General features: G+C 70.0%; 51 protein-coding genes and 1 tRNA gene (1 of these 52 only partly in view). 34 read left to right on the forward strand and 18 right to left on the reverse strand.

Annotated features, from left to right (window positions below; all coding sequences use genetic code 11):
• From ACZ60M_RS17330 to ACZ60M_RS17370, 9 genes are all read left to right on the forward strand, one after another.
• Positions 1-625, forward strand: a 625-nt coding sequence (locus ACZ60M_RS17330) for a hypothetical protein (RefSeq protein WP_465419202.1), incomplete at its 5' end; no start/stop codon positions are given.
• 43 nt (positions 626-668) lie between these two features.
• Entirely contained in the window at positions 669-1,415 is a 747-nt protein-coding gene (locus ACZ60M_RS17335; protein WP_465419204.1) for a hypothetical protein, read from the forward strand.
• Between the two features lie 112 nt (positions 1,416-1,527).
• On the forward strand, positions 1,528-1,860 hold the full coding sequence (locus ACZ60M_RS17340) for a hypothetical protein (RefSeq protein WP_465419206.1): 333 nt from the start codon (positions 1,528-1,530) through the stop codon (positions 1,858-1,860).
• 36 nt (positions 1,861-1,896) lie between these two features.
• The gene (locus tag ACZ60M_RS17345; RefSeq protein ID WP_465419208.1) at positions 1,897-2,661 is read left to right on the forward strand and encodes a hypothetical protein; all 765 of its coding nucleotides are present in this window, start codon (positions 1,897-1,899) and stop codon (positions 2,659-2,661) included.
• 5 nt (positions 2,662-2,666) lie between these two features.
• On the forward strand, positions 2,667-4,355 hold the full coding sequence (locus ACZ60M_RS17350) for a hypothetical protein (RefSeq protein ID WP_465419210.1): 1,689 nt from the start codon (positions 2,667-2,669) through the stop codon (positions 4,353-4,355).
• A gap of 150 nt (positions 4,356-4,505) precedes the next feature.
• Positions 4,506-5,738, forward strand: a complete 1,233-nt coding sequence (locus tag ACZ60M_RS17355) for a hypothetical protein (RefSeq protein ID WP_465419212.1) — start codon at positions 4,506-4,508, stop codon at positions 5,736-5,738.
• Between the two features lie 9 nt (positions 5,739-5,747).
• On the forward strand, positions 5,748-6,995 hold the full coding sequence (locus ACZ60M_RS17360; RefSeq protein WP_465419213.1) for a hypothetical protein: 1,248 nt from the start codon (positions 5,748-5,750) through the stop codon (positions 6,993-6,995).
• Between the two features lie 113 nt (positions 6,996-7,108).
• Positions 7,109-8,407 carry a hypothetical protein gene (locus ACZ60M_RS17365; RefSeq protein ID WP_465419215.1) on the forward strand — a complete coding sequence of 433 codons (1,299 nt, stop codon included), beginning with the start codon at positions 7,109-7,111 and terminating at the stop codon, positions 8,405-8,407.
• 3 nt (positions 8,408-8,410) lie between these two features.
• Positions 8,411-9,028: a hypothetical protein gene (locus tag ACZ60M_RS17370; protein WP_465419217.1), complete on the forward strand. Its 618-nt coding sequence runs from the start codon at positions 8,411-8,413 to the stop codon at positions 9,026-9,028.
• Between the two features lie 5 nt (positions 9,029-9,033).
• Here ACZ60M_RS17370 and ACZ60M_RS17375 read toward each other — a convergent pair whose 3' ends face one another.
• On the reverse strand, positions 9,034-10,281 hold the full coding sequence (locus tag ACZ60M_RS17375) for a hypothetical protein (protein WP_465419218.1): 1,248 nt from the start codon (positions 10,279-10,281) through the stop codon (positions 9,034-9,036).
• A complete protein-coding gene (locus ACZ60M_RS17380; RefSeq protein WP_465419220.1) occupies positions 10,282-11,514 on the reverse strand; it encodes a hypothetical protein in 1,233 nt (410 codons plus the stop codon).
• A 195-nt stretch (positions 11,515-11,709) separates the two neighbouring features.
• Between ACZ60M_RS17380 and ACZ60M_RS17385 the strand changes: the two genes are divergently transcribed.
• The 4 genes from ACZ60M_RS17385 to ACZ60M_RS17400 are packed head-to-tail and all read left to right on the forward strand — an operon-like array spanning position 11,710 to position 14,142.
• Positions 11,710-12,042 carry a YbaB/EbfC family nucleoid-associated protein gene (locus ACZ60M_RS17385; RefSeq protein WP_465419222.1) on the forward strand — a complete coding sequence of 111 codons (333 nt, stop codon included), beginning with the start codon at positions 11,710-11,712 and terminating at the stop codon, positions 12,040-12,042.
• Positions 12,043-12,044: 2 nt separating this feature from the next.
• Positions 12,045-12,440: a YbaB/EbfC family nucleoid-associated protein gene (locus tag ACZ60M_RS17390; protein WP_465419223.1), complete on the forward strand. Its 396-nt coding sequence runs from the start codon at positions 12,045-12,047 to the stop codon at positions 12,438-12,440.
• 29 nt (positions 12,441-12,469) lie between these two features.
• Entirely contained in the window at positions 12,470-13,306 is an 837-nt protein-coding gene (locus tag ACZ60M_RS17395) for a hypothetical protein (protein WP_465419225.1), read from the forward strand.
• Positions 13,303-14,142, forward strand: a complete 840-nt coding sequence (locus ACZ60M_RS17400; RefSeq protein WP_465419227.1) for a hypothetical protein — start codon at positions 13,303-13,305, stop codon at positions 14,140-14,142. The genes ACZ60M_RS17395 and ACZ60M_RS17400 overlap by 4 nt, the downstream gene beginning before the upstream one ends.
• Here ACZ60M_RS17400 and ACZ60M_RS17405 read toward each other — a convergent pair.
• Positions 14,139-15,341, reverse strand: a complete 1,203-nt coding sequence (locus ACZ60M_RS17405) for a hypothetical protein (RefSeq protein ID WP_465419229.1) — start codon at positions 15,339-15,341, stop codon at positions 14,139-14,141. The genes ACZ60M_RS17400 and ACZ60M_RS17405 overlap by 4 nt on opposite strands.
• A gap of 91 nt (positions 15,342-15,432) precedes the next feature.
• Between ACZ60M_RS17405 and ACZ60M_RS17410 the strand changes: the two genes are divergently transcribed.
• Entirely contained in the window at positions 15,433-16,314 is an 882-nt protein-coding gene (locus ACZ60M_RS17410; protein ID WP_465419231.1) for a hypothetical protein, read from the forward strand.
• A gap of 24 nt (positions 16,315-16,338) precedes the next feature.
• Here the strand turns inward: ACZ60M_RS17410 and ACZ60M_RS17415 are convergent, their stop codons facing one another.
• Positions 16,339-17,331, reverse strand: a complete 993-nt coding sequence (locus ACZ60M_RS17415) for a Gfo/Idh/MocA family protein (protein ID WP_465419232.1) — start codon at positions 17,329-17,331, stop codon at positions 16,339-16,341.
• A 180-nt stretch (positions 17,332-17,511) separates the two neighbouring features.
• Between ACZ60M_RS17415 and ACZ60M_RS17420 the strand changes: the two genes are divergently transcribed.
• Entirely contained in the window at positions 17,512-18,165 is a 654-nt protein-coding gene (locus ACZ60M_RS17420) for a copper resistance CopC family protein (RefSeq protein ID WP_465419234.1), read from the forward strand.
• Here the strand turns inward: ACZ60M_RS17420 and ACZ60M_RS17425 are convergent.
• The 5 genes from ACZ60M_RS17425 to ACZ60M_RS17445 are packed head-to-tail and all read right to left on the reverse strand — an operon-like array spanning position 18,162 to position 21,142.
• Positions 18,162-18,575, reverse strand: coding sequence for a molybdenum cofactor biosynthesis protein MoaE (locus ACZ60M_RS17425; protein ID WP_392969360.1), 414 nt, complete (start codon positions 18,573-18,575; stop codon positions 18,162-18,164). The two genes, ACZ60M_RS17420 and ACZ60M_RS17425, sit on opposite strands and share 4 nt — an antisense overlap.
• Positions 18,576-18,577: 2 nt before the next feature.
• Positions 18,578-19,738 (reverse strand): molybdopterin molybdotransferase MoeA, encoded by a 1,161-nt coding sequence (locus tag ACZ60M_RS17430; protein WP_465419237.1) that lies wholly within the window; start codon positions 19,736-19,738, stop codon positions 18,578-18,580.
• Positions 19,738-20,244: a MogA/MoaB family molybdenum cofactor biosynthesis protein gene (locus tag ACZ60M_RS17435; RefSeq protein WP_465419239.1), complete on the reverse strand. Its 507-nt coding sequence runs from the start codon at positions 20,242-20,244 to the stop codon at positions 19,738-19,740. The genes ACZ60M_RS17430 and ACZ60M_RS17435 overlap by 1 nt, the downstream gene beginning before the upstream one ends.
• The gene (moaC, locus tag ACZ60M_RS17440; protein WP_465419241.1) at positions 20,232-20,699 is read right to left on the reverse strand and encodes a cyclic pyranopterin monophosphate synthase MoaC; all 468 of its coding nucleotides are present in this window, start codon (positions 20,697-20,699) and stop codon (positions 20,232-20,234) included. Before moaC ends, ACZ60M_RS17435 begins: the two co-directional genes overlap by 13 nt.
• Before the next feature lie 47 nt (positions 20,700-20,746).
• Entirely contained in the window at positions 20,747-21,142 is a 396-nt protein-coding gene (locus ACZ60M_RS17445; protein WP_465419243.1) for a hypothetical protein, read from the reverse strand.
• Between the two features lie 135 nt (positions 21,143-21,277).
• Here ACZ60M_RS17445 and ACZ60M_RS17450 point away from each other — a divergent pair, with 135 nt between their 5' ends.
• Positions 21,278-21,643 (forward strand): hypothetical protein, encoded by a 366-nt coding sequence (locus ACZ60M_RS17450; RefSeq protein ID WP_465419244.1) that lies wholly within the window; start codon positions 21,278-21,280, stop codon positions 21,641-21,643.
• Positions 21,636-22,052, forward strand: coding sequence for a hypothetical protein (locus tag ACZ60M_RS17455; protein ID WP_465419246.1), 417 nt, complete (start codon positions 21,636-21,638; stop codon positions 22,050-22,052). The genes ACZ60M_RS17450 and ACZ60M_RS17455 overlap by 8 nt, the downstream gene beginning before the upstream one ends.
• A gap of 61 nt (positions 22,053-22,113) precedes the next feature.
• Here ACZ60M_RS17455 and ACZ60M_RS17460 read toward each other — a convergent pair whose 3' ends face one another.
• Complete coding sequence (locus tag ACZ60M_RS17460) at positions 22,114-22,692, reverse strand: TetR/AcrR family transcriptional regulator (protein WP_465419248.1); 579 nt, start codon at positions 22,690-22,692, stop codon at positions 22,114-22,116.
• An 81-nt stretch (positions 22,693-22,773) separates the two neighbouring features.
• Here ACZ60M_RS17460 and ACZ60M_RS17465 point away from each other — a divergent pair, with 81 nt between their 5' ends.
• The gene (locus tag ACZ60M_RS17465) at positions 22,774-23,784 is read left to right on the forward strand and encodes an NADP-dependent oxidoreductase (protein WP_465419250.1); all 1,011 of its coding nucleotides are present in this window, start codon (positions 22,774-22,776) and stop codon (positions 23,782-23,784) included.
• Between the two features lie 194 nt (positions 23,785-23,978).
• On the opposite strand, the gene ACZ60M_RS17470 is transcribed toward ACZ60M_RS17465, so the two are convergent.
• Together ACZ60M_RS17470 and ACZ60M_RS17475 are read right to left on the reverse strand one after the other, a co-directional pair.
• Entirely contained in the window at positions 23,979-24,605 is a 627-nt protein-coding gene (locus ACZ60M_RS17470) for a hypothetical protein (protein ID WP_465419251.1), read from the reverse strand.
• The gene (locus ACZ60M_RS17475; RefSeq protein ID WP_465419252.1) at positions 24,602-27,019 is read right to left on the reverse strand and encodes an FtsK/SpoIIIE domain-containing protein; all 2,418 of its coding nucleotides are present in this window, start codon (positions 27,017-27,019) and stop codon (positions 24,602-24,604) included. The genes ACZ60M_RS17470 and ACZ60M_RS17475 overlap by 4 nt, the downstream gene beginning before the upstream one ends.
• A gap of 335 nt (positions 27,020-27,354) precedes the next feature.
• Between ACZ60M_RS17475 and ACZ60M_RS17480 the strand changes: the two genes are divergently transcribed.
• The 11 genes from ACZ60M_RS17480 (at position 27,355) to ACZ60M_RS17530 (ending at position 44,814) form a co-directional block, all read left to right on the forward strand.
• Complete coding sequence (locus tag ACZ60M_RS17480; protein WP_465419254.1) at positions 27,355-28,008, forward strand: hypothetical protein; 654 nt, start codon at positions 27,355-27,357, stop codon at positions 28,006-28,008.
• A gap of 212 nt (positions 28,009-28,220) precedes the next feature.
• Positions 28,221-30,317, forward strand: a complete 2,097-nt coding sequence (locus ACZ60M_RS17485) for a flotillin family protein (protein ID WP_465419256.1) — start codon at positions 28,221-28,223, stop codon at positions 30,315-30,317.
• 76 nt (positions 30,318-30,393) lie between these two features.
• Entirely contained in the window at positions 30,394-35,328 is a 4,935-nt protein-coding gene (locus ACZ60M_RS17490) for a DNA repair ATPase (protein WP_465419258.1), read from the forward strand.
• 116 nt (positions 35,329-35,444) lie between these two features.
• On the forward strand, positions 35,445-36,140 hold the full coding sequence (locus tag ACZ60M_RS17495; RefSeq protein ID WP_465419260.1) for a hypothetical protein: 696 nt from the start codon (positions 35,445-35,447) through the stop codon (positions 36,138-36,140).
• Between the two features lie 224 nt (positions 36,141-36,364).
• Positions 36,365-38,965, forward strand: coding sequence for an ATP-dependent chaperone ClpB (gene clpB, locus ACZ60M_RS17500; RefSeq protein ID WP_465419261.1), 2,601 nt, complete (start codon positions 36,365-36,367; stop codon positions 38,963-38,965).
• 93 nt (positions 38,966-39,058) lie between these two features.
• The gene (locus tag ACZ60M_RS17505) at positions 39,059-39,718 is read left to right on the forward strand and encodes a hypothetical protein (protein WP_465419262.1); all 660 of its coding nucleotides are present in this window, start codon (positions 39,059-39,061) and stop codon (positions 39,716-39,718) included.
• A 115-nt stretch (positions 39,719-39,833) separates the two neighbouring features.
• Positions 39,834-41,048 (forward strand): ArsB/NhaD family transporter, encoded by a 1,215-nt coding sequence (locus ACZ60M_RS17510; RefSeq protein WP_465419264.1) that lies wholly within the window; start codon positions 39,834-39,836, stop codon positions 41,046-41,048.
• A gap of 71 nt (positions 41,049-41,119) precedes the next feature.
• Positions 41,120-42,079: a hypothetical protein gene (locus tag ACZ60M_RS17515; RefSeq protein WP_465419266.1), complete on the forward strand. Its 960-nt coding sequence runs from the start codon at positions 41,120-41,122 to the stop codon at positions 42,077-42,079.
• Positions 42,080-42,097: 18 nt separating this feature from the next.
• On the forward strand, positions 42,098-42,913 hold the full coding sequence (locus tag ACZ60M_RS17520; protein ID WP_465419268.1) for a hypothetical protein: 816 nt from the start codon (positions 42,098-42,100) through the stop codon (positions 42,911-42,913).
• A 39-nt stretch (positions 42,914-42,952) separates the two neighbouring features.
• The gene (locus ACZ60M_RS17525) at positions 42,953-43,975 is read left to right on the forward strand and encodes a hypothetical protein (RefSeq protein WP_465419270.1); all 1,023 of its coding nucleotides are present in this window, start codon (positions 42,953-42,955) and stop codon (positions 43,973-43,975) included.
• Between the two features lie 23 nt (positions 43,976-43,998).
• A complete protein-coding gene (locus tag ACZ60M_RS17530) occupies positions 43,999-44,814 on the forward strand; it encodes an MOSC domain-containing protein (RefSeq protein WP_465419272.1) in 816 nt (271 codons plus the stop codon).
• Positions 44,815-44,865: 51 nt separating this feature from the next.
• On the opposite strand, the gene ACZ60M_RS17535 is transcribed toward ACZ60M_RS17530, so the two are convergent.
• The 3 genes from ACZ60M_RS17535 to ACZ60M_RS17545 all read right to left on the reverse strand — a co-directional run bounded on the left by ACZ60M_RS17535 (position 44,866) and on the right by ACZ60M_RS17545 (position 46,905).
• Positions 44,866-45,804 carry a DUF6528 family protein gene (locus ACZ60M_RS17535; RefSeq protein WP_465419274.1) on the reverse strand — a complete coding sequence of 313 codons (939 nt, stop codon included), beginning with the start codon at positions 45,802-45,804 and terminating at the stop codon, positions 44,866-44,868.
• A 221-nt stretch (positions 45,805-46,025) separates the two neighbouring features.
• Positions 46,026-46,101: transfer RNA gene (locus ACZ60M_RS17540), tRNA-Arg, on the reverse strand.
• A 114-nt stretch (positions 46,102-46,215) separates the two neighbouring features.
• Positions 46,216-46,905 (reverse strand): hypothetical protein, encoded by a 690-nt coding sequence (locus tag ACZ60M_RS17545; RefSeq protein ID WP_465419276.1) that lies wholly within the window; start codon positions 46,903-46,905, stop codon positions 46,216-46,218.
• A gap of 140 nt (positions 46,906-47,045) precedes the next feature.
• Here ACZ60M_RS17545 and ACZ60M_RS17550 point away from each other — a divergent pair, with 140 nt between their 5' ends.
• Positions 47,046-48,188: a winged helix DNA-binding domain-containing protein gene (locus ACZ60M_RS17550; RefSeq protein ID WP_465419278.1), complete on the forward strand. Its 1,143-nt coding sequence runs from the start codon at positions 47,046-47,048 to the stop codon at positions 48,186-48,188.
• A 187-nt stretch (positions 48,189-48,375) separates the two neighbouring features.
• On the opposite strand, the gene ACZ60M_RS17555 is transcribed toward ACZ60M_RS17550, so the two are convergent.
• The 3 genes from ACZ60M_RS17555 to ACZ60M_RS17565 are packed head-to-tail and all read right to left on the reverse strand — an operon-like array spanning position 48,376 to position 51,343.
• Positions 48,376-50,073 (reverse strand): DUF885 domain-containing protein, encoded by a 1,698-nt coding sequence (locus ACZ60M_RS17555; RefSeq protein WP_465419280.1) that lies wholly within the window; start codon positions 50,071-50,073, stop codon positions 48,376-48,378.
• Complete coding sequence (locus tag ACZ60M_RS17560; protein WP_465419282.1) at positions 50,070-51,005, reverse strand: prephenate dehydrogenase; 936 nt, start codon at positions 51,003-51,005, stop codon at positions 50,070-50,072. Before ACZ60M_RS17560 ends, ACZ60M_RS17555 begins: the two co-directional genes overlap by 4 nt.
• Positions 51,005-51,343 carry a GroES family chaperonin gene (locus tag ACZ60M_RS17565; protein WP_465419284.1) on the reverse strand — a complete coding sequence of 113 codons (339 nt, stop codon included), beginning with the start codon at positions 51,341-51,343 and terminating at the stop codon, positions 51,005-51,007. The genes ACZ60M_RS17560 and ACZ60M_RS17565 overlap by 1 nt, the downstream gene beginning before the upstream one ends.
• A 263-nt stretch (positions 51,344-51,606) precedes the next feature.
• Between ACZ60M_RS17565 and ACZ60M_RS17570 the strand changes: the two genes are divergently transcribed.
• From ACZ60M_RS17570 to ACZ60M_RS17585, 4 genes are all read left to right on the forward strand, one after another.
• Positions 51,607-52,995, forward strand: coding sequence for an AI-2E family transporter (locus ACZ60M_RS17570; protein WP_465419286.1), 1,389 nt, complete (start codon positions 51,607-51,609; stop codon positions 52,993-52,995).
• A complete protein-coding gene (locus ACZ60M_RS17575; RefSeq protein ID WP_465419288.1) occupies positions 52,992-54,962 on the forward strand; it encodes an ATP-dependent DNA helicase in 1,971 nt (656 codons plus the stop codon). The genes ACZ60M_RS17570 and ACZ60M_RS17575 overlap by 4 nt, the downstream gene beginning before the upstream one ends.
• A gap of 223 nt (positions 54,963-55,185) precedes the next feature.
• Positions 55,186-55,815 (forward strand): DUF47 domain-containing protein, encoded by a 630-nt coding sequence (locus tag ACZ60M_RS17580; RefSeq protein ID WP_465419290.1) that lies wholly within the window; start codon positions 55,186-55,188, stop codon positions 55,813-55,815.
• 2 nt (positions 55,816-55,817) lie between these two features.
• On the forward strand, positions 55,818-56,805 hold the 5' portion of the coding sequence (locus tag ACZ60M_RS17585; protein WP_465419292.1) for an inorganic phosphate transporter. The gene runs 14 nt beyond the window's last position; the window shows 988 of its 1,002 coding nt (coding positions 1-988); its start codon is at positions 55,818-55,820; its stop codon lies off the right edge, out of view.

A 56,805-nucleotide genomic window follows, 5' to 3' on the forward strand; every position in this document is an offset into this window, starting at 1 on the left:
TCCTGGGGCGCAGTGTGTTTGGCGACTGCTGTTGTACCAGGAGCTTCTTCCTTGCCCTGCAACGGAACTCACCCAGGATGAGAAGGGTTCAATGTTCAAGGCGCTCGGCTTCACCAAGAACGCCATGAAGATCGCCAACAAGTTCGCCGACATCTGCATCGCGATCTCGGGCTCCCAAACCCTTTCTGCGACCAAGGGAGTGCTGCTCACCGCGGGCGGCGCGGTCGCTACCGCCGCGGGCAACGCGGCGCAACCGCTCTTCTCGACGCTGGGGCACTCCGACGCCGCGATGCCTTCGTCTACCTCCGTCGTCGAGGCGGGGATCATCGTTGCCGACATCCAGGCGATCAGCTGCGCCGAGACCAAGCTGCGGCCGCTCGCCACTGATGCGACCCACATCGCCGACGTCGCCCGCGAGACCACCGACGGAGAGCTGACCTGGGGCATCTGCGCGCTGCTCTTCGAGGACCGGTACAAACAGACTGCGAACGACCTCACCGAACAGATCGAACTCTGCGAGAGCGCGCTGAGCGGTTCGGCGGACAAGCTGAAAGCGAGCGCTGAGGACTGGGAAGCGGTCGACCAGGAGATCAAGGAAGCGTTCGAGGGGCTGATTCCCGATTGACCGCCCGTTCTCGGCGCGCGGGCACGGATGACATGGTGTGAGCATGGAAATCGACGGGACGGCGGTGTTCAACGCGGTCGTGGTGGCGTTGCTGGCGGCACTCGTGGTCGCCGTTGCCGTGATTTATGGGCGACGGGCCCGGACCATCTCCAGGCAAGCGAACGAGGTTCCGCGATGGGCGCGCGAGCACGGGTTCGCACTAGTCGAGAACGCAGATGCGGTGCGCGCTAGCGGGAAGCGCCGGGGTCTTTCGGGCTCTAGCGCCAAGCTGTTCGCCGGGATCGCGGCGACGCCACTCGAGGAGAACGTCAAGCTGCTGCTGCACCGGCCGACCACCTGGCACTGGATCGTGCAGCACGGCATCCGAAACGGGAACCCGAGCCGGGCGCAGCCTCGCACTGCTCTGGGCATGGCGTTCGACTACCACTGGGCCGATGCGGTCGCGGTCGGCCTGCCGGGGAGCGCAGGACCACTACTCATCACCCGTCGCCGTCGGATGCGGGTATCGCTGTGGATCCACCGGAGGCTGCGGCTCGCGACCGGAGACCGCGACTTCGACCGGGCATTCGGTGTGCTGGGAGCCGACCCTGCGTATGCGCAACGCGTGCTCGACGCAGGGATGCGATCCTGGCTCCTCGAAACGGTCATCCCCGCCAAGACAGTGCTGGTCCTCGACGGCACCTGGTGCTACGCCGCCCGGCACGAACCACTGCGCCTCGCCTCCGTGCCCAACCGCATCGCACTCGTCACCGGCCTCGCCGAACGCCTGCCCGAAGCGGCTTTCCGCTAACCCGCTGAGCTGTGCATTCACTGCAGTTTGCCAGGACTGTACGGGTTGCGAGCCCCTGCTAACCTGAAAATCAGATTTAGCACCCACACCGCCGTACCTCGGAGGGCCCCCTATGGCACAGCGCAAGTTCGACCCCGAAGCGCTTGAGGAGTTCATGCGCGTCGTCAGGGAACAGCTGCTCAAGCCGCTGGAGGACGAGCTCCAGCCGCTGATGATGGAGGGGGGCGCGCTGAACAAGGAGCCTGCGTTCGGCGATCTCGACGGCTCGAAGACGGCAATGGAACGGTACAAGGCGTTCCACCAAGGCACCTGGGACAACGTCGAAGCGACTCGTGCCGCCTACTACGGGATGCTCAAGACCCTTCAGGATTCGATCGATCTTAATGAAGAGGCCGAGGGCATGAACGTGTCCGAGACGTCCAGCTATGAGAACGAGCTGAGCTAACCAGCCAGGACCGGCAGAGAGAAAGAGCCTGACAGCATGAAGTACCGAAACGCAGTCCTCGCATTCGCGACTAGTTCCGCCTTGCTCGCCCTCACCGGCTGCGGTGCGATGAGCGGCGATGAGGGCGGTGACAGCGACAGCGGCGCTGAAGGATCGCCGGTCGGCGACGAGATCCGGTCTTGGGACCCCTGCGAGGTCCTTGACGGCAACCAGCCGATCGTCGACTTCATGCAGATCAAGACAATTGACACCCCCGACGGCAAGTTCACCAGCGCTCCCTACGGGGAGGGCCTTGACGCGCAGGCCCTCAGCTGCCTCGGAATGGTCGACGTGTCGACCTATGAGGAGATCGACGGTGCGGAAGGCATCAACGAAGGGGAAGTGTCGGTCGGCATCGTTCCGTGGGACACGGAGGAAGACGCGCAGCTCAGCTACGAGGAGCGCACCGGTCCTGACCAGGATCGACGAGCCGAGGGCGGAGCGGGCTTCGAATTCACCGGTGAGGAGGACCTCGCGGGTGAATGGGACGAAGGAAAGCTCTTCGTGGCCGAAGACGACCAGAGCTACTACTACGACGCCTATATCCGTGACGGTCAGTGGCTGCTGTGGGTCTCGATCGACTTCAACAAGGACAATGCGGTCGCCTACTACGAAGAGGCGATCAACATGGGCCTCGCCGATGGCAGCCCCGAGGACTACGCGTCCTACCCGTTCACCAACGACGAGCTGCAGCAGTGGCTCATCGAAGAGTATGTCCCGCAAACTCACGAGTCTATTAGTGCTCGTATCCCTCAGGAGTAGCAGCCATGGGCGACGAAGTCGAAGAATATGAGAAGAGGGAACGGGACGAACTCGCCGTTTCCGATGCATCAGGTCTGGACAAGGACTACACGGAGTCCAAATATCTCTCGCAGAGTCCTTGCGGCGGTGACTGCTCGACCAAGGTCGGCACCGACGCAGAGAAGGCCTGGCTCAAGCTCATGTCCGCCATTCCCGTCCGCGACCAGACGGTCAAGGCGAGGTCCTCGAGCATGGCCATGCCGGATGACATGACCGTGCAACAGGTCGTCGACGACATCCGACCGAGCAGCCCCAACGACTACGCGATCCAGACCATCAAAGAAGGATGGGACGACTTCCGAGGCAAGATCAGCTTCCACGATCCGGCCTTGAAGGGCGCGCTGGAGAGCCTGTCGAAGGAATGGACGGGCACCGACTACGACGCCTTCGAAGAGCAGGTCACCGTCGTTCTCGACAACCTAAAGCAGATCCTCGAAGACATCGGCACGATGGACGCAAGCGACACCGCGCTCGGCATGCTGAACCAGAAGCAGGAAGAGATCTACGCCCTGCAGGGCAGCGGCGGCGAGGTCCCCTATCCCGCTCCCCAGCTGTGGTGGGACGACGGCGGCTTCTGGGGCGTCAACGAGATCCACATCCGTCCCCCGTTCTGGGACAAGGGCACCTGTGAGAAGCAGGAGGACCCCTTCGGCGACGGGTGCGGCGAGCCCGACGCCGGCGGCAAGCGGTTCATGGAGATGGCCGGCTTCGACACGGAACGGGCCGATGAGGTGCACAACTTCATCGAAGACCGGACCAACTACTACATGCAGAAGTACAAGGACGAGAACATCACCCAGGACCAGGCCGCCGAAATGGCCCGCGGTGATGCGAGCGAAACCGTCCAGCAGGACTCCGAATCGGCAGCGAGCGACTACGAAGAACGCGCCAACATCGTCAACCAGGACGTGATCTCCCGCAAGGACAGCACCAGCACCGCTGTCGGCGAGATCCAGCCGACATCCGTGCCGGCCAAGGAGACCACGCTCAAGGACCCCAACGCACCGACCACGAACTTGCCCCCGATGGAGCCCGGCGGCGGGGGCGGCATGCCCTCCCCCGGCGGCATGGACAACATGAAGACGCCGGACACGCCGTCCACGGACCTCGGCAGCTTCGACCCCCCTCCGACTACCGACCCCGGAGACTTCGACCCCTCGACGCCTGACACCGGTGGCCTTGACAGCGGCGGGTTGGACGACAACCCGTGGGATTCCTCCACCCCTGACCCCGATGACATCTCCGGTGGTCTGGCCTCCGGCGGGGGCCTCGGCAGTGGCGGCGGGCTCGGCGGCGGCCTGGGCGGTGGCCTCGGCGGCGGTGCCGGTGGCGGCATCGGCGGTGGTGCCGGTGGCGGTCTCGGCGGCGGCATGGGTGCTGGCATGGGCGGCATGATGGGCGGCGCCGGTGGCGGCCGCGGTGCCGGTGCTGGAGCTGGTGGTCGCGGCGCAGGTGGCCGCGGTGCCGGTGGCCCGAAGGGCATGGGCAAAGGCATGGGCGGCGGCAAGGGCATGGCCGGCGGCATGATGGGCGGCGCCGGTGGCGGCCGCGGCATGGGCGGTCAGGGCGAGGGTGAGGGCGAGTCCAGCACCTGGCTGACCGAGGAAGACGACGTCTGGGGCATCGGCAACGAAGAAGAAGACCCTTACGCGTAGCGACGATCCCGAGGGCGGCGACCGAACGACGGCCGCCGCCCTCGGACCGCACGCGGGGACGGACACCCCGGACCAGGACCGCGATCCCGTCGCGGTGGAAGAGAACCTCCCGATCCACAGCAACACGAGCCCACCGAACCGGAGTCCCCGATGGTCGACATCACTGGCGTCACCACCAGCCAACTGTCTGAAGCCGAGAACGCCCTGCGCCAGGTCCAACCCGACGCAGCGACCTTGAGCGACAAGGTCAACGAGGACGGCATGGACGTCATGGCCTGGGGGCTCTGCGGGATGGCCACGTTCGCCACCCCGTACTTCTCGATGGTCGGCGAAATGCGCTCGCTGTTCAAGATGATGGCCGACGGCATCGAAGGCCACGCCGAACGCATCGAGGCCTGCCGCACCGACTGGCAGAACGCCGACGACGAGATGGCCCAGGCCTTCGCGAAACTCGACCCCCAAGGGCTCGGCGAGGCGTACAACCTCGCGGGGACCACCTTCAACTACTCCAGCGGGGGCGACGCCTTCCGCACTGACTCGTGGAAGAGCGTCACCGGCCCGACCTTCTACAACAACACCGTGAACGGCGTCAATGCCGTCAAGGAGGTCTTCCGCGCGCAGGACGGTGCCTCCAGCGTCATGGGCGGTCTCGGCGATCTCACCAACTCGGTGTTCCAGCTCGGCGGCGACATCGGCACGTTCTTCGAGAACCCCGTGAGCCTCCTGCTCCAGAACGGCCTGGAGTTCCTCGTCAAACTCATCAAACCGGTGGACGACCTCATCGGCCTGGTCACCGGCAACCCCTCCCGCATGGGCGACGAGATCCAGCGGTGGGGCGAGATCCGCGAAGCCATGCACCCCATCGGGGAGGCCATCGCCGCGCTGCCGGAAGGCGCGCTCAACGAGTGGCACGGCAAGGACGGCGACGCCGCCCGGGAGAAGATCGGCGAGTTCGCCGAGGGCGTGTTCGAGCTGGCGGACAGGACGATCATTCTGGAGAGCCTGCTGCGGCTGTGCGAGGCGCTGTCAACGGCGATCCAGAAGTGGCTCATCAGCCTCGTCGCCGACTGGTGCGTCCAGGAGGTCACCGCCTGGCTGCTCGCGCTGGCGACCTCGGTGGTCAGTTTCGGGGCGTCGACGGCTTCGGCGCTGGTGCGTTCGATCGTCAACGCGGTCGTCACGATCGGCAAGGCCATCAAGAAGGTCTACGACGTGATGGCGACGTTCGCGAAGACGAACAAGATCATGAAGCCGGTGCTGGACTTCATGGGCAAGGTCTCCGGGCCCTGGGCCGAGGCCGGGGTCAAGACCGTCGGCACGGTGGGGCGCCTCATCGGCACCGGCGGTTCGGACACCGATATCGCCGATGCCTTCACCGCCTAGAGTCGCGGCATGACGAAACGGCCGTTGGACTACAGCGACGCCAGTGCCCTGCCCGCTCGCGCGAGCGGCGCGTGGGTGCAGAAACCCCCTCGAGTAGAGGTCTTCGACTGGTCGCACCCGGTGGCGGCCGACGACTCGGCGGTGTTCCTCGCGGGTGGTTCGCATGATGTGGAGCCCGAGCAGGGGCTGGCGGTGATCGATGTACTGCTCTCCTCGGCCCACGACGGCGATGGGGGCGGGGTGCTCCTGGTCGACGGGGTCGTGGTCGGCTGTGGGGACGGCCGCTACCAGGTCCAGGTCGAGCCAAGCCGCCATATCGTGGAGACCCAGGGTTGGGACGCCGCGCAGGCGTCGGTCGAGGTGTCAGCGGCGCAGCGGGTCTGCCTGACGACGGTGCTCGACGCCCATCTGGTCTCGGTCGGTCGGCATGTCAGTCCGATCAGGAGGGTTGATTCGGTTCACCGGCTCCGCCCGGTGACGCCCGATTCGAAGCTCAAGCGCCGCATAGGGGGCACGGTGATGGCGATGGGGGTGCTGCCCTGCATCGCGGCCGTCGTCTTCGCCTACGCGACAGCGCAAGACCGCCCGCTCGGCAGCCAGATGGTGCAGTTCACCTCGCTGGGGACCCTGTTGTTCTGGTTGTCGCTGCCGGTCGCCGTGGTCGTGATGATATTGGGCGCCTTGGTGTTCAACTCGGACCGCTCGAAACGCGAGAAGGCGGCGGCGCGCCATTCCGATCACGGTCTGGGGCGAGCTGAGCCGTTCGGGTGGGGCAGTGCCCTGCACCTGGCCGACGGCGTGAGGCTTCGGGAGTCGCTCCCGTCGGACGCGACCGGCGTCACGGTCCGCTTCCAGCTCGACCTGCACCGCGTGAGCGCTGAGCAGCGGCCTGGCGCGCCGGTGTCCCGTTTCGGCGACGTCGCGGACCTCTCGGCCGCGTACGCGGCCGCTCCGACAGCCACTATGGATGGTATGCCGGTGCCTTCGTCGTGGGGGAGCTGGTTCTACCCGCTCCCTCCGGGGGAGCATCGGCTCGCCGTCGAGATCGACGGGCGTTTCGATCCCTTGCGCGGCAAGGCGGTCCACACCGGCGAGGCCACCGCTCGCGGGGAGGTCGCTTTCGAAGTCGAGGCCGGCTCGGTGACCGACCTGCGAACCTGCGCGCACCTGTACCGGGTGTGGCGTCCCGAAGAGGGCCACGTCGAGACCTTGACGCCCCGGGTGGAGATCGATCCCGGGCGCAAACGGCTCCGCTGACGCTACCGATTCTCACCACCGGTGCCGCATGGCACCGGTGCGATATGTTGAAGCTCTGTGCGTGACCGCAATTCCCATCCCGCCACAAGCCCCGCAGCGAGGAGTTCACTCCGATGTCAGACAAGTACGGCTCGGATATCACCCAGTACCCGGATGTCGAGACGCCCAGCACTATGGACAAGATCGCCGGCGGCGTCCCGGTCGCGGGCGGCGCCTACAAGATCGCCACCGGCATCTACGACACCATCGCAGGCGACGACCGACTGGCCTCGGGCGCGGGCGTTCTCGGCGACATCAGCGGACTCGCGATGGAAGCCCTCATGGCCATGAGGGACCCGATCTACGCCCTCGCCAACGCCGGGCTCACGATCGTGCTCGAACTCGTCGATCCCCTCAACGACATCCTCGAGATGGTCTCCGGCGACCCCGACGCCATGCAGAAGCAGGGCGACACCTGGGGCCAGGTCGCCGAAGCGCTCAAGGCGCTCAGCGGCGAGACCGGCTCCGCGATCAGCTCGAACCTCACCAGCTGGCAGGGCCAGGCGGCCGACTCCGCGTACGAGCAGCTGTACGCCATGGAAGCCGCGATCATGGCCGCCTCCCACGAGGCCACGAGCGTGCAGACCCTGCTGGGCTGGGCCCAGGCGCTCGCCGAAGCGATCTACGGCTGCATCAAGTCGATCCTCGCCGAGCTCGTGTCGTGGCTGATCACCCGCGGCCTCATCGCGCTGGCGAACAGTGCGTGGTCGTTCGGCGCCTCGGTTGCGACGTTCCTGGTCTCGGCCTCGATCAAGAGCTACCAGATGGTGCTCCGCGGGGTCCGGCGCTTCCAGAAGGCCGCCAAGATCTTCGAGAAGATCGGCCTCATCTCGATGAAGATCCTCAAGAAGAACCCCTTCCGCGGCGCCCGAGGCGCCGGAGGCACCTTCTCCAACCTTGCCGGTAAGGATCTTTGGGTCGGCATCCTGAAGAACGCGGGCATCAAGGCGGGCACCGGTCTGGCGGCAGGGCTCGGCACCGCTACGGGGACCGCGATGACTACGGCCACGAACGCCTACTCCTCGGCGACCTATTCGTCGAGAGGTGCCGGGGGCGGTCCGGTGGTCGTGGAACTGAGCGAGCTCGAGACGACCGCCGGGAGCTTCGACGGTCTGGCGGGCAACGCCGGGGCCATCCACGGCGTGGCGTCCGAAGCGGCCGCGGCCGAGATGACCTGGGGACTGCCCGGCGTCTTCGGTTTCGAGTCCGCGTACAACGAGAACTGCGAAGGTCTCACCGAGGCGATCACCGCGATCGAGGACGCGCTCAACGGCAACGCGATCAAGCTGCGCACCTGCGTGGGCGACTACCAGGGCGCTGACGACGAGGCCGCTTCGGAGCTGAACAAGCTGCTCCAGGAACTCGAGAGCTAGCCGATGGCCTTCGATCTCCGGCGTGACGGCAAGGTGCTCCTGGAGCAGACCTGGCTCCAGCAGGGCGAAAAGCTTCAGCAGTACGTGCCTTCGTGGCGTCTCGCCGAGTTCGAGGGCATGCCGAAGCCGTACCCGACCGTCGGCCAGGTCTGGGCGGCGGTCGGGCGGTTCATCCTGCGGATCCCGTTGTACCTCTTCGTCATCTGGATCATGATGTTGGCCGCCGAGGCGGGCGGCGACTTCGGTTCGCCGAGCCGTCGCCGCCCGGCCGCGATCGTCTGGGGCGGAGGGCTCGGCAGCCGGGCGGGGAGCATCGCCACGTCGGCTATGCGGCGCAGCGGCATCTGGGCGCTGACCGACCGCCGTGTCGCGTTCCTCGGCGTGAAAGCCCGTACGCACACGAAGTTCTTCAGCGAGAAACCCACCCCCGGCAAGCCCCACCGGGACTACCGGCCCGTGCCTATCGAGACGGTCGTCGAGTTCTCAGCGTCCGAATACCGGTACGAGGGCACTGTGGACCGCACTCGCACCACGCGATTCCTCAAGCGGGTCAAGCCGGTCGGCTCGTACCACCGCATCGTGTTCGCGGACGGTTCGGGGATCGACCTGCTGCGTCGCTGAGCCGCCTAGGGCCAGCTGCGCGGTGGGACCCAGTCGGTCGCTCTTCTGTTGTCGGCGTTGACGATCGCGCCGACCTCGCTTTGCGGGACCTTGGTGGTCCACTGTGCGATCTCCGGCGGGAAACCGGTGACGGTGCCGTGGCGTTCATCCAGGATGCGGAAGACCCGGACGGGAATGTGGACCACCGTCATGTCGGCGGTGGCGGCCGTCTTGAACGTGAAGTCGAGTTCGGCCTCGTTGTCGCCGTAGACGACCCGGCAGCGGTGCTCGCCCGCGGTGAGCGGGTAGTACCAGGCTGCCCAGTCGCTCGGCACTTCGACGCCGTCGATCCAGGTGCGAATCTCCGCGGCGTGCGCGAGCGCCAGCGCCTCGCCGGTCCCGCTGTAGGCGGCGGTGCCGTCGGCGCGGCGGGTGAGCCGGTACAGGAACAGGTCGAAGACCATGAGCGGCCCGCGGACTGTACGGCCCGCGGCCCAGTCCTTCGCGTCCTGCGGGGACGGGAACGCCACGGCGGGGCCGGTCAGCGGCGCCGCCGCGGAGGCGGCGGACCGTGCGGCCGGGAGGCGGTTCGCCTTGGCGCGCTTGTGGAGCCGACTGGTCGTGCGGAAGGCGAGGACGGTGCCGGTGACGAGCGCCGCGAGCCCGGCGATCGCGGCCAGTCCGAACCCGAGCTCCAGGGCCGTTCCTTCCACGAACTGCGAGACGACGGCGGCGGTGATGACGAGCACGACGCCGATGAGGGCGGTGAGGCAGCCGATGCCTGACCGGTTCGCGGCCCGCTGTGAGAGGACCGGGACGAGGTCGGCGGCGTCCTTGACGCGGTACAGCTGCGTCCGGAAGTCGACCTGGTTGCGGACGGCGACGCTCTGGCCGGTCGTGAAGTGCGCCGTTTCGCCCGCGGCGACGCTGAACTCGGTGGAGCTGGCGTCGTAGCCCTGCACTTCGAGACGGTGGCGCCCCGGGGCGAGTTCGAGCTGGTAGCGTCCGTCGCCCGCGGCGACGGGAGTGCCGTCGAGCAGCAGGATTCCGGTGGCGTCCAAGGATTCGGCGGTGCAGACGAGGACGTCGACCAGGCCGTTCCCGGTGCTGGGCGCGAGGTCCGCGGAGCGGTCTTCGCGGTAGTCGGCGATCGAGTCGAAGCGCATTGCGGGCGCGTTCGGTGCTTCATGGCGCCGCCCGGTGGCGTCCCGGTAGGCGGCTTTCGGGGCCGGGTCGATGTCGGAGGGGCCGGTGAACCCGTGTCCGGCGTCCATCTAGCCGTTGAGCCCGTCGATGATCGAGGAGTCGGAGGGCCCGCCCGCGCCGGCCATGTTGCCGATCATGCCGATCGACTTGATGCCGGCCTCCGCCAGCGGGCTGGCGGCCTTGGCGAGCGTGTCGACGACGCGGCCGAGGATGGTGTGCGCCTGCAGGAACGCATCCACGGCCGTCTTGTAGCGCTTGAGCGCCAGGACGATCGACTGGATCGCGGTGCGGATCATGTTGAGCAGGGCGGCGACGGCGGACCCGCCGAAGGTCACCGCGGACAGCGGACCCGCGGCCGCCCAGGTCATGATGGCGTGGCTGGCCCACTTGGAGATGATGTCGAGGAGCGTCTTGCGGATGAGGGTCGCGATCAGCTCGGTCAGCTGCAGCAGGCCCTGCATGACCTGGATCTTGTCGCCCACGTCGATGACGGCTTCGGCGAACTGGGCGATCTTCTCTCGGGCGGCGTCGCCGTCCTTGCCGGCCCACTCGGTGAGCATCTCCTCGGGCACCTTGGCGATCGCCTCGCCGATCGGCGGCAGCCCCTCCTTGATGGGGTCCCAGCGCTGGATCTCGGCGTTCATCCGCTCGCCGTTGCCGGTGACCATCCCGACGAGGTCGTCGATCGGCTGGATGAACGAGATGGCGAAGTCGAGCCCGGCGGAGATGAGGAACATGAGCGGGTCGGTGGCGGCCTGCGCGAAGTCGTTCAGCGTGCCGAGGACCGAGTTGGAGACGTCGGCGACGGCGCCGATGAGCTCGCCCGCGTTCTCCGCCTTGCCGACCTTCTGCACCTTCTCGCCCACGTCCATGGCGCCGAAGATCGGCTTGGCGTAGGACTGCTTCTTCGACTCGCCGATCTCGAACATGTCGAACTTGCCGTCGCTCCCGGTGAAGGTCGACCCGCCCCACTGGATGCTGTCGCCGATGCCCTCGGGGTCGTACTTCGCGAACTCCTTCGCGTTCTCGAAGTCGATGTTCTGCCATGCCTCGCGGCAGTCCTTGAGGCGCGTCGCGTGCCCTTCCAGGCCCTCGACGGTCATCTCGAACATCTCGCGGAGCTCACCGAGCATCTGGTAGTAGCCGGGCGAGAAGAACAGGCCGGGCACGCCCCACGCCATCATGTCGAGGCCTTCGTCGTCGGCCTTGCCCTGGAGCTGCTGCGCGGCCGGGAGCTGGCCTTTCAGCTGCTGTTCGGCCTGTTCGAGTTGCGATGGCGTGATGCCGACCGGCTCGCCCATAGGGATCACCTCGGTTGCGGGGAGTGTTGCGGGTTCGAGCCAATATAGGTCAGGGTGAACAGTGGGGTTCGGCGGCGGCCCTGACGCCACCTGCCGCACACGTTCAGCGCCCCTGCGTGAGGTGGGCAGGACCCGGTTAGCATGCAGGTGAACCGCGGGCGAAAAGCGAGCGCGGCGAGATCGAAGGGAGGCGCCGTGGACGCTGATCCGACAGCAGACATGCAGCACAAGGCGGGCGAGATCCAGCGTCTCGCTGCCGAGGCCGAGGGCGAGGCCGTGAGCGAGGACGGCAAGGTGCGCGTGGTCGCCGGGGCGGCGGGCAACATCAAGGTGCTCGACCTGCGCCTCAGTGCGTTCGAACTGAGCGGCGTCGAGCTCGGCGAAGTCATCGTCGAGACGATCAGGGCCGCGGAGCGGAAGGTCCAGGCCGACCTGTCCGCGGAGATGGGCCGGATCATGGGCATGTCCGTCGGCGACGACGTGTTCGGCGGCGGCCTCACGCGAATCGAACCCGAGACGGAGGCGTGAGCATGAGCGACATGAACCGCGACCCCCAGGAGATGCTGCGGCGTCTCGAGCAGATGCAGGCGGACGCCGAGCAGATGATGGAGCGGTACAACCGGCTCGCGGACGAGATGGGCACCGCCCAGATCGAGGTGGTGTCGGACGACGGCCTGCTGCGCGTGAAGCTCGACTCCGAGGGCAAGGTCGCCGAGATCGGTATCGACGAGTACGCGATGCGGATGCGCCAGAGCCTCGGCCCGGCGATCATCATGCTCGTCGAGCAGGCCAAGGCCGAGTACGGGGTCAAGATGACCGAGATGGCGCAGTCCCTGCTGGGAGACCGGATGGACGTGATGGGCATGGTCCGCGACACGCTTCCCGAGCACATGCGCGCGAGCTTCGACCGCGAGCGCGGGCGGTAGCCGACTCTTCTGGCAGTGAAGGCCCTTCGATGACGAACGCCGACTACCCTTACGGCCCCAAGGAACCCGGCAGGATCGAGAAGACGCTCGACATCGCCGCGAAGATCCTCGATGACCCGTTCCCCGATCCCGAGGACGACCTGCGGCGCGAGCCGACGCCGCGCGAGATCGGACGGACCTGGGTCGAGCACTGGCGCGACTTCCTGAGCGGGCCGGGCTACGCGTACCGGGGCGGCGTGTCCGCGCCCGGTTTCGACCCGGGGGAGCGGCTGGCGTCGTTCATCGAGGACATGCGGGCGTTGCAGTTGCCGTTCAACGAGGTCACGAGCCTGTGCGAGGGTTCCTGGGGCGGATTGCCGTTCACGACCTTCGACACGATCAACTTCGGCGCGGCGGGTACGCACTGGCCCTACCGTTTCGTCTGCACACCTGTGCTGGACGAGCGGTTGGAGGTCGTGCACGACCCGGCGTTGCGGAAGCGGCGGCCGTACCACGTCGAGTGGTACCCGAGGCTGAGCGGGTACAAGCTGTTCACCGGGCCCTGGAACGAGCCTGACGGTGTGCTGAAAGTGCCTGGGGCGCTGAAGAAAAGCGCGTTCGGGCGGGGGCTTGCCAAGGCCGTCGGGAATGCGGCGGACCGGTTGACGATGCCGAAGCTGCACACCACCTCGCTCGACAAGGCGAGCGCCCTCGCCGAGGTGCCGTTCGAGCAGGCCCCGTTCTATGTCGGCTGGGCCGTGCGTGGAAGCTGGCTGATGGTTTTCCGGGCGGAGTCGCGGCATGTCCCGGCTGAGCCCGAACGCAGCGTCGCCGCGCTGCTGAACTCGCTCGCGGCGGTCCACCGGCTTTGGGAGGCGGCCCGATGAGCGGGTCCGAGACCTGGGCCGGCGGGCCGGAGGACAAGAACCGGGTCTGGCGGAAGCTCGACAACCTCGTCTATGTGACCGACCTGGTAATCGGCGACGCCACCCTTGACGCGACGAGGACCAAGATCGACCTGGTCAACGATGCTTCAGGGGTGTGGAAGTGGAACGCGCGCCCCAACGGGCTCGAATACGTCGACCCGAAATCCGATGCCGAGGCCTTCGCGTTGCCGCAGTGGGGGCCGCTCCTTGCGCATCTGCGGGCGCTCGGCCTGCCGATACGGCGGGTGCGGACCCTCGTCCGCGGTGAGCGCGGGGGCGTTTCGTTCGAGAGCCTCTGCGTGTGCGATGCCGACGAGGACGGTGAAGTCCTCCCATACCGGGTCTGGGTGCTGCGGAACACTGAGCAGTTGCCCGACTTGATCTGCGACTACCGTTCCAGCCGTGGCGAAGTGCCCGACGAGGTCGCCTGGTGCGAGGAGCCGGGGGCTTTCACGAAGGCCTCCGCCTTGGAGGCGGACAAGCCGGTGATCAAGGAGGGGCGGTTCACGAAGAGCCTGATCGGCCGTGCGATCGCGGGGAAAGTCAACGACTTCTTGGATACGTCTGTTCGGGTTACTGTGTGGGCCAAGGATTCCAGGACGGCGCAGACCGTGGCCGAAGCCGCCAAGAGCGAGCCGCACATGCGCCGAGTGGTCTGGATGGTTCGCGGCGGCATGTTCGTCTACGCGACGCCGATGCTGGTGCAAGGTGCGGACCCCAAGAAGGAACGGGACCACCTGTTCACGCACAAACTCGCCGACCTGCAACGCCGCTTCGCGGCGGTCCTGGGCGCTTAAGCCGGTTCGAGCCAGAGGCGGGGTTCGTAGGATTCGATCTCGCCGGTGGCGGGGCGCCAGACGGCGTAGACGTGGGCTTCGGCGTGCAGTGCGATGGTTTGGCCTGCATGGGCTTCGACGGTGAGGTCGCGGTGCTTTTCCTGGTTGCCGGTGTGGCGGGCGGGGACGTCGAGGTTGGTGGGGCGGCCGTCGGTGGCGACGGTGACCTGGTAGGCGCCGGTGGGGACGAGGTAGCGCCAGTGGCCCCAAGAGGCGGGTTGCTCGGTGCCGTTGATGTAGACGCGGGGCGGGCGGGTCCAGGCGCGGGCGAGGAATGAGCCGTGGGCGGGTTTGCGGTGGCCTGCCCAGAGGTGCCTGCCGCATTCGAGGTGGAGGTCGATCGCGGCGAGGCCCGCCGGGAGCGGGGGCAGGGCGGTGGGCTTGGCGCCCAGGTGGATCGCGTTGTCGCCGTGGGGGACGGGCTCGCGGGGCGCGGCTTGGCGCTGCGCGGTGAGGTCGCGGTGGTACTTGGCTTTGGCGCGGCGGTACAGGGGCAGGCCTGCACTGATGAGGGCCACGGCGAGGACGCCGAGGGCGACGCCCGACGGCAGGTGCCAGTTCTCGCTGGGCAGTCCGATCATGGCCCCGCTCATCGGGAGGCAGCAGATCAGGGAGGTCATCGCCAGCCACGACCAGCAGCCCGCGTTCGTGGGGATGAACTCGGTGGTCTCGGGGAGTTCGCCGAGGACGCGGTGGCCGGTGGCGGGGTCGGCGAAGTACTGGAGGCCGTGCCTGCCGCCGTCCGCGATCTCGATTTCGACGGGGTCTACTGTGGTCGTTCCTTGGACTTCGACGCGGTGCGTTCCGGAAAGCAGGACCAGGTCGAGTTGGCCGTTGCCGACCGAGACGGGGACGCCGTCGACGCTGATCACCGGGGCGGTGGCGCCGCCGTCGGCGAGGATCGAGAGGAGGCCTTCGCCCGGGCCGGGCTGCAGGTCGGGTTCGCGCAGGGCCCGCACTGGTGCGCGGTTGGGCAGGCCCGTGCGGGGGTCGTTGCGGGATGCCGAGGGCCGGGCGACGGCGTTGATCCGGTCGTTGACCACGCGCATCGCGTTGTCGCCCACCAGTAGCGGGCGCGGCTCGGGGAAGGCGCTCTCGCGGTCGCGGTAGGCGCCGCCGAAGCGGCGGTGGCGGGGCAGGTCGTCGCGCGCGGGGGTCATTTCGGTCCTTCCGGAGGGGGTAGGGACAAGATAGGCGACCCCGGCTCCTCTGGGTGACCGGGCGGTGGCCCCAGACCTGTATCTTGCTCGCATGGGAATGAAAGACCGCCTCGAGCAGATGAAGCAGCGCGCGCAGGAAGCGGGCAAGATGGTCGTCGACGTGGGCGTCGACGCCGCACGCGAGAAGCGCGACGCCGCAGTGGGACTTGCTAAGAGCAAAGTGGACGCTGCCACCGGGTATGCGGTTGAGAAGCGCGACGGCGCCGTGAACTTCGCGAGCGACGCGAAGACCGCCTTCAAGGAAGGCGACCTCGAAGACCTGCTCAAGCGGCTGCCGCTGCCGGCCTCGCCGGTACAGCAGGACTGGCAGTGGAGCCTCGGCAAGCTCATCACCTCCGGCAACAAGCCCCCCTTGGGCACCGGGATGCTCCTGGGCCTCCTCGACAACTTCGGGACCATCGACATCGGCCCCGAAGAGGTCGGCTTCGACGGCTCCCACGCCAAATGGCACAAGGTGAAAGCGGTCCGCACGCGTTCCCTGGACGGCATCATCCAGAAGCTCTCCACCGACTCCTTCACCGAGAGCATCGAGAACCTGCTGCCGCCCGTCCCAGGCCGCGGCTGGGTCTCCGAGAAGGCCACTTCCGCGATCTTCACGATCTGGGCGATGGTCGCCGACCTCGCCATCCGCGACCCCGAAGCCGGTCGGCGCCAAGTCGTCTGCGAGATCGAGTACAAGGGCTGGATTCGCACGAAGGAGGCCGAGACCGGGTTCTTCACCGGCCCGGTGATGGCCCTGCTGCCCAACCTCGACCAGGTCTTCCGCGACGAGGCCGCGCGGCGCGGCGTGCTCGTCGAGCAGGCCGAGCAGACCACGATCGAGAACGCCGAGGCGCGCGTGGCGTGGCTGCGCGAGAAGCACGCCGCGATCAGCGCGAAGCGCGAAGAGGCCCGCAAGCAGATCGAGTACTGATCCGCCTGCGGGCCTTCGGAAAAGCTACTTGGGGTGGGTCTCGCCGGGGTAGCGCAGCCCGATCTGGGCGCGCGCCTCGTCCATGATCTCCATGACCTCGACAGTGCTCTGGGGCGGCACGAGCGTCGACTCGAGCCGTCCCTGGCGCAGCGCCCGGTGCACTTCGAGCGCCTCGTGGACGTAGCCGTGGCCGACGTACGGCGCCTCGAACTCGCGCGGCGACTCGTCGTACCGCACGAGCGTGTACCCGCTCGGCCGGTAGGCGTAGTCGCGCAGTTCGATGCGGCCCTCGGTGCCCGAGATGGTGACCTCGTTGGCGGGCCCGCCCCGGTAGGAGCAGGAGAGCTGCGCGATCGCGTTGGGGTACTTGAGGGTCAGGGTGGTCTGCGCGTCGACCCCGGTGGTGTCCATGACGCTGTGGGCCTGGATCGAGTCGGGCTTGCCGAGTACCAGGTGCGCCAACGTGATCGGGTAGACCCCGAGGTCGAGGAGGGCGCCCCCGGCGAGCTCGATGTTGCGGAGCCGGTGGCTCGGCGCGACGTCGGAGGCGAACGAGAAGTTGCCGTGCACCGACACGACCTCGCCGATCATGCCCTCTCTGATCGCGCGGCGCATCTCGCGGATGGCCGGGTTGCAGCGGGTCCACATGGCCTCCATGAGGAACCGCTGGTGCTCGCGGGCCACGTCGAACATCGTGCGGGCCTGGGAGGCGTTGTACGCGAAGGCCTTCTCGCACAGGACGTGCTTGCCGGCTTCGAGGAGCTGGAGGGTGGGCAGGTAGTGGTGCGAGTGCGGGGTCGCGACGTAGACGATGTCCACTTCGTCATCTGCCGCAAGGGCCTGGACGGACTCCCAGGCCTGGGGGATGTCGTGCTTCTTGGCGAACGCGGCGGCGCGCTCCGCCGATCGAGAGGCCACAGCGGTGACGCGGCAATCGTCGAGGAGGGCAAGATCTTCCACAAAGGTCGATGCGATTCCACCGGTCGCCAGGATTCCCCATCGGATCGGTTCAACCATGGACGTAAGCACACCACAACTTCTCGCGATCGTCAACACGAGGGTCAGCGGTACTATCTCCGCCAACCGGGCCATTTTCGCCAACGGGGATCACTGTCGGTCACGTCCCTCCTGTGACCTGGTGATTGATGTGACCTTTCCCGCAATGGGGAACCGAACGCTCCGTGGCACTATGGCGAAATGGTTCGAACTCCCATACTCCGCTCCAAAGCCCGGCGCGCCGCCGCGCTGGCACTAGCGGTCCTCGGCGGCGGGCTCCTGACGCTCGGCCTCGCCGTCCCGGCCTCCGCGCACGCCGCGCTCACCGGCACCGATCCCGAGGACGGCGCCACCCTGGCCGAGGCCCCCGCGGAGGTCACGGCGAAGTTCTCCGAGATCCTCGACGAGGCCTCCACGGAGATCGCGGTGACCGACCCGAGCGGCGCGGTCGTGGACGTCGCCGACCCGGGCTACGACGGGGACACGTTCATCCAGCCGATGCTCTACACCACCCCCGGCGAGTACACGCTGGCGTTCCGGGTGATCTCCGAGGACGGCCACCGCGTCGACGACGCGATCACGTTCACCGTCGAGTCGATCCCCGAGGGCCTGTACGCGCCCGGCTCCGAACCGACGAGCGAGGCCACGAGCGGGGACGCGACCACCGAGCCCGCGACGCAGGAGACGACCAGCCGGGCGACCGGCGGCATGCCCGCCGAAGACGACGAGGACGACTCGAACACGGGCGCGGCGCTCGCCGCGATCCTGCTCGGCCTGCTCGTGGTCGTCGTCGGCGGCGTGGTGCTCGTGAAGGTGCTGGGCCGCAAGCAGAAGGACGAGGGCGAACAGCCCTAGGGGCAGTTGACCCACTCATCGGTGCCGTCGCCGAAGAACTGGTGCTTCCAGATCGGCAGGCGGGCCTTCACCTCGTCGACGAGGTCGGCGCAGGCGTCGAAGGCCTCCTTGCGGTGCTCGGCGGCGACGGCCGCGACGAGCGCCGGGTCGCCGATCTCCAGGTCGCCGACCCGGTGCGAGACGACGACGCCCCGCACGCCGGGCCGCGCCGCGATCTCCTCGGCGATGGTCCGCAGCAGCTCACCGGCGGACGGGTGCCCTTCGTAGGACAGCCGGAGCACGTCCCGGCCGTGGTCGTGGTTGCGGACGACGCCCGAGAACGACACGACCGCACCGGCCTCGGCCGCGGCGACCGCGGCCTCGTGCTCGGCGACGTCGAGCGGGGCGTCCAGTACGCGTGCGCGGATCATGGTCACACTCCAGGGACGGTAGCGAGGGCGACGCTGGAGCCTTCGGCCCCAACGGTTTCGGGGCCGATCACGGCGAACCCGGCCGCGCCCGCCAGGCCGCGCAGCATCGCGGAGCCGTGGTGGCCGAGCCGGTGCCCGGCCTGGTCGACGAGGGCGAGGTGGGTGAAGCCGCCGCGTCCGGGGACTGCTTCGGCGAGCGTGACCTGCTGCAGCGGCGGCAGCGGCAGGCCGCGCAGGCCCGCGATGAGCGGCGCGACGAGCGAGACGACGGCGATCACCGCCGACTGCGGGTTGCCCGGCAGCCCGGCGATGAACTTCCCGTCCCCGGTGCGCGCCAGCAGCATCGGGAACCCGGGCCGCACCGCGACCGTGTTGATCACGTACTCGGCGCCGATCTCGGCGAGCGCGGCGTGCAGGTGGTCGACGGGGCCGACCATGGTGCCGCCGGTGGTGCACACCAGGTCCGCGTCGTCGAGCGCTTCGCGCAGGGCCGCGACGTGCGCTTCGAGGGTGTCCTCGACCGGCCCGATGCTCGGCCCGGCCTGAGCCCCGGCGGCCTGCAGCATGTGGGGGACCATGGGCCCCAAGGAATCACGGACCCGGCCGTCCCGGGAGACCCCGGAGGTCAGGAGTTCGTCGCCGAAGACGACCATGCGCGTGACGGGCCGGGCGTGCGCGGGCAGCGTCGCGTGCCCGGCGGCGGCCGCGAGGCCGACCACGGGCGGGCTCACGGGCGTCCCGGCGGGCAGCAGCTCCTCGCCGCGCGCGGCCTCCTCGCCCGCCTCGCGCCATTCGCGCGCGGCCGGGCCGGTCACGGAGCCGTACTGGACCTCGCTGTGCTCCAAGCGGATGATGCCCTCAGCGCCTTCGGGGACCTGCGCGCCCGTCGCGATCTTGACGGCCTGGCCGGGCTTCAACGGCTCGGGCACCTGGCCCGCCAGGACGGCGCCGTTCGTGTGCCACGGGCCCTCACCGGCGACGGCCCAGCCGTCGACCGCCGAGGTCGGGAACGCGGGCAGGTCGGAGACGGCGACGAGCGGCGCGGCCAGCGCGGAGCCGACCGCCTCGCCGAACGAGAGCTCGGCCGCGGCCGGTTTGGCTGCGAAGCCTGCGGCCCAAGCGGTCTCGCGGGCCTCGGCCCAGGGGAGCGGGCTCGTCGTCATCAGGAGTTCCCCTCGCTGTCGTCGCGTACGTGGTCGCCGTCATGGAGCTGCGAAATGGCGTGCTCGACGAGCTCGGCGGTGAGCACGGCGAGGCCGTCCTTCGCCGCGCCCTTCGACCCGGCCAGGTTCACGATGAGCGTGCGGCCCGCGACCCCGGCGATGCCGCGCGAGAGCGCCGCGTGCGGGGTCTTCGCGAGCCCGGCGGCGCGGATGGCCTCACTGATGCCGGGGACGTGGAAGTCGACGACGCTGCCGGTCATCTCCGGGGTGAGGTCTTTCGAGGTCAGGCCGGTCCCGCCGGAGGTGACCACGAGGTCGGCGCCGTCGGCGACCGCTTTGCGCAGCGCCTCGGCGACCTCCTGGCCGTCGTGGACGACGACAGGGCCGGACACGTCGAAGCCGTTCGCGGTGAACCCTGCGACGAGGATGGGCCCGGAAGTGTCCTCGTAAACCCCGTCAGCCGCCCGGTTCGAGGCGACGACTACTACTGCCTTTACCGCTGCCATGTGCCGGTCTTCCCGCCGAGCTTCTCTTCGACCTTGATGTCGGTGATGACGGCGGCCGGGTCGACGGCCTTCACCATGTCCACCAGTGTCAGCGCCGCCACGGACACGGCCGTCAGGGCCTCCATCTCGACCCCGGTGCGGTCGGCGGTCTTCACTCGCGCGCTGATCTGCACGCCCTCGTCGGTCACGGTGAGATCGAGCTTCACGCCGCTGATCGCGATCGGGTGGCACAGCGGCACGAGGTCGGGCGTGCGCTTCGCGGCCATGATCCCCGCAATGCGCGCCGTCGCGAGCGCGTCGCCCTTCGCGAGCGAGTTCTCGCGCAGCGCCGCGACCACCTCGGGGGTGGTCACGAGCCGCCCGGTCGCCAGCGCCGAACGGTGCGACACGTCCTTCTCGGAGACGTCGACCATGCGGGCGGCCCCGGACGAGTCGACATGCGTGAGGTCAGCCATGCCGCGAAGTCTAGTCGCGGCGCGGGTCGGCGCCGAACCGCCGACATTCAGAACTCGCGGCGCGAGCTCCAGAACGCGACGTTCGCGATCGTCGCGGTGATCATCCCGGGCCCGGCGAAGATCAGCGGGAAGACCGCTTCGAACCGGGAGGGCAGGCCGAGGCCGGGCAGCGGGCCGACGAGCATGTCGACCTGCATGCCGGGCTCGTAGTCGCCGAGGATCGTGATCGGGTCGCCGTCCTCGCGGGTCGCGGACGAGCGCATCCAGGTCCCGTCGGTGCACCAGGTGCCGACGCAGGACTGCGCTTTCCCGTCGTCGAGAACGTTCACGGTCTCGTACTCGCCCCAGAACAGGTACGCGACGCACCAGACGGTGACGGCGGCGGCGAGGCCGAACCAGGCCGCGAGGGCGAGCGCGGCGGCGCTGAACTTGAAGGCGCGCATGGGCGGGTCACTTTCATGAGGGGAGGGAGGGTGCGAGGGGCGGAAGGGGAGGCCGGGGCAGGCCAACATTACGCGTCGGCCACTTCGCGGTGCGGCCTCGGATTCGGCTCCGGGGGCCTGTATTAGCGTCGAGGCGTGATCGAATGGCTCTACCTCGCCGTCCAGGGCGTCGCGCTGGCGATGAGCGCCTGGTTCTTCGTCGACACGGCCCGCTCTGCGCTGGTCGGCCGCCGCCACCTCGTCGGGGTCGCGGTGCTCGAAGCCGTGCTGCTCGTGCAGCTGGCCGTGGCGATCGCGATCGTGCCGGGCGAGGCGGGCGGCGGGAAGGCGCTGTTCTTCTCGTACCTGGTGACCGCGGTCCTCGTGCCGGTCGCGGCGAGCTTCTGGGGCTCGATCGACCGGAGCCGGTGGGGGATCGGGACCGTGGCGGCGTCGGGCGTGATCGTCGCGGCGCTCATGCTGCGCATCCACCAGATCTGGGAGCTGCAGATCCATGTCTGAGACTGAGGCTGCGGCGGCGGCGCCGCGGGAGCTCGCGGCCGGGTTCGGCCGACTGATCGTGCTCGTCTACGTCGTGTTCGCGGTCTCGGCCGGGGTGCGGGCCGTGTTCCAGGTCGCGACGAAGTTCGACGAGGCGCCGGTGAGCTTCACGCTGAGCGCGATCGCCGCGCTCATCTACCTCGTGGCGGCGGTCGCGATCATCCGCGGCGCCGGGGGGCTCGCGCTGCTCGCGGTGGGCGTGGAGATGGCCGGGGTGCTCGCGGTGGGCGCGCTGAGTCTCGTCGTGCCGGAATGGTTCCCGGAGCCTTCGGTGTGGTCGCACTTCGGGTCGGGGTACGGGTACGTGCCGCTGGTGCTCCCAGCGGTCGGTTTGGTGTATCTCCTCAAGCGCCGCAAGGCGACCGCTTAGGCGGGAGCGCCTTGGTGCGACCGTTGGGCTCCTCGGGCGCGGCCGCTCCGACTCGGCTTCCTCAGGCGCGGTCGATGAGGTCGAGCGCGGCGTCGAGGCTGTGGACGGCGCTGGCGGTGTCGACCCGGGCGAGGGCGTAGGCGGCGACGACGAGGGCGGTGACGGTCTCGGTCAGCCGCCGCGTGTCGGCTTCGGGGAAGTCGGCGAGGTGGGCGCGGATGCCGTTGCCGATGGCTGCGCCGAGTTCGGCCCGGTAGGCGGTGATGGTCTCGCGCACGGCCGCATCGTCGGCGATGTCGGCCCCGGCGGCGTTGATGAGCAGGCATCCGTTGGCGGCGATGACCGATCCGGCGCGTTCGAGGGCTTCACGCAGGCCGGTGAGGTAGTCGAGGACCGCGTTGGGTGCGGGCGTGCCGGTGAGCGGGGCGAGGCGCGGGCGCACGATCTCGTCGAGATACGACTCGACGGCGGCGTCGAACAGGCCCCTTTTGCTGCCGAACGCGTGGTAGATGCTCGACCGGCGCAGGCCGGTCGCGGCCTCGAGCGCAGGCACCGAAGCGGCTTCGTAACCGTGCCTCCAGAAGACGGCGCGTGCGGACCGCACGGCCTCGGCGGTGTCGAACGTCTGCGTGCGCCCCATGACGAACCTCTCTTTGCGTAATGACCGTTCCAGTATATGTTTGTGTAACGACCATTCCAAAACTTGCAGGAGCACATCACCATGACCGAGGCCGTCAGCACCCAGATCCAGCTCGTCCGCCGCCCCAGCGGCTGGCCCGTGCACGAGGACTTCCGCACCGAGAAAGTCGCGCACGGCGAGCTCGCCCCCGGGCAGGTCCGGGTCGCCAACGCGTTCCTCTCAGTCGACCCGTACATGCGCGGGCGCATGAACGACGCCAAGAGCTACATCCCGCCCTTCGCGCTCGGCGAGACCATGACCGGCGGGGCCGTCGGCCGCGTCGTCGAGTCCGCCGCCGAAGGCCTCCCGGTCGGCACGGTCGTCCTCCACCAGTACGGCTGGCGCGACCTCGTCCAGGAGGACGCCGCCGGGTTCACCGCTTTGCCCGAGATCCCGGGCGTGCCGCTTTCGCTGCACCTGGGCATCCTCGGCATGACCGGCATGACTGCTTACGTCGGCCTCACCGCGATCGCGGGCCTCAAGCCCGGTGACACGGTCTTCGTCTCCGGCGCGGCGGGCGCGGTCGGCACGGCCGTCGGCCAGATCGCGAAGCTCCTCGGCGCCGGTCGCGTCATCGGCTCGGCCGGGAGCCCGGAGAAGGTGCGGCTCCTCACCGAGAAGTACGGCTACGACGCCGCGTTCAACTACAAGGACGGGCCGGTGCGCGAGCAGCTCGCACACCTCGCCCCCGAAGGCGTGGACGTCTTCTTCGACAACGTCGGCGGCGACCACCTCGAAGCCGCGCTCGACGTCATGAACCGCGACGGCCGCATCGCCGTGTGCGGCGCGATCTCCCTGTACAACAACACCGAGAAGACCCCCGGCCCGGACAACCTCGCCAAGATCATCCAGCAGAGCCTCACTATCAAGGGCTTCACGCTCGGCGGCTACCTGCACCTCCGCGAGGAGTTCGGCGCGCGCATGACCGAATGGTTCGGCCAGGGCCAGATCGCCTACGACGAGACCATCGTGGACGGTGTCGAGCGCTCGGTCGACGCGTTCCTCGACATGATGCGCGGCAAGAACACCGGCAAGATGGTCGTCCGCGTCTGAGGCGGACGCGTTGCGGCACGCCGCGCCGAGGCGCGCGGCGGGCGGGCTGTAGGGCGTGCCCCTTCCCACCCGCATCCGCCTCCGACCAACCGAAGAAATGCGATGACGATCCCACACGGGTCCGACACCGCAGTGTTCGAAAACGCCGCCCGTGGGCTGGCGGCGGGGCGTCGCGCGGGTTCGCTCGCTGCGCTCTAGCTGAAGAAGCCGAGGCAGGCCACGATGAGCGTTGAGCCGCAGACGACGAGGCCGAGGCGGTAGTTGCGTTCGAGGCGCTGGTCCTCGTCGCCGATCTTGGGGCGGGCGGCCACACCGATCGTCAGCCAGCCCAGGCCGAACGCGCCGAGCGGGCAGCCGATGAGCACCGCCGCGAGGAGCACCGCGCTCAGCGTGTCGTCGGCGCGCACGTTGCGCAGCACGAACAGCTGCACCACGACGCACACCAAAGCGAACAGGCCGTAGATGAGGCCGTTCCGCTCGTCCGAACGCCACCTGGGCAGCCACGGCGGCCGGTGCGCGAGGAACCGCGCCTCCTCCAGCGCCGTCGCCGCGCCGTGCAGGTCCGCCTCTGCCGCAGCGAGATCCGCGACCGGGTCGCCGCTCAAAGGCGGCGCGGCCCCGCGCTGCGGCGGGGGCGTGCGGGCGGCGCGGGCCAGGTCGTCGACGGCGGCGCGCTGCGCCGCCGCCCGCTCGGCGAGGCGGGTCGTGCGCTGGCCGAGGGACTCCGCGGCCGTGGCGGTCCGCGCGGCGGCCTCGTCTGCAGTGCGGCGGGCCTCGTCGAGGCGGCGCAGCTGTGCGAGGTAGTCGTCGAAGGCGCTCACTGGCGGGTCCTCTCCTCCATCGGGGCGCTGCGCTGCTGGCCGGGGCCGGGCTCCTCGCTGCGCGAGAACGGGACCACGAGCTTCCCGGCGCTGGCGTCGGCGTGCCGGTCGATGAGCAGCGCCCTGCCCGCGCGCGGGCTCCAGTGCTGGAACTGCTGCCCGAAGTGGCCCATGATCTCGCCGCCGGGGAGGTTGAGGACGAGCGCGCACGCCACGTCCTCGCGCCCGGCGCTGCCGCCGATGTCGTCGGTGAACCGCCGGAAGTTCCGCCACCAGCCGAGCAGGTGCACGTCCCGCGCGGGCCCGGTGCGCAGCAGCGCCCGCAACGCCTGCTGCGCCTTCATGTCCAGCGCGGCCGCGTCGAGGCCCCACGCCGCCACGATCGTCCCGTCCGGGATCTCGGCGAGGGACGCCGCGAACGCCTCCGGTGCGAGCTGGTCGGTGGCCGCGCGCAGGTCGGCGGTACCGGTGAAGTCGACGGCGAGCACCCGGGAGCCGTTGCCCGCCAAGCATTCGACGGCCGCTTCGAGGGCTTCGCCGCCGACCGGGTCGGAGCCGAGCACGGCCAGGTGCCGTCCGGGGCGCCGGTCGAGGTCGACCCCGGCGGCGTCCAGACGCAGCGAGACCTCGCGGCCGAGCAGGGCCCGGCCCGGTTGGCGTTCGCCCGGAAGGGCTTCGGCGAGGTGCACGGGCCGGTAGCCGTAGAAGACGCGCGGCGCGCCGACGCCCGTGTGGGCCTCGCCGAGCTGCTCGCGCAGCCGGTGCATCACGTGCGTGTCGGTGTCGGGGAAGCGCGCGACGCGGTCGGCCCCGGCGGTGCCGCCCTCGGTGTTGACCACGACCTGCCCGAGCGAGATCCGCGACGCCGCATCGTTGTTGGGCTCCAGCACCGTGCGCGCCCCCGGCAGCGCAATGCGCATCGGGAACTGCCCGAAGATCGAGTCCTTCTTCGCCCACAGCGCCTCGATCCCGGAGACCGTCTGCGAGGCGAGCACGAGGTGCACGCCGTACGAGCGGCCCTTGCGGGCCAGGTTCTCAAGCAGCGCAACGGCTTCGGAGGCGACCCGGTCGTTCCCGGCGAGGAGCACTTGGAACTCGTCGGCGACGCAGACGATCCGCGGGTACGCCTCGTGGCCGCGCAGGCCCGCGAACGACGCGACGCCGTAGCGCTTCATCACCGTCGAGCGGCGCGTCATCTCCTCGTTCAGCGTCTTGAGGACCGCGAGCCCGTATTCGCGGTCGGATTCGACGCCGACCGCGCGCGCGTGCGGGATGAAGCTCCGGTCGCGCTCGGTGGGGATGAACTCGGTGAACGAGACGCCTTCCTTGAAGTCGAGTAGGAACAGCGCCAGATCCGAAGGGGCGTACCGCGAAGCGAGCCCGTACAGGACGTCGAGGAGGAACACGGTCTTGCCGCCGCCGGTGCGGCCGCCGACCAGCCAGTGCGGGGTCGCGTCGTCGAACCTGAGGCGCACCTCCCCGGCCGCGTCGCGTCCGATGAGGACCTCCAGGCCCTTCGACGGGTCGCCCGACTCCGGTTGCGCCGGAATGAGATCAGCGAATGTGAGCGTCGCGGCGGCCTTGGCGCGTTCGGCGAGGCGCTGCGCCTCGCCGGAGACGAACACCGGGTCGGGGGTCTCGGGCCAGTCGACCGGCGCGGCCAGCCGCTCGCCGCGCCCGAACGGCGCCGCGGGCGGGTTCGTGATCTCGACGCGATCCGCCGCAGCGTGCATGACGGCGGCCTGCGGCAGGTCGGGCAGGCCGCAGCCGAGGACGGTGACGCCGTGCGCGAGCCCCGAGCGCGCCAGCGCGTCGATGCGTTCGACGAGGGTGCGGGGCGCGTCGCCGAGCGAGGCGACGACCAGCAGCATCCGGTCCGCGCGGCGACCCGCGATGTGCTCGGCCACTTGGGATTCGGCGAGCGCGACGGCGTCGGCCGCAGCGCGCGCGTCGGTGGCGACCGCTTCGATGACGCCCGCGTCGGCGAGCGGGCGCAGCGGCGCGAACGAGGCCCCAAGCGTCGCGGTGTCGATGCCGACCACGCGCAGCCCGCCCGGTTCGCGGGTCGCGACGGCGTGGAGGACCGCGGTCCGCACCAGGTTCGCGACGCCTTCGACGCGGGCGTCCACGGAGGTCGCGAGGTGGCCGCGTTCGCCGAACGGCACCAGGAGCGGCACGCTGCGTCCCTCGTGGAGCAGGACGCGACCGGCGTGCAGGAGCCCGGGGTCGGTGCGCAGCTGCTGCGCGGAGGCGGCGGCCGCGTCCGCGATCTGGCGTTCGGCCGCGAGCAGTTCGGGGTCCACAGGGGTCTGGAAGGCGGCGTCGCCGAGGCGCTGCGCGACCTGGGCGAGGCGGGCGGCGGCGGCGTCGCAGCCCGCGGCCGCGTTCGCCAGCGCGGTCTGGAAACCGGGCACCGGACCTCCTTGCACGATGTGAGGGTGCACAGGCCGAGCTTGCACGGGTGGCGCTCGCGCACGCGGCGCTCGCGCAGTCGGCACACCGAGGGCGGACCGGCTGTTCGACCGGTCACACCATATCGCGCGCAGGCACCTCGGCCGGGCCGCAGTCGCCGCCTCGCCCCCTACCGTCCGCTTTGCGCAACCTTCCCCGGAAGGGGCGCGTGCATTACCCTAGAAGCAGGCCCGGTCTCGCTGACCCGGAGAGACCGCCCGAACGCCTACAGCACCGAAGACGCCCGCACCTCGCCCGCGGGCCGCCCCTCGGATTCGCCAAGAAGGACCCGTGCCCCATGAGTGAGTTTCTGGATATCGCCCTATCCTTCCCTCCGGTCGTCTTCTCCTTCGGCCTCGTCGTCGTGGTCCTGTACTGGCTCACCGTGATCGTCGGCGCGCTCGACGTCGACATCGTGGACGTCGGCGACGGCGAGCTCGAGGCCGGCGGCGGGTTCTGGTCGGCCTTCGGATTCGGCGCGGTCCCCTTCACCGTCGTGCTCTCGCTGTGGATCACCTTGGGCTGGATCGTGACCGTGCTCGGCACGACCTGGGTGCGCAGCGCCGACATGTTCATCCCCCCGGCGCTCACCGGCACGGCCGTGCTCGTCGCCGGGATGGGCGTCGGGATGCTCGGCGCGAAACTGCTCACGCGCCCGCTCGGGCGGCTCTTCGAGGACGCGCCCGCGACGGCGCACGCCGACCTCGTCGGCAAGGTGTGCGTGGTGCGCACCGGCACCGTCTCGCTGGACGCCGGCCAGGCCGAGATCACCGATGACGAAGGCAACGTGCTCCTCATCAACGTCCGCCGCTCCCCGCACGAGCCCGAAGGCCTCGACCCGGAGCTGTTCGCGCGCCACTCGAAGGTCGTCGTCTTCGACTACGACGAGGTCGGGAAGGTGTTCCTGGTCGTGCCGGTGGCGCTCCCGCCGGATGTCGTCCTGGAGGCCTGAGCCCGCGCCCGCACCGGCCCGCATCACAGTGGACCGCAAGGTATTGCCACGCGGTGACCGTTTTGCGCGCTCCCCGATTCGTGCCGCCCGGGACCGCGAGTACCCACGGCATGGCGCGGTTTGGCTAGTGTGTGATCACGCCCGCCGCGACGCTGACAACACGCGCCGCACGCTTGTCCCCGTTCCCCCGAAGTCTCGTTAGGAACCATCGCATGGACGCCACCAATTCGGCGACGCTGATCACGTTCGTGGTCGTCGCGGTCGTCTTCATCGGCCTGCTGCTCATGATCATCCGGCTGTACCGGAAGGTCGCGCCGGGCCAGGCCCTCGTCGTGACGAAGCTGCGCACGCGCAAAGTGTCCTTCACCTCCGCGCTGGTCCTGCCGATCATCCACCGCGCCGAGTACATGGACATCTCGGTCAAGACCATCGAGATCAACCGCGCGGGCAAGGACGGCCTGATCTGCCAGGACAACATCCGCGCCGACATCTCCATCACGTTCTTCGTGCGCGTCAACGCCACCGTCGAGGACGTCATCAACGTCGCCGGGGCCATCGGCACCAAGCGCGCCTCCGACCAGGACACCCTGCAGGAGCTGTTCAACGCCAAGTTCGCCGAGGCGCTCAAGACCGTCGGCAAGCAGCTCGACTTCACGGACCTCTACACGAACCGCGACGAGTTCCGCGACCGCATCATCAACGTCATCGGCACCGACCTCAACGGGTACTCCCTCGAGGACGCGGCCATCGACTACCTCGAGCAGACCCCGATGGAGCAGCTCGACCCCAAGAACATCCTCGACGCGCAGGGCATCCGCAAGATCACCCAGCTCACCGCGATCGAAGCGGTCACCACGAACGAGCACCGCCGCACCGAGGAGAAGGAGATCAAGCGCCAGGACGTCGAGGCCCGCGAGGCCGTGCTCGAACTCGAGCGCCGCCAGACCGAGGCCGAGATCCGCCAGCAGCGCGAGATCGAGACCCTGCGCGCCCGCGAGTCCGCCGAGGTCCAGAAGGTCCAGGCCGAGGAGCGCCTCAAGAGCGAGACCGCGCGCATCCGGACCGAAGAGGCCACGGGCATCCAGCACGAGAACCGCCTCCGCGAGATCGCCGTCGCCGAGAAGAACCGCGAACGCGTCATCGCCGTCGAGACCGAGCGCATCGAGAAGGACCGCATCCTCGAGGTCGTCGCCCGCGAGCGCGAGGAAGAGCTCGCCCGCATCGCCGCCAACAAGGAGCTCGAGGCGCAGAAGCGCGACATCGCCGACGTCATCCGCGAGCGCATCGCTGTCGAGAAGACCGTCGCCGAGCAGGAAGAGGGCATCAAGCGCCTGCGCGCCACCGAGGAAGCCGAGCGCGAGCGCCAGCGCGTGATCATCCTCGCCGAGGCCGAGGCCCAGGAGAGCCTGGTCAAGGACATCAAGGCCGCCGAGGCCGCCGAGGCCGCGTCGAAGCACCTCGCGCGCCAGCGCCTCACCGAGGCCGAGGCCGCGCAGCAGGCCGCCGAGCTCGAGGCGCGCGCCAAGATCCGCCAGGCCGAAGGGGACCAGGCCATCGCGGCCGCCCCGGGTCTGGCCGCCGTCCAGGTCCGCGAGGCCGAGGCGGACGCGATCGAGAAGGGCGGGCTCGCCGAGGCGAAGGCCGCCGAGGCCAAGGGCCTGGCCGAGGCCGAGGCGTTCGCCGCCATCGGCAAGGCCGAGGCGAGCGCCACCGCCGCGAAGGGCCAGGCCGAGGCCGAGGCCCAGGCCGCGAAGGGCACCGCCGAGGCGAACGCCCTGCGCGAGAAGCTCCTCGCCGAGTCCGCGGGCCTCACCGAGAAGGCCGCCGCGATGGACGCGCTTTCCGACGCGAGCCGCGGGCACGAGGAGTACCGCCTGCGCCTGGAGATGGAGAAGGAGCTGCGCGGCATGGAGATCGACGCCCGCCGCTCGATCGCCGAGCAGCAGGCCGGGGTCATCTCGGCCGGGCTCGCGAACGCCGACATCTCGCTGGTCGGCGGCGACACCCAGTTCTTCGACCGGGTCGTCGGCGCGATCGGCTACGGCAAGGCCGTCGACGGCTTCGTCGCGCACTCCGATGTGGCGCAGTCGGTCGCGGCCTCGTGGGGCAACGGCTCCACGTCGTTCGCCGAGGACCTGAAGGGCGTGCTCTCGGGGGTCGGCAGCGAGGACGTCAAGAACCTCACCGTCTCTGCTGCGCTCGTGAAGCTCATGCAGGGCGGCGGCGACCATGACGTGCTGTCGGGCCTCCTCGGCAAGGCCAAGGAACTCGGCGTCGCCGAGAAGCCCGCGCTCGAGATCGCCAAGTAAGCCGTGAACGGGACCGCGACCCGCACCGGGTCGCGGTCCCTCAGCCGTCCGACTCCTAACGCTCCCAGGGGAACCCATGGCCGAAGAGAAGCCCGCCACCGAGGCCGCGCCCGCCTCGACACTCGACGCCGGCACGTACGAGGTCCTTTCCTCCCGCCTCGCCGCCGAAGCCGACGAGCTCGCCGGGCGCGCCGAGGCGCTCAACACCGCCCGCACCGACGCCTTCGGCTCCACCGGCCTCACCCTCCTGGGCACCACGCGCATCCGCACCGCCAACAACTGCGTGCCCCGCGACATCGCCCGCGTCGGCGACCGCCTCCTCTTCGGCTACAACGTCCATATGGGACTCAAATCCCAGACGAACGTCGGCGACGTCTTCACCCTCCACGACTTCCAGCGCCAGGACAACGAGTTCGCGTTCACCGAGGTCACCGCTCCCGGGCACCTCCTCGACCAGGCCAAGTTCACCGCCGACTTCACCGAGATGTACCGGTACTACCGGTCCACCGAGCTCCTCCAGGTCCGCGAGGTCGACGGCCGCCTCCTCGCCGTCTTCAAGATCGGCGAGAACCTCGCCGACCAGCGCGTCCTGCGCTGGCAGCTCGCCGCCGGCCAGGAACCGTCCTACATGGACGCCCGCGGCGACGCGGACGCCGTCTGGCCCGAGCCCTACGACTTCGAGTGGACCCCCACCGGCCGCGAGCACCACGTCACCGGCCGCCACCCGCACGTCTCCATCGAAGACGAGATCTTCGTCGAGTGCATCAACGGCGACCTCACCGTCAAGATCGAGGACAACACCGACTCCGGCGAGGGCATCTACCGCGAGCCCGTCACCGAGCCCCTCCAGTCCCTCGCCGACGCCGAGATCGCCTACACCCGCGTCGGCCCCCTCATCCTCCTGAAGATCCTCCCCTACAAGGAGACCGTCACCCGGTACCTGATCTTCAACTCCCGCACGGGGACCATCGTCCGCGCCGACGCCATCGGCCAGGCCTGCCGCCGCCTCCCCGAGGACCACGGGCTCATCTTCCCCGGCGGCTACTACCTCAACGAAGGCAAGCTCAAGACCTTCGACCACGACGTCGCCGACCTCCGCTTCAAGCGCGTGATCCGCTCGCCCAACGGCGAAGACGTCCTCTTCATCTTCTACAGCCAGACCGAGGGCCGCTCGCTCCTCCTGCCCTACAACGTCATCCGCAAGGAAGTGGCCGCGCCGATGAGCGTCCACGGCTACGCGGTCTTCGACGACGGCACCCTCGCGGCCTTCCGCTTCACCGGCGAAGAGGCCACCCGCGTCCACCCGATGCAGATCTGGTCGACCCCCTTCGTCTCCGAAGCCCACGCCGCCGCAACGGAAACGGGCGACACCCCCGTCCACCGCATCGGCAACGCCGAGGCCGTGCGCGCCGTCTCCGACGCGCTCTCCGTCGCCCGCATGGTCCGCGAGATGCAACCGGCCCAGGCGGTCTTCGAAGCGCTCATCAGTGCCGCGACCCGCTGCCTCGACGACTACCCGTGGCTCGGCGACGAGGGACTCCACGACCTCGACGAGAGCCTCGCCCGCGTCCGCGACACCGCAGAAGCCGTCCTCGACGAGTACGCCACGGTCGCCGAGCTCACGACCGAAGCCCAAAAGGCCCTTGAGGAAGCGCAGACCGGCACGGTCAAGCTCCTGCGCCGCGCCCGCGGCGAGGCCCCCAAATCCGCCGCCGACTGGGTCGCGCTCCTCGCCGAGCTGCGCGGCGCGGGCGGCCACCTCGTCACCCTCCGCGAGACCCGCTACATCGACCTCGCCGGGCTCGACGCGCTCGCCGCCGAGGTCACCGAGACCCTCGACTCCACCGGCCGCCGCGCCGTCGCGTTCCTCGAACGGGAGGACGCGTTCACCGCCTACTTCGAGCAGGTCGCCGACCTCGAACGCAAAGCCGAGGCCATCGCTTCAGTCGCCGAGTCCGACCCGCTCCTGGGAGACCTCGACGAGCGCCAGCGCGGCCTCGAAACCCTCACCGAAGTCGTTGCGACCCTGGAGATCGGCGACGCCGTCGTGCGCACCGCGATCCTAGGGCGCGTCTCCGAAGTGCTCGCCGCCGTCAACCGCGCCCGCGCGACACTCGCCGCGCGACGCCGCGAACTCGCTGTGGGCGAAGGGAAAGCGGAGTTCGCCGCCGAGTTCGCGCTCCTCGGCCAGTCCGTCACCGCCGCGATCGCCGCCGCCGACACGCCCGCCGCGTGCGACGAACAACTCGGCAGGCTCCTCCTCACCGTCGAGAACCTGGAGACCCGCTTCGCGGACTTCGACGAGTTCCTGAACCGACTGGCGGACAAGCGTACCGACGTCTACGAGGCGTTCTCCTCCCGCAAGCAGCACCTCTTGGACGAGGCCGCCCGCCGCGCCGAGCAGCTCGCGCAGTCGGCCGCCCGCATCCTGGAGGCCGTGGCCCGCCGCACCGCCACACTGTCCTCACTGGACGAAGTCAACACGTACTTCGCCACGGACCCGATGGTCGAGCGCCTGCGCAAGGTCATCGCGGAGCTCCGCGGCCTCGACGACACCGTCCGCGCCGAGGAGATCGAGGGCCGCATCAGCGCCGCCCGCGCCGAGGCCGGGCGCGCCCTCAGCGACCGCCTCGACCTCTTCGACGGCGACGCCGTCAAGTTCGGCGAGCACCGCATCCCCGTCAACACGCAGCCGCTCGACCTGACCCTCGTGCCCTCCGGGGACGCACTCGCGTTCTCCCTCACCGGCACCGACTACCGCCACACGGTCACCGACCCCGGTTTCGCGGACACGAAACCGTACTGGCACCAGTTCCTGCCCTCGGAGAACGAGGGCGTCTACCGCGCCGAGCACCTGGCCGCCGCGCTCCTCGCCGAGCACGGCCCCGCGAAGCTCCTCGCCGAAGACCTCCCCGCGTTCACCGCTGCCGCCGCGGCCGAACGCTACGACGAAGGCTACGAGCGCGGCGTCCACGACGCCGACGCCGCCGCGATCCTCGCCGAGGCCCTGCGCCTCTACGCCGCCTCCGGGCTCCTGCGCTACCGCTCCGCCGAACGCGCTGCGGCCCAGCTCTACTGGGGCCACGGCATCCCGAAGGAGGAGCGGACCGCGATCCGCACCCAGGCCCGGTCGCTCGCGCGCGCCCGCGCCGTGTTCGGCCGCGCCGACGCCCTCGCCGACCTCGGCGCGGACCTCGGCGAAGCCGTCAACCACTACCTGAACAACCACCTGCTGCCCCTCGAAGTCGACCCCGACCTCGCGGGGGAGTACCTGGCCGAAGAACTCGCCGACCCCAGCGGCGGTTTCGCCGTCTCCCAAAGGGCCCGTTCGCTCCTGGCCGCGTTCGAACGCCAGATCGGCCCGGGCGCCAAGGCCGACTTCGAATCCGACCTGCGCGCCCTCGAAGACGACATGACCTCCAAATGGGAGCTCGCCGCCGTCTGGCTCGAGTCCTTCCTGCACCAGGCCGAACCCGACGGCTTCGACAGTCCCTCCGGAGCGTCCTTCGACGCGGCCGACCTCCCCGAAGCGCTCGCGGTGATCCTCGCCGAGACCGACACGTACGACGTCACCGCCGAACTCTCCAGCAGCGTCACCGGCCTGCTCGGCACGCACGCCCGCGTCGAGGGCCGCGTCCTGCCGCTGCGCCTCGACGAGTTCCTGGCCCGCACCGGCCGCTTCCGCCGCGTCGTCCTCCCCGGCTACCGCGCCTACCAGCGCCGCCGCGGCGAGCTCATCGAGACCCACCGCAGCACCCTCCGCGTCGAGGAGTTCAAGCCCAAGACGATGGCCGGGTTCGTGCGCAACCAGCTCATCGACGACGTGTACCTGCCGCTCATCGGCTCGAACCTCGCCAAGCAGATCGGCGCCGGCTCCGGCGAGGGCCGCCGCACCGACCAGTCGGGCATGCTCATGCTCATCTCCCCGCCCGGCTACGGCAAGACCACGCTCATGGAGTACGTCGCCGACCGGCTCGGGATGCTCCTGGTCAAGGTCAACGGGCCCGCGCTCGGGCACGAGACGGTCTCCGTCGACCCGGACGACGCGCCGAACGCGACCGCCCGCGCCGAGGTCCAGAAGATCAACTTCGCGCTCGAATGCGGCAACAACGTCCTGCTGTACCTCGACGACATCCAGCACACCAACCCCGAACTGCTGCAGAAGTTCATCTCGCTGTGCGACGCGCAGCGGAAGATGGAGGGCGTCTGGAACGGCCGCACCCGCACGTACGACCTGCGCGGCAAGCGGTTCGCGGTGTGCATGGCCGGCAACCCGTACACCGAGGCGGGGCAGAAGTTCCGCATCCCCGACATGCTCGCCAACCGCGCCGACGTGTGGAACCTCGGCGACGTCCTCTCCGGCCGCGACCAGGTGTTCGCCCAGTCCTACATCGAGAACGCGCTCACCTCCAACAAGGTCACCGCGCCGCTCGCCGGGCGCGAGCGCTCGGACACGTCGGTCCTCATCCGCCTCGCCAGCGGCGACCCGACGGCCGACGCCACGGCACTGCGGCACCCCTACAGCGCGGGCGAGCTCGACCAGGTCCTGTCGGTGCTGCGCAAGCTCGTGCGCATCCAGAAGACCGTGCTCGCCAACAATCTCGCGTACATCGCCTCGGCAGCGATGGACGACAGCGCCCGCACCGAGCCGCCGTTCCTGCTCCAGGGCTCGTACCGGAACATGAACCGGCTCACCGAACGGGTCGTCCCGGTCATGAACGACGACGAGCTCGAAGCGGTCATCGACGACCACTACGCGGGCGAGGCGCAGACCCTCGCGTCCGGCGCGGAGGCGAACCTCCTCAAACTCGCCGACCTCCGCGGCCGCCTCACCCCCGAGCGCGCCTCGCGCTGGGAGGCCGTGAAAGAGGCCTACCGGCGCGAGCAGACCCTCGGCGGCGCGAGCGACGATCCAATGTCGAGGGCCGTCGGCGCCATCACCTTGCTCTCCGACCGCGTGAAGGGCATCGAAACCGCCCTGCAACAAAGGAGCGGCGCCGAACTGGAATAAGTCCTCTCCGCTGGCCCGGACCTCCCTTGCCACCCGGTACGCTCTTGAACAAAAGCTTAGGCGCGTAGCCCGTAGTGCCCCTGCAGCCGAAAACCACCGAATAAGGGAGGTCCCCCGTGCCGACGAAGACGGGAGATAAGGTCCGGATCATCGTCTTGGGCACCGGCCCCGACGCCGAAACCGCCCGCGCGATCGCCGAGTCCGACGCTGATGTCGCGCTCGCCAAACAGTTCACCAAGACCGTGACCCACCTGGTCGTCGACGACACCGTGAAGCCCGCCGAGGCGCGCGTGAAGAAGGCCGAGGAGGCCGGCGTCCCGGTCCTCACCGTCGCCGAGTTCCGCGCGCTGCTCGTCGCTGGTGTCGAGGACGAGGAAGCCGCCGAGGCCGAGGTCGAAGCGGCCCCCGAGACCCCCGTCGCCGCGGTGGACACCGAGCCGGAGCCCGAACCCGAGCCGGAAACCGTCGACGAGCCCGCCGAACCTGTTGCGGCAGAGCCCGAACCGGCGGAGGAGCCCGAGCCGGTCGCCGACCCCGAGCCCGCGATCGTGGACGAGCCCGAAGCCGAAGCCGAGCCGGTCGTCGAGGCCGAGCCCGAGGTCGTCGAGACCAAGGCCGACGAGGTCGTCGAGCCCGTCGCCGAGGCGATCGACGAGCCCGAAGAGGTCCCGGCCGACCCCGAGAAGACCGTCCCGTCCCAGGCGGAAGCCCCCGCCATCGAGAGCGACGCGAAGTCCGAGGAGAAGTCGGCCAAGCCGTCCTTCCTCGACAAGATCAAGTCGATCTTCGGCCTCAGCACCGCCAAGAAGTAGCGCGCGAACGACCAGGGCCCCGATCCGATAGGTTCGGGGCCCTGCTGCGTCCGCAGGCGCCGATCGGCGGGGAATGCCGGAGCCCCCGCGTCCGGGGCTTTACGCTACGGGCGAAACGGATCAGGCCGTTCCCAGAAGTTGAGTCGGCTACACTCAACTTCGGGTCGCGTCGGCAGCCGACCGCGCAGCGGCCTTCCTGGGGAACGCAGAGGAACAGGGGAACCGTGGACGTCAACCGTTTGACCACCAAGAGCCGAGAAGTGATCTCCCAGGCCGCGCGCACCGCGGCCGCCGGAGGGAACCCGGCCGTCGAACCCTGGCACATCCTCGACGCGCTCCTCACCGTCGACGGCTCCACCGCGCCGGGCCTGCTCCAGCTCGTCGGCGTCACCCCCGGCACCGTCTCGGCCGAGACCGAGCGGCGCATCGACGAGCTCCCGTCCGCCTCCGGGCCCTCGGTCTCCGAGCCGTCCATGGCCCGGGAGTCCTTGCGCGCCATCAACGCCGCCGACAAGATCGCCACCGACTACGGCGACGAGTACGTCTCCACCGAGCACCTCATCACCGGCCTCGCCCAGGCAGGAGGCGACGTCAGCACCTTCCTCGCCGCCGAGGGCGCCACCGACAAGAAGCTCATCAGCGCCTTCCCCACCCTGCGCGGCGGCGACCGCAAGATCTCCACCGCCGACCCCGAGCAGGGGTACAAGGCCCTCGAGAAGTACGGCGTCGACCTCACCGAGACCGCCCGGTCGGGCAAAGTGGACCCCGTGATCGGCCGCGACACCGAGATCCGCCGCGTCATCCAAGTGCTCTCGCGCCGCACCAAGAACAACCCGGTCCTCATCGGCGAGCCCGGCGTCGGCAAGACCGCGATCGTCGAGGGGCTCGCCCAGCGCATCGTCGCCGGAGACGTCCCCGAATCCCTGCGGAACCGCCGCGTCATCCTCCTCGACCTCGCCAGCATGATCGCCGGAGCGCAGTACCGCGGCCAGTTCGAGGAGCGGTTCAAGTCCGTCATGGAGGAGATCAAGGGCTCCGACGGCGAGGTCATCCCGTTCATCGACGAGCTGCACACCATGGTCGGCGCCGGGAAGTCCGAGGGCTCCCTCGACGCCGGGAACATGCTCAAGCCCGCCCTCGCGCGCGGCGAGCTCCACATGATCGGCGCGACCACCCTCAACGAGTACCGCGAGCACATCGAGAAGGACGCCGCGCTCGAACGCCGCTTCCAGCAGGTGTACGTCGGCGAACCCACCATTGAGGACACCGTCGCGATCCTCCGCGGACTCAAGGAGCGGTACGAGGTCCACCACGGCGTGCGCATCACCGACTCCGCGCTTGTGGCCGCCGCGCAGCTCTCGGCGCGGTACATCCCCGACCGGCAGCTCCCCGACAAGGCCATCGACCTCGTCGACGAGGCCGCGAGCCGCCTGCGCATCGAGATCGACTCCCGCCCTGAGGAGATCGACACGATCGAGCGCTCCGTGCGCCGCCTGGAGATCGAGGAGACCGCCCTCCAGAACGAGAACGACCCGGCCTCCGCCGAGCGCCTCGCGTCCCTGCAGCGCGAACTCGCCGACGAACGCGAGAAGCTCGCGGCCCTCTCCCGCCAGTGGGAGTCCGAGAAGAACCGCATCGGCAAGGTCTCCGAGCTCAAAGAAGAACTCGACGACCTCCGCACGCAGGCCGAACGCGCCGAACGCGAATACGACCTCGAGAAGGCCGCGCAGCTGCGCTACGGGCGCATCCCCGAACTCGAGCAGCAGCTCGCCGACGCCGAGGCCGAACTCGCCAGCGCCGACACCGACCCGGCGCACCAGCCGATGCTCAAGGAGGAGATCGACGCCGACGAGATCGCCGACGTCGTCTCGGCCTGGACGGGCATCCCCGCCGGGCGGCTCCAGGAATCGGAGACCCACAAACTCCTGCACGCCGAGGAGGTTCTCGGCGAGCGCGTCGTCGGGCAGCTCGAAGCGGTCACCGTCGTCTCCGATGCGCTCCGCCGCGCCCGCGCGGGCCTCTCGGACCCGAACCGGCCCACCGGCTCCTTCATTTTCGCCGGGCCCACCGGCGTCGGCAAGACCGAGCTGGCGAAGGCCTTGGCGCAGTTCATGTTCGACGACGACCGCGCGATGATCCGCATCGACATGGGCGAGTACACCGAGCAGCATTCGGTGGCCCGCCTCATCGGCGCCCCGCCCGGCTACGTCGGCTACGAGGAGGGCGGCCAGCTCACCGAACCCGTGCGCCGCCGCCCGTATTCGGTGGTCCTCCTCGACGAGGTCGAGAAGGCGCACCCGAGAGTCTTCGACACTCTCTTGCAGGTCCTGGACGACGGCCGCCTGACCGACGGCCAGGGCCGCACGGTCGACTTCCGCAACGTCATCCTCATCATGACCTCGAACCTGGGCTCGTCGGCCCTGGTCGACCCGCTCCTGGAGGACGCGGCGAAACGAGACCAGGTCATGGCCGCGATCCGAACCCACTTCAAGCCGGAGTTCCTCAACCGCCTCGACGACATCGTCATCTTCCACGCGCTCGCCCACGACCACCTCAAGTCCATCGTGGACGTCCAGCTCCGGTTCCTGGAGCACCGCATGGAGACCCGGCGCCTGAAGCTCGACGTCAACGACGCCGCGAAGACCTGGCTCGCCGACCGAGGCTTCGACCCGGTCTACGGCGCCCGCCCCCTCCGCCGCCTCATCCAAACCGCCATCGGCGACCCGCTCTCCAGAGACCTCCTGGAAGGCAAGATCACCGACGGCGACACCGTAGAAGTCGGCGTCTCCGACCAAGGCGACAAACTCACCGTCGCCAAGCGCTGACACCGGGGCCACTTCGAGTCCGGGCCGGAGCGGTTGCTCCGCTCCGGCCCGGACTCGGGACCGGTCCCGAGCCGACGCCAATACCCTCCGGGCATGGCTACAGTCTCGAACTCCTCAGGCCGCAACGCCGGATCGGTGTGCGACTTCTGCGGTCGCCGCGGGTCAGCGGCCCTCGAACCGGCCCGAGTGGAGCGATTCGTACCTCCGTCCGTCTGGCACTGCTATTCCTGCAAGGCCATGTACGACGGACTCGAGGCGCGCTGGATCTACCGGGAGCTGCCGGGGAACCGGCCCTGGCTGGTGCTGGACGGCGGCACCGAACGCACCGCCGAGCCCTCCCCGGACCCCTACCCGGGCATCCAGGCCGCGATCAACGAGATCAGCAGAGGACTGCTCCCGGTCCATCCGATCGCCGCACGGATCGCGGCGGTGAAGCTCAGCGTCTTCGCGGAACCGGACCCGGTGCCGCACACCTCGCGTCACGAAGCGCTCGCGAGCATCGCCCGCTCTGTCGCCGACATCCTGCGCAGGGACTTCGAGCGTCGCAAGGACGACCGCACGTCCTCGAACCCATGGGGCGGCGGCCGGGCCGCCGGTTCCAGGGACGACTCCGTCCGCACCCTGGCAATGTTCGGCGGCGGCAGCGGCATCATGTACCAGCGCACCGGCAGGGACGGCCGCTGGCAGACGCAGGAGAGCTTCCTGATCGACAGCGAGCACGCGGTCCACCGCTACACCTACTGGTCGACGTAGGCCGGCGGACCTCCCGGCGGTCGTCCGGCGGCAGCGATTCCCGCCCGCGCGTGTCACCCTGCGACTCCGTCACTCATCGTGGCCGCGGGCTCGGGCCGTTCCTACCATTGAGCCAGTGACGAATGCTCCGGCCCGCGCGAGATCGCTCCGCCTCGACCCTCTCGACCTCGTCAGCCTGGGCATTCTCGCCACCGGGCTGCTGTGCTGGGCCACCGGTGTGCTCCCCACCGCGGACGCGCTCGCGAACCTCGGCCGGGTCGCGCCGCTCGTGCTGTTCCTCGGCACCGTCATGGTCATGGTCGCGATCGTCCAGGCCTCGCAGCTGTTCGACCTCGCCGCAGCCGCGCTCGCCCGCTTCGGTCGCGGCAGCCACGCCGCGCTGTTCGCGTGCTGCTTCGCGCTCGCCACCGCGACCACCGTCTTCCTCAACCTCGACACGACGATCGTGCTGCTCACCCCCGTCATGCTCGCCCTCGCGGCGGCGACCCGCGCGCCCGCGCTCGGGCTCGCGGTGACCGCGGTCTGGCTCGCCAACACCGCGAGCCTGCTCCTGCCCGTCTCCAACCTGACGAACCTCCTCGCCGCCGACCGGATCGGCCTCGACCCGCTCGACTTCGCCGCCCGCATGTGGGCGCCGCAGCTCGCGGTGCTCGCCGCCACCGCACTGTGCCTGTGGTTCGGGTTCTGGCGCCGCCGCCACCGCGAGCTCGACCGCTACCTCGTGCCCGACCGCCTCCCGGCCGTCGCCGACAAGCGCCTGCTCGTGACGGCCGCACTCGTGACCGCCGGATTCGTCGCCGCCGTCGTCGCGGACGCGCCCATCCAGATCGTCTCGACGTGCGCGGCCGGGCTCCTCCTCGTCCACTGCCTGCGCCGCCGCCGCGACCTGCTGACCTGGAAGCTCCTCCCGTGGCGGCTCCTCGTGCTCACCGCCGGGCTGTTCCTGGTGGTCCCGGCGGTCATGCTCCACGGCGGCGCCGACGCGGTCGCGGCGCTCATCGGCTCCGGGTCCGGCGACGGCGCGGCGATCAGGGCCGGGCTCACCGGCGCGGGCCTGTCGAACCTCGTCAACAACCTCCCCGCCTACACCGCCGTCGAAGCGGTCGTGCCGCCCGGCGAGACGACCGCGCTGCTGGGCCTGCTCATCGGCACGAACGTCGGCCCGCTCATCCTCCCGTGGGCCTCGATGGCGACCCTGCTCTGGTTCGACCTCGTCCGCTCGGGCGCGCCCGAGCCGCTGCGCGTCCCCATGGGCCGCTTCATCGCCCTCGGCGCGCTCCTCGCCGCGCTCGGCACCGCGGCGGGCCTCGCAGCACTCCTGTGGCTCTGACGCAAGTGCACTATGGAGTGAATGTTTCGGGTTCGCCGGAATAACCCGGCACGGTTGGTCATAGTGCACTCATGGCCGTTCCCGAACCACTGGGCCTGACCCGTCGCACCGTCCTCACCGGCGCGGCCGCCCTTCTCACCGCATCAGCCGCGGGCCTCGCCGTCCCGCGGCCGGCCCGCGCGTCGGCGCTGCCGCAGATCCGGGCCGCCGCCGCAGGCTGGACGGGGCGCGACGGCGAACTGCTCGTCCTCACCGCCGATCCGGCGACCGAGGCCGACTACGCCCTGCAGCTCCTCACTCCCACCGAGAACCCGGACGCCGGGGCCGAACTCGGCCCGCCGCTGCCGCTCCCGCTGCCCGCCGGGTTCCACCCGCATTCGATGGCCGCGCTCGGCGACGCCCTCTGGATCACCGGCGCTGTCGAGCTCGCGCCCGACCGGGCCCGGCCCGCGCTCGTCCGGGTCCGCGGCTCTAAAGCCGCCTATGCCCAACTGCCCGTACCGAAGACGATCCGCTCGGGGATCGCCACCGCCGTCGCGCCCCTCGGCGCGCGCGGCCTCGCCGTCGCCGTCGAAGGCAGTCCCGACCCGCACCTGGCCGTCATCTCCCGTGCCCACCTCGCCCTCACCGGGGACGGCGGCCGCACCTGGGCCGACCGGCCGCTCGCGACCGGCCTCGGCGAGGGCTACGGCACGGTCCTCGCCCCCGCCGGGCGCGGCCTCTTCGTCGCCACCGCAGACGCAGAGGGCACGCAGACCATCCACATCGCACACACGATCGCCCGCCTGACGCGCGCCGCCACCCTCCCTGACGCCGGGCGCCCCATGGCCGCCGTCGCCGCCGACGGGCACGTCAGCGTCTTCTCCGACCGCCACGGCACCGTCACCGAGACCCGCTTCACCGCCGACGGGGCGACACTCGAAGCCGCGCCCGCGTGCGCCTGCCGGGGCGAGATCCTCGCCGTCCCGGGCAGGCCCGGCACGTGGCTCGAGACCGACGGCCGGACCATCCACATCAGAGGCACCGCCTGACGCGGCGAAGGAGGACCGATGGCATTCCCCAGCAGCAGCACCGCGTTCGCGCGCTCCACGTGCGACTATCCGGACATCACCCGCGACTGGCTCCACCAGGACGCCCTCAAGACCCGCTACCGCACCGCGTTCGACGGCGACGGCAACGGCGTCCACCCGAACACGACCTCGTTCACGATGCACGAGGAGACCCACCTCAAAGCGGGCCTGGTGGTCCGCGACCTCCACCACCTCGGCGCGAACTACGCCCGCAGCGAGGGGCCCTGGTCCTACCAGTGGACCGGCCTCGCGGGCGCGAAGGTCTGCAAGCCTGGCTACCACCGCTACGGCGCGGCTATCGACTTCACCCGCTTCGACTGGGGCTCAGGCAATTACGTCGATACGGCCCTCCACGGCGCGGACTCCCGCCTGTACCTGCGCCGCCGCTACCTCGCCGTGATCGCGACCTGCCGCAAGCACTTCGGCACCGTCCTGCACTGCAACAACGACCCCGACGGCTCCCACTGGAACCATATCCACGCCGACCGGGGCCGCCAGGCCGTCGCCGCCAACTGGGGTTACCAGACCGACACGACCATCATCCAATGGGCCGCAAGGGATCTCGCGGGCGTCAAGGACATGCCCATCGACGGCGACTTCGGTCCCAAGACCAAGCGCGGCTACGAGTTGCTGCGCGAGCAGTTCGGGACGGGCGGCGTCGACCCGACCGCCTCGGGCGACGCCTTCCGGATCTGGCTCGCCCTCATCGGCCGCCACGGCGTCGCCGACAAGCCCGCGGGCGCCTTCCGCGCCGACGCCGCCCTGCAAGCCGAGGCCGCCGCCGCAGGCGACTGACCGCGACCGGCCCGCACCGGGCCCAGTAAGGAGCACGCCTTGGACGACCCGCACCGCAACGGCCGCAAGCTATTCGCCATCGCCGCCGTCCTCGCCCTCGCGGGCGCGACCGGCGCCTGCGACGTCAACGCCGTCTCCGGCAACGGCACCGCCGCCGGGGTGTTCTACGCGCTCGGCGACGACCACCGGCTCTACCGCTGGGACGCGGCCGCCGACGCCACCGAACCCGTCCTCGACCTCAGCGGCGCCTGGCAGGGCGAAGGCGACGTCGGCACCGTGCTCCGCGCGTCCCTCACCGTCGACCCGACCGAACGCCACGCCGCGTGGATCGCCGGAGCGAGCCCCGCCGCGTCGCTCATGTTCGGCGACTTGGACACCGGCGAGGTCGCCACCGCCGCCGAGTACCCCGTCGACCACGCCTGCATCGACCCCGCCTGGCTCCCCGACGGCTCCGCGGTCCTCGCCCACCGCGCCCCCGTCTGGGGCGAGGACCAGGGCACCGACGACATCCCGCTCCCAGTCGAGACCTGGGGCGACACCGAGTGGTACGCGCCCGGCGCCGGACAGTTGCCGACCACTGTGGACCTCGACCCGGACGGCTGCAGGCTGCGCTGGTACACCGCCGAAGACGGCTCCGCGCAGGCGCTCTACCACGACCTCGGCCTCACCGAGCTCTACCGCGTCGACACCGGAGGCCAAGTGCTGGAGACGATCCCGGTGCCGAGCCTGCAGGGCGCCGAACCGCTCACCATCGGCCTCGTCAACGTCGACCCTGCGGGCCGCTACGCGTGCGTCGTCGACGGCTACGGCCCCGACGGCGCCGCCAAGGGCGGCTTCACCATCCGCGCCGAATCCGGCACGCGCGTCGTCGACCTCGCCTCGGGCGAGGCGGTCGGCCCCTCCGACGCGGGCTGCACCACCCTCCACGCGGACGGCTTCGTTTCCCGCCAGGACGCCGCGGTCGAGTTCATCGACTATGACGGCGACACCGCCTGGGCCACCGAGCTTCCCGACCAGATCGCCGAATCACCGGTCCTGTACTTCTTCCCCGAAGGGTCCTGAACCGGGCGGCATAGGATCGGGGAGTGAACCGCGTCCTCGGCATCCGCCGCCACCCGCTCAAATCGGCCGCCGCCGAACACGTCGGCGACGCCTTCGTCGGCAAGCACGGCCTCGACGGCGACCGCACCTGGACCTGCCTCGACGCCGACGGCACCATCGGCAGCGCCAAGCAGCCGCGCCTGTGGGCCCGCCTCCTCGAGGTCACCGCCGTCCTCGCCGCAGACGGCGTCAGCGTCGCCGTCCCCGGCCGCGAACCCGCCCTCGCGGGCAGCGCCGAAGCGGACGAAGCGGTCTCCGCCTGGCTCGACCGCCCCGTCACCCTCACCCGCAAGCCGCCAGGCCAGCTCAAACGCCACCACTGGTGGCCCGACGAGCCCGGCATGATCCCCGACTGGGCCGCAGGCAAAGAGCCCGGCGGGGACGACGTCGTCGCCGCCCGCCACGACGCCGAAGGCGGCCGCTTCTTCGACTACGGCGCTGTCCACCTCGTCACCTCGGGCGCCCTCGAGCGCCTCGGCGCCGAGCACGGCAGCCCGGTCGACCCGGCCCGCTTCCGCCCCAACCTCGTCCTCGACCTGCCCGCCGACCCCGAACCGGGCCAGCGCATCGCGATCGGCGCCGACGTCGTCCTCGAAGTCGCGATCCCGACCCCGCGCTGCGTCATCCCGTCCCTCGCCCACGGCGACGCGCCCGCCGACCGCGCGCTCCTGAAGACCCTCGCCGCGCACCACCGCATCGACGTCCCCGACTTCGGCCGCGCCACCTGCTTCGGCTTCTACGCCGACGTCCGCGCGGTCGGCGCCGTCGCCGTCGGCGACCCGATCACCGTCACTGGGTAGCGAACGGCCCGTTCAGCGCAGTGCGCCGAACGGGCCGTTCACTACGGTGCGCTAGTTATAGGCGGTCGTGTAGTACCGGGCCTTGTAGAATTCCGCGCCGCTGCGCGTCCGGTCCGCCGACTGCGAGAACACCACCGTCGGGCTGCCCCAGTCGCGCGAACCCGCGTTGTCCCCCTGCACGTAGAAGTACTCGCCCGTCTTCATCAGCACGTACGCCTTGACCCGGCGGATCGTGTGCAGCGTCGTCTTCGCCAGCGTCGACTTGTTGATCGCGTACACGCCGTACGTGTCCGAGACGATCAGCCGCCCCGAGTTCGAGAAGTCCGGCTGCAGGTCGTGCCCGAGCCCCGAGAGCGTCACCTTCTTGCTCGACTTGGCCAACCGGATGTTCCGGTAGGTGCCCGACACCGTGTACGCCTGCACGATCTTGTCACCGCTCGCCCACAGCAGCTTGTTGTTCGCGTCCCAGACGACCCCGTGCGCGCCCGCCAGGTTGACCGTCTGCACCTTGGCGAGCGTCGACGGGTTCGAGACCGCCGTCGGCGCGTACACCGTGAGGAACCCGTCCGACGAGGCCGAGACGTACGCCCCGAGGTTCGGGATGCGCTCCAGCGCATGCGGGTTCCCGCCCGGCGACGCACTCCACAGCACGTCGTTCAGCTCCTGGTCCTTCTCGTCGGTGATGTTCCAGATCCCGACCCGGCCGCCCGACGCCGCCGCGAGCCCGATCACCCCGAAGTCCGCCGTGTCGCGGATGCGGCAGTCGGAGAGGTTCGCCCAGCCGCCCGTGCCGGGGCTCCACGACTTGTACCGGTTGGCGTCGCTAAACGCCGCGTTCTTGTCGAACACCATCACCTTGTTGGAGACCTGCTCGGTCACCATCACCTTGAAGTTCGCCGTGTCCGCCGACGCGACGCCGACACCGACCGCCCCGGCGGCGGCCAGAGGCGCGCCGATCGCCACCGCGCGCAGCAGATTCCGTCTCTTCACGAATGACTCCTCTAGGGGTAGGGAGAGCCCGCACCCGGTCCGGGCCGCGGGCCGACACCAGTGTGCGACACCGGAACCAGTCAACCCCTAGACGCCATCGCGCCCCCGCCGAGTTGCAGGCGGAAACCGAGGGGGAGAACGATCCGCACGTTCCAAATATGTTCTGGGGATAGAGGAAAGGCCCGGATCATCGCGATGATCCGGGCCTTTACCTGCTTGTATGGTGCGCCGCGAGGGATTCGAACCCCCAACCTTCTGATCCGTAGTCAGATGCTCTATCCGTTGAGCTAGCGGCGCAGGTCGGCTTGATCGTTTCGATCAGGACCGGGCATAACCTTACCTGGACCGAAAACGGATCTGCAACCGGGTAAGCGGATGTGCCCTGCGTCATCGAGGGTGCCGGACGGCATGTCAGCAGTTGGCGAGGACCGTCTTCGCAAGGGCCCGCCAGGCGTCCGGCAGGCGCTCGGCCCGCTCGGGGAGCGGGGCGCCCGCGGCCGCCCACACGGCCGCCTCGACCTCGGGGACCTCGTCGCCCAGGACGTAGCGCTCGACGAACGCCGCCCGGTGCTCGTGCCCGGGGAAGAAGTACCCGCCCGCCGCGAACAGCGCCACGTACGCCCGGTGCAGGCCCTCCGTCAGCGTCTCGGACAGCTCCCACGGGTCCGCCGCGTCGCCCAGCCGCTTCGCGAGCGCCTCGACCTCGCCGGCCACGGCCTCGCGAGAAGCGTCGGCCAGCGCCTGCGGGAACTCGGTCGCCTCCGCGCGCGCCTTCGAGCCCAGCTCGGAGTCGTCGGCGAGGAGCGTGCCCTCGGCGAACCGCGCGATGACGTGCAGCGCCTCGGCGCCCGGCCGCTCCCAGCCCTCGCCCCGGTCGAGCGCTTCCAGGTGCGACTGGAAGCGCGCCACCGTGAGGTGCACCGCATCGGCGCTCGCGTCGGCGGGGACGGCGTCGGTCTCCCACACGCACACCAGCTCGGCCTCCTCCCCGAATCCGGAGAGGGCGGGGCCGTGCGCGTATGCGAACGCGAGGCGCTCGTCGTCGTTGATCTCGGCGAGGACGTCGGTGGAGAGCCTGAGGACCGCGTGGGGAAGGGACATGCCGCAATTGTGGCCGTTGTTCGCAACCGCGTCCACCGCCCGTTCGTACGCGCGGCCGGTGATCCCGGCCATGCGCCCGCGCAGCGGGACACGCGGATCGGCGGAGCCCTCATGTCGTAAGCGGCGGTTAGCATGTGCGGATGGCTACACCCACCGGTCGTCTCGGCACGGAACTCGAGCCGGGCGCGGTCGCCGCCTGGCGGGCCCACTCCCAGCGTCTCTGGGGTGAGCGATTCGACGCGCCCATGGACGCGTTCCGGCACCTCGGCGCGGTCCAGTCCCAGGAGTTCCAGCCCTCGAAGCTCACCCCCGCGATGCGCACCCGCCCCGACGCCGAGGGGCTGCCGTTCACGTCGGCCGACTCGGTCGACGCCCTCATCGACGACGGCGCGGTCGTGCGCACCCACGTGCTCCGCGGCACCTGGCACACCGTCCCCGTCGAGGACCTGCGGATGATGCTCGCCGCCAGCGCCGACCGCGTCCTGCACACCATGGGCGCGAACAACCGCTCCTGGGAGCTCGACGCGGCGACGCTCGACCTCGGCACGGAGACGCTCGCGGCGGCGACCGCGGGCGGGCACCACCTGACCCGCGAGGAGGCCTCGGAGGCGCTGGCCGCCGCCGGGATCGCCGACCCGACCACGACGCGGCTGATGCACCTGCTCATGCACGCCGAGCTGCGGTCGGCGATCTGCTCGGGAACCCCCAAGGGCGGCAAGCAGACCTACGCCAACTTCGACGAGCGCGTCCCGGCAGGGTCGTGGGCGCAGGACGAGGCGGTCAAAGCGCTGGCGCAGCGGTTCTTCACCTCGCGGGGCCCGGCGACGCTGAAGGACTTCACGCGCTGGGCGACGCTGAAGGTGGCGGACGCGAAGGCGGCGATCGACGGGCTCGGCCTGGAGGAGGTGCGGGTCGGCGACAAGGTGCTCTACTACGCGCAGGAGCCGCCGGAGGCCCGGGGCGCGGGCCCGGTGGTGGACTTCGTGCAGGGCTTCGATGAGATGCTGTGCTCGTACACGGACTCGAAGGAGTTCGTGATGCACCACACGGTGCCGCGCACGCGCTTCCCGGCCCGGGCGCGGTTCACGTCGGTGATCCTGCTCGACGGCCAGGTCATCGGCAGCTGGAAGGCGACCCCGAAGAAGGAGTCGGTCCTGATCGAGACGTGGCGGGTGCGGGGCTTCACGGCCGCCGAGATCGCGGCCCTGCGCCGCGGCGCCGACCGCCTGCGGGCCTGGTATGGCAGGCCGGAGATGGAGCTCGTCCTCGACCACGAGGCGTAAAGCCTCGGCGGGTCCGCGAGGATCACTCGCCTGCGGCCGGTGTCGGTGCCGCGGCGTACTTTGGTTGACGAGGGGGCCTGCATGGAGGACAAATCCGGAATTCCGGAAATGTCCCTCACGCAGGCCCCCTTGCCGATTACCTATACCTCACGGGTCCGACATCAGCGGCCCCTGAGGTTTACTCGGGTTACAGGCGGGCGAGGGCTTCGGCGAACGGGGCGAGGCCCATCGAGCCGAGGTTCAGCGCGTCCGTGTGGAACTGCTTGAGGCTGAAGTCGGTGCCCTTGCGGGCCTTGTAGTCCTCGCGGGCCTGCATCCACAGGCGCTCGCCGACCTTGTACGACGGCGCCTGCCCGGCCCAGCCGAGGTAGCGGTTGCGCTCGAAGGAGAGCATGTCGTCCTCGATGGTGCGGGTGTGGGCGCGCATGAACTCGAACATCTTCTCGCCGTCCCACTCCTCGCCCGGCCGCCAGCCGAACGGGTTGTCCTCGGGGATCGCGAACTCGCAGTGGAGGCCGATGTCGACGACGACGCGGGCGGCGCGGAAGGCCTGCGCGTCGAGCATGCCCAGGCGCCCGGCCGGGTCCTCGTCGTAGTAGCCGAGCTCGTCCATGAGCCGCTCGGAGTAGAGGGCCCAGCCCTCGCCGTGGCCCGAGCACCACATCATCTGGCGCTGGAAGCGGTTGAGCAGTTCGATGCGGGCCATGGTCTGGCCGACCTGGAGGTGGTGGCCCGGCACGCCCTCGTGGTACACAGTGGACTTCTCGCGCCACTTGCCGAACAGCTGCTGGCCCTCCGGCACCGACCACCACATCGCGCCCGGACGGGAGAAGTCCTCGCTCGGCCCGGTGTAGTAGATCGCCCCGTCCTCGGTCGGCGCGATCTTGCAGTCGATGGTGCGGATCTGCTCGGGGATGTCGAAGTGCTTGTCCGCGAGGTCGGCGATCGTGGAGTCGGCGAGCTCCTGCATCCAGTCGCGGAACACGGCCTTGTCGGTCATGTTCTCGTCGGGGTCCTGGTCGAGGAAGGCCACGACCTCCTCGATGGACGCGCCCGGCTTGATGCGCTCGCAGGTCGCGCGCATGTCAGCCTCGATGCGGGCCAGCTCCTGCCAGCCCCACGCGTAGGTCTCCTCGAGGTCGATGTCGGAGCCGATGAAGTACCGCGACGCGCGCGAGTACCGGTCGCGGCCGACCGCGTCCTTCTCGGGCGCCTGCGGGGCCAGCTCCTCGCGCAGGAACAGCGCGAAGCGGGTGGCGGCGTAGCGGGCGCGGGTCGCGCCGTCGCTCAGGGCGATGCGCAGCGCGCCGGTCTTGACGGGCTCGCCGTCCACGGTCACGCCGTTGACGAGGTTCGCCCAGAAGTCGGTCTCGATGCCCTTGGCGCCGTTCCAGTTGTCGCAGTGGGTGGCGACTTCCAGGACCTGGCGCTTCGCGGCCACGCGGCCCGCGGCGGCCTCGGCGCGCAGCGTCTCGGTGTACTGCTCGAACGCGTTCGGGACGGCTTCGAGGCGGGCCGCGATGTTCTCGGCGGCCTCCTGGCCGTCCTTCGGCATGAGGTCGAAGATCTGGCGCACGCTGTGCACGGGGGACGCGAGGACGTTGAGGCTCAAGTAGGTGTCGCCCGCTTCGTGGCGCTCCATCTGGAGGCGCAGGCGCTCCAGGATGGCGTCCTTGGCGACGCGCTCGCGCTCGTCGACCGGCTCGGCGGCCTCCAGGTCGGCGATCGCCTTACGGGTGAGGGCGGCTTCGGCCTCGAGCCCGGCGGGCGAGAGGTCGTCGATCTCGTGGTCGTGTCCGGGGACGCCCATGCCCGTGGCCGTGAGCGGGCTCATGGCGATGACGTCCTCGACGTACTGGTCGGCGATGCGGTCGATGCTTCTCATGGAGTGGACTTTACGCGAGGGCGCCGGGCGAGCGCGACCTCGCTTTCGACCGTTTCGATCCATCCGCCCGCCGCGCCGAGTTCGGCGAGCGCCGCCCTCGTGAGCGGGATTCGTTGCGCCGCAAGGGTTTCAGGCGGCCAGTCCGCGCGGCGGACGCGGGCGCCGTCGAACCATTCACTGATTGGGTTTGGCCGATCGGTGTAGGCGTCGAGGTCCTGCCAAGCCGTGTCGAGCTCCCCGCCGAGGTCCTCCAGGGCGCTCATGAGCTCCTCCCGGTTGCCTTCGACCATGCCCGCGAAGAGCGCGGTCGGGCCGGCCGCGACGCGCGTGCCGTCGCGGAACGAGCCGGCCGCGAGCGTGCGGGCCAGCGGCTCGTCGGCGACGCGCACCAGCGCGGCCGCGACCAGGTGCTCCAGGTGCGAGATCCGCGCGGCGGCCCGGTCGTGGTCAGTGGACGTGGCGGGCACGACGTGCGCGCCGAGCGACGTCCACAGCGCGGCGAGCAATGTCCAGTCGGCGAGGTCGGTGTCCTCCTCGAGGCACAGCACCCATTTGGCGCCCCGGAAGAGCCCGGCCTCGGCGGACGCGAACCCGTTGGTCTCCTTGCCCGCCATGGGATGCCCGCCCACGAACCGGTACCGGGCGAACAGCCGCGCGGGCACCGCTTTCACTGAGGAGACGTCCGTGACCAGGCCCGTGTACCCGTCCAGGGTCTCGGCCGCGACGGCCGCGAGGTGCCGGAACGGCGCCGCCACGACCACGAGCTCGGATTCGAGGACCGCGGCCGGGTCGCCGGTGACGGGGAAGTGCGCGGCGGCGGCGTCGCGGGTCGCCGGGTCGGGGTCGAAGCCGAGCACGTCGTGCCCGGCCTCGGCGAGGGCGAGCGCGGCCGAGCCGCCGATGAGGCCGAGCCCGAGGACCGCGGCGCGCATCAGAGGTAGAGCCCCGTGTTGTCGTTGTTCACGCGCTTGGCGGCGACCGCGTGGATATCGCGCTCGCGCAGGAGGAGGAAGGTGCGGCCCTGGATCTCGACCTCGGCCTTCTCCTCGGGGTCGAACAGGACACGGTCCCCGGTCTCGACCGAGCGCACGAGCGGGCCGACGCCGACGGCCTCGGCCCAGTGCAGGCGGCGGCCCATGGCGGCGGTGGCGGGGATGACGATCCCGGCGGCGGAGCGGCGCTCGGAGTCCGCGTCCTCGCGCACGAGGAGGCGGTCGTGCAGGAGCCGCACGGGCAGTCCGGTCGTGGAGTCCAACGGTGTATCGGTCACAACGCGCCAGCCTACCGGCTGCAGCGGCGCGAGGAGCAGCGCGAGCGGGGAGACGCACGCCCGCCGCGCGCGGATTGTCGTACCCTCGCGCGACCATTGCATCGGGGGGACCCGCGTTCCGACACACCCGACCCCGGGTGCGCCGAGGGGTGCCGGCGGGCACTCGGTACAGGCTGCTGTATCGGAAGAGTCGCACCGAACCGGTACGGTACGTGTTGACGTTGCACCCGCCTCCTAACGGAGGAACCGTCCTTGGAGAGACCGTGAGCCGATTCCAACGCACCACCGCCCGGGCACGTCAACTGTGGATCGGCATGCGCGTCAACCCCGTCACCGAACGCGCCCTCGCCTCGCGCGAGCCCGTCGACGACGAACCCGAGATCCCCGCGGGCGGCAGCGGCGGCGACATACCGCCCGAACTCGACCAGACCGGCGACGGCGAAAACCCCGAACGCCGCTTCGTCCCCACGGGCCTCGCCGTCGGCGCGGCCTGGTGCTGGCGCATCCTCATCATCGGCGTCACCGTCGCCGTGGCGCTCTACCTCCTCTCCTACGTCACCGTCGTCGTCATCCCCGTCGCGATCTCGTTCCTCCTCGCCGCGATGCTCCAACCCGCCGCCGCCTGGCTGATCCGCCACGGCTGGAACAAGTCCCTCGCCTCGATCCTCATGCTCGTCGCCGGGCTCTCCGCGGTCGCCGCGATCCTCACGTTCGTCATCCAGCAGTTCATCGCGGGCGTCCCCGGCTTCTACGACTCGATCGTCGACGGCCTCAAAGACGCCCAGGCCTGGCTCGAATCCGGCCCCTACGGCCTCGACGGCGCCCAGGTCGCCGAGATCCTCGCCGACATCCAGGGCAACATCACCAACTGGTACAACGAGAACCAGCAGACCATCGTCCAGACCGGCCTCGACGTCGCCACCTCCACCGCCTCCGGCCTCGGCAACTTCGTCACCGGCCTGTTCCTGGTCCTGTTCACCACCTACTTCTTCATCCGCGACGGCCGCAAGATCTGGACCTTCCTCACCGGGATGCTCCCGCGCACCGCCTCCGAGCCGCTGCGCTACGCGGGCGGCGCGGGCTGGTCGACGCTCGTGCAGTACATGCGCACCATCGTGGTCGTCGCCGCCGTCGACGCGGTCTTCATCGGCTTCGGCCTGTGGGTCCTGGAAGTCCCGCTGTGGCTGCCGCTGACCACGCTGATCTTCCTGGGCGCGTTCATCCCGATCATCGGTGCCACGGTCTCGGGCATCGTCGCCGTCGTCGTCGCCCTCGTCGGCACCCCGAACGGCCTCGTCACCGCCCTCATCGTCCTCGGCATCGTCCTGGCCGTGCAGCAGCTCGAGTCGAACCTGCTGCAGCCGTTCCTGATGAGCCGCGCCGTGAAACTCCACCCGCTCGCGATCGTCCTCGCCGTCACCGCGGGCGGCTTCGTATGGGGCATCATCGGCGCGCTCGTCGCCGTCCCGGTCCTCGCGATCGTCAACGGCACCGTCCGCGCCCTCAACCGCTACCGCGCGGCCCGCCGCGAAGCCCAGGCCCGCGGCCTCGACGGTGAGGACGCCACCGCCGAAGCGGTCAGGGTCAGCTCCGGCGGCAAGGCCCTCGCCGACTCCACCGACGCGGGCGAGCAGGCGGCGCAGGAGGCATGAGCACCGCAACCGCAGCACCCGCCACGAAAGCCGAACGCGACGCCCTCGCGATCCTCGACGCCGCCGTCGCCGCCACCCCGCACGGCCAGGCCCGCGAGGGCCAGCGCGAGATGTGCGCGGCCGTCGCCGCCGCCGTCGACGCCGACAAGCACCTGCTCGTCCAGGCGGGCACCGGCACCGGCAAGTCCCTCGCCTACCTGTGCGCCGCCCTCGCCGCAGGCAAGCCCGTGGTCGTCTCGACCGCCACACTCGCCCTCCAGCACCAGCTCGTCGCCGTCGACCTGCCGCGCCTGGTCGAGGCCGTCGCGCCCGTCCTCGGCCGCACCCCCACGTTCGCCCTCCTCAAGGGCCGCCACAACTACCTCTGCAAACGCAAGATCGCCGGTGAAGAGGACGAGGACGACGGCGCGATCGAGGGCACCGAGACCCTGAAATGGGCCGGGCAGCAGGCGTCCTTCGCCAAGCAGGTGCAGCGCCTCTTCGACTGGGCGAACGACACCGACACCGGCGACCGCGACGACCTCGACCCGGGCGTGTCCGACCGCGCCTGGAAGCAGGCCTCCACCACGTCCTCCGAATGCCCGGGCGCGAAGGACTGCGCGCAGGGGCCCGACTGCTTCGCCGAGCGGGCCCGCGCGAAGGCCCACGAGGCCGACATCGTCGTCACCAACCACGCGCTGCTCTCGATCGACATGATGAACGAGCGCTCCGTGCTCCCCGAGCACGCCGTGCTCATCGTCGACGAAGCGCACGAGCTGGTCGACCGCGTCACCTCCGCCGCCCGCGCCGAGCTCCACCCTGCCCGGCTGCGCTGGCTCGCCCAGCGCGGGCGCCGCCTCATCGATCCCGATGTGGCCGACCAGGTCCGGGAGGCCGCGGACGCGCTCGAAGGCGCGCTGAACGCGGCCGGTGAGCGCCGCTTCTCCGGGGACCTGCCCGCGCCGCTCATCGAGGCGCTGAACCTCATCAACGGCGCGTGCGTCAAGGCCACCACGCACCTGTCCACGCTCGACGCGGAGACGAAGAAGCAGCTGAGCGCCCAGCAGCTCAAAGCGGGGCTGGTCGAGACGATCGAGACGGCCGGGCGGTGCATCGGCCCGGCCGGGGACGACGTGATCTGGTCGGAGCCGAACGGCCCGCAGCTGGTCGCCGCGCCGCTCTCAGTCGGCGGCCTGCTCTCGGCGATGCTGTACGAGGACCGCACGGTGATCGCCGCGTCCGCGACGCTCACCCTCGGCGGCCGGTTCGACATCGTCGCCCGCAACCTGGGCCTGCCCGCCGACGGGGCCGGCTGGTCCTCGCTCGATGTGGGCTCGCCGTTCGACTACCGCAAGCAGGGCATCCTCTATGTCGCGGCCTCGCTGCCGCGCCCGACCGCGTCCGGGTTGTCAAGCGAGTCCGGCAAGGAGCTGCTGCGCCTGGTCGAGGCGAGCCGCGGCGGGACGCTCGGCCTGTTCTCGTCGAAGAAGGCCGCCGCGGAGGCGGCCGAGCTCCTGCGCGCCCAGACCGACTACGACATCCTCCTCCAGGGCGAGGAGACCCTCGCGAGCCTCGTGAAGCGGTTCAAGGAAGAGGAGTCCACGTGCCTCCTCGGGGTCATGAGCCTCTGGCAGGGCGTCGACGTGCCGGGCATGACCTGCCGCCTGGTGGTCGTCGACCGCATCCCGTTCCCGCGCCCGACCGAGCCGCTGACGGCGGCGCGTTCGGAGGCGGCGGACGCGGCGGGCCGCTCGGGGTTCACCGAGGTGTCGGTCCCGGCGGCGGCGATCCGGCTCGCGCAGGGGGCCGGGAGGCTCATCCGCCGCACCACCGACCGCGGCGTGGTCGCGATCCTCGACTCGCGCCTGGAGACGAGCCGGTCGTACGGGAGGTTCCTGCGGGATTCGCTGCCGCCGTTCTGGTACACGACGAAGTCCGACTCGGTGGTGGGCGCTCTGGGGCGGCTCGCGGAGTCCGCGGACGACTGATCGGGGCACACCCGCCGAAGTCGAAGATGAACATGAGATGAATTCAAGCCAAACCTTTGCATAACCCCAGCTTGGAGCGGTTTCGTGGAGTCTCACACAGCAGACTTCGCGAGCTTGTGTCTCGTTCACCTGGATGTTAACTTCGCGGTGACGATTTCCGCCCGTCCCCTGAGCCGATCGGTACAGTGAGGACAGTCAAAACGACCGAAAGCAGGGGTGCCCAGTGCGGTTCTCGCTGAAGCCTCAGGACGACGCGTTCTACGCCTACTTCACGGACGCGGCCGACAACATCCGCCGCGGCGTCGGCATCCTGGCCGAACTGGGCGACGAGGCCGCCGACTACCAGAAGATCTCCGAGCGTCTCGTCGACGTCGAGCACGACAACGACCAGCTGACCCACCGGCTGTTCAACAAGATCAACTCGACGTTCGTCACGCCGATGGACCGCACGGACATGTACCACCTGGCCGGCAAGCTCGACGACATCCTCGACCACATGGAAGCCGCGGCGAACCTCGTCTACCTCTACGGCCTCTCCGAGCTCCCCGCCCTGCCGCGCGAGATGATCGAGCAGGTCACCGTGCTCGTCGCCCAGGCCGACCTCCTCGCCGAGTACATGCCGAAGCTCAAGGGCCTCAACGCCTCCATGAAGGAGTTCTGGGTCGAGTGCAACCGCCTCGAGAACGACGGCGACCGCGCTTACCGCATGCTCCTGGTGCGCCTGTACTCCGGCGAGTACCCGGCCCTGACGGTCATGAAGCTCAAAGAGGTCGCCGACGAGCTCGAGTCCGCGTGCGACTCGTTCGAGTCGGTCTCGAACGTCGTCGAGTCGGTCTACGTCAAGGAATCCTGAACGTGGACAGTGTGTTCATCGCGGTCTCGATCTGTATCGCCGCGGCCCTGCTGTTCGGTTACACGAACGGCTTCCACGACTCCGCGAACGCCATCGCCACCTCGATCTCGACCCGGGCGCTCAAGCCCCGCGTCGCGCTCGGCATGGCCGCGATCGGCAACTTCGTCGGCGCGCACCTCGGCGGCAAGGTCGCCGCGACCGTCGCCAAGGGCCTCGTCGAGCTCCCCGACGGCATCGACGGCATCCTGATCGTCATCGCGGGCCTCCTCGGCGCGATCACCTGGAACTTCATCACCTGGTACTTCGGCCTGCCGACCTCGTCCTCGCACTCGCTGTTCGGCGGCATGGTCGGCGCGACCCTCGCGGGCGGCGCGGTCGTGCTGTGGAGCGGCATCCTCGACAAGATCGTGCTCCCCACGATCATCTCCCCGCTCGTCGGCTTCACCCTCGGCTTCCTCGTCATGATCGCCGTCTACTGGCTGTTCCGGCGCGGGCGCCCCGACAAGCTCAACCGCGGCTTCCGCCACGCGCAGACCGCCTCGGCGGCCGCCATGGCCATCGGCCACGGCATGCAGGACGCCGCGAAGGTCATGGGCATCATCATCCTGGCCCTCTCGGTCGGCGGCTACTACAACTCCAGCGAGCCCATCCCCGAGTGGGTGTACCTCGCCAGCGCCGCCGTCATGGCCGCCGGCACGTACGCGGGCGGCTGGCGCATCATCAAGACCATGGGCCGCAAGATCATCGACCTCGGCCCGCCCCAGGGCTTCGCGGCCGAGACCGTGGCCAGCGCCGTGCTGTACGCGAACACGTTCCTGCTGGGCGCGCCGATCTCGACCACGCACACCATCACGTCCGCGATCATGGGCGTCGGCTCGACCGGCGGCAAGCGCGCCGTGCGGTGGGGCGTGGCCCGCTCTATCGTGATCGCCTGGATCATCACGTTCCCGATCGCGGCGCTCGTCGGCGCCCTGTTCTACCTGCCGATCC

The sequence above is a fragment of the Glycomyces sp. NPDC050141 genome (genome assembly GCF_055586545.1).

What these genes read in the sequence shown, in the direction of transcription:
- ACZ60M_RS17550 (WP_465419278.1), top strand. Translation starts at nt 47,046, where the DNA reads ATGGCTACACCCACCGGTCGTCTCGGCACGGAACTCGAGCCGGGCGCG.
- ACZ60M_RS17340 (WP_465419206.1), top strand. Translation starts at nt 1,528, where the DNA reads ATGGCACAGCGCAAGTTCGACCCCGAAGCGCTTGAGGAGTTCATGCGC.
- ACZ60M_RS17390 (WP_465419223.1), top strand. Translation starts at nt 12,045, where the DNA reads ATGAGCGACATGAACCGCGACCCCCAGGAGATGCTGCGGCGTCTCGAG.
- ACZ60M_RS17490 (WP_465419258.1), top strand. Translation starts at nt 30,394, where the DNA reads ATGGCCGAAGAGAAGCCCGCCACCGAGGCCGCGCCCGCCTCGACACTC.
- ACZ60M_RS17485 (WP_465419256.1), top strand. Translation starts at nt 28,221, where the DNA reads ATGGACGCCACCAATTCGGCGACGCTGATCACGTTCGTGGTCGTCGCG.
- ACZ60M_RS17515 (WP_465419266.1), top strand. Translation starts at nt 41,120, where the DNA reads ATGGCCGTTCCCGAACCACTGGGCCTGACCCGTCGCACCGTCCTCACC.
- ACZ60M_RS17350 (WP_465419210.1), top strand. Translation starts at nt 2,667, where the DNA reads ATGGGCGACGAAGTCGAAGAATATGAGAAGAGGGAACGGGACGAACTC.
- ACZ60M_RS17435 (WP_465419239.1), bottom strand. Translation starts at nt 20,244, where the DNA reads ATGGCAGCGGTAAAGGCAGTAGTAGTCGTCGCCTCGAACCGGGCGGCT.
- ACZ60M_RS17335 (WP_465419204.1), top strand. Translation starts at nt 669, where the DNA reads ATGGAAATCGACGGGACGGCGGTGTTCAACGCGGTCGTGGTGGCGTTG.
- ACZ60M_RS17365 (WP_465419215.1), top strand. Translation starts at nt 7,109, where the DNA reads ATGTCAGACAAGTACGGCTCGGATATCACCCAGTACCCGGATGTCGAG.
- ACZ60M_RS17380 (WP_465419220.1), bottom strand. Translation starts at nt 11,514, where the DNA reads ATGGGCGAGCCGGTCGGCATCACGCCATCGCAACTCGAACAGGCCGAA.
- ACZ60M_RS17355 (WP_465419212.1), top strand. Translation starts at nt 4,506, where the DNA reads ATGGTCGACATCACTGGCGTCACCACCAGCCAACTGTCTGAAGCCGAG.
- ACZ60M_RS17480 (WP_465419254.1), top strand. Translation starts at nt 27,355, where the DNA reads ATGAGTGAGTTTCTGGATATCGCCCTATCCTTCCCTCCGGTCGTCTTC.
- ACZ60M_RS17370 (WP_465419217.1), top strand. Translation starts at nt 8,411, where the DNA reads ATGGCCTTCGATCTCCGGCGTGACGGCAAGGTGCTCCTGGAGCAGACC.
- ACZ60M_RS17520 (WP_465419268.1), top strand. Translation starts at nt 42,098, where the DNA reads ATGGCATTCCCCAGCAGCAGCACCGCGTTCGCGCGCTCCACGTGCGAC.
- ACZ60M_RS17420 (WP_465419234.1), top strand. Translation starts at nt 17,512, where the DNA reads ATGGTTCGAACTCCCATACTCCGCTCCAAAGCCCGGCGCGCCGCCGCG.
- ACZ60M_RS17505 (WP_465419262.1), top strand. Translation starts at nt 39,059, where the DNA reads ATGGCTACAGTCTCGAACTCCTCAGGCCGCAACGCCGGATCGGTGTGC.
- ACZ60M_RS17345 (WP_465419208.1), top strand. Translation starts at nt 1,897, where the DNA reads ATGAAGTACCGAAACGCAGTCCTCGCATTCGCGACTAGTTCCGCCTTG.
- ACZ60M_RS17560 (WP_465419282.1), bottom strand. Translation starts at nt 51,005, where the DNA reads ATGCGCGCCGCGGTCCTCGGGCTCGGCCTCATCGGCGGCTCGGCCGCG.
- ACZ60M_RS17460 (WP_465419248.1), bottom strand. Translation starts at nt 22,692, where the DNA reads ATGGGGCGCACGCAGACGTTCGACACCGCCGAGGCCGTGCGGTCCGCA.
- ACZ60M_RS17545 (WP_465419276.1), bottom strand. Translation starts at nt 46,905, where the DNA reads ATGTCCCTTCCCCACGCGGTCCTCAGGCTCTCCACCGACGTCCTCGCC.
- ACZ60M_RS17575 (WP_465419288.1), top strand. Translation starts at nt 52,992, where the DNA reads ATGAGCACCGCAACCGCAGCACCCGCCACGAAAGCCGAACGCGACGCC.
- ACZ60M_RS17465 (WP_465419250.1), top strand. Translation starts at nt 22,774, where the DNA reads ATGACCGAGGCCGTCAGCACCCAGATCCAGCTCGTCCGCCGCCCCAGC.
- ACZ60M_RS17430 (WP_465419237.1), bottom strand. Translation starts at nt 19,738, where the DNA reads ATGACGACGAGCCCGCTCCCCTGGGCCGAGGCCCGCGAGACCGCTTGG.
- ACZ60M_RS17410 (WP_465419231.1), top strand. Translation starts at nt 15,433, where the DNA reads ATGGGAATGAAAGACCGCCTCGAGCAGATGAAGCAGCGCGCGCAGGAA.
- ACZ60M_RS17405 (WP_465419229.1), bottom strand. Translation starts at nt 15,341, where the DNA reads ATGACCCCCGCGCGCGACGACCTGCCCCGCCACCGCCGCTTCGGCGGC.
- ACZ60M_RS17415 (WP_465419232.1), bottom strand. Translation starts at nt 17,331, where the DNA reads ATGGTTGAACCGATCCGATGGGGAATCCTGGCGACCGGTGGAATCGCA.
- ACZ60M_RS17425 (WP_392969360.1), bottom strand. Translation starts at nt 18,575, where the DNA reads ATGATCCGCGCACGCGTACTGGACGCCCCGCTCGACGTCGCCGAGCAC.
- ACZ60M_RS17445 (WP_465419243.1), bottom strand. Translation starts at nt 21,142, where the DNA reads ATGCGCGCCTTCAAGTTCAGCGCCGCCGCGCTCGCCCTCGCGGCCTGG.
- ACZ60M_RS17455 (WP_465419246.1), top strand. Translation starts at nt 21,636, where the DNA reads ATGTCTGAGACTGAGGCTGCGGCGGCGGCGCCGCGGGAGCTCGCGGCC.
- ACZ60M_RS17555 (WP_465419280.1), bottom strand. Translation starts at nt 50,073, where the DNA reads ATGAGAAGCATCGACCGCATCGCCGACCAGTACGTCGAGGACGTCATC.
- ACZ60M_RS17400 (WP_465419227.1), top strand. Translation starts at nt 13,303, where the DNA reads ATGAGCGGGTCCGAGACCTGGGCCGGCGGGCCGGAGGACAAGAACCGG.
- ACZ60M_RS17360 (WP_465419213.1), top strand. Translation starts at nt 5,748, where the DNA reads ATGACGAAACGGCCGTTGGACTACAGCGACGCCAGTGCCCTGCCCGCT.
- ACZ60M_RS17375 (WP_465419218.1), bottom strand. Translation starts at nt 10,281, where the DNA reads ATGGACGCCGGACACGGGTTCACCGGCCCCTCCGACATCGACCCGGCC.
- ACZ60M_RS17395 (WP_465419225.1), top strand. Translation starts at nt 12,470, where the DNA reads ATGACGAACGCCGACTACCCTTACGGCCCCAAGGAACCCGGCAGGATC.
- moaC (WP_465419241.1), bottom strand. Translation starts at nt 20,699, where the DNA reads ATGGCTGACCTCACGCATGTCGACTCGTCCGGGGCCGCCCGCATGGTC.